The following is a 53,109-nucleotide window of genomic DNA, read 5'->3' as shown; positions in this document are numbered from 1 at the left end:
GTCGACCGGTGATCAGGAAGTCGTCGTCGCGGTCCAGCCGCAGCTTGACCGGGCGCTTCAGCTTGTTGGCCGCCACCGCGGCCACGCAGGCGAAGAGCGCAGACTGCGACTCCTTGCCGCCGAAGCCGCCGCCCATGCGCCGGCACTCGACCTGCACCTGGTTGGCATGCAGGTGCAGCGCGTGCGCGACCAGGTGCTGCATCTCGCTCGGGTGCTGGGTCGAGCAGTGCACGTGCATCGCACCGCCCTCCTTCGGGATCGCGTAGCTGATCTGCCCTTCGAGGTAGAACTGCTCCTGCCCGCCGACGTCGAACGTGGCCTTGAGCCGGTGCGGCGCCCTGGCGATCGCGGCCTGCGCACCGCCCTCGCTGGTGCTGCGCACCAGGTGCATCGGCGGCAGCACGTACTGGCCCTTTTCGTGCGCCTGCTGCGGCGTGATCACCGGGGGCTGCGCCTCGATGTCCAGCGCCTCCCTGGCACCGGCGGCGGCGCGGCGTGCGGCATCGCGCGTTTCGGCGATCACCGCGAACACCGGCTGGCCCAGGTAGCGGATGTCGCCGCTGCAGAGGATCGGGTCGTCGTGAACGATCGAGCCGCAGTCGTTGCTGCCCGGGATGTCCGCCGCGGTGAGCACTGCCACCACGCCGGGCATGGCGCAGATCGCCTCGAGCTTCATGTTCTTGAGGCGGCCGTTCGCCACCGGCGACAGGCCCAGCGCGCAGTGCAACGTGCCCGCCAGCTCGGGAATGTCATCGATGTAGGTGGCCTCGCCGGCCACGTGCAGTTGCGCCGACTCGTGCGGCCGGCTGATGCCCACGCGCGCGCCGCCGTCGTGCGCCTTGGCTTCGGCGCGGGCATCGATGCGCGCGGCGGTGTTCTTCAGGTAGTCGGCGAAGGCTTCGGCCGACTGCAGCAGTGCGGGGTCGAGGGGCTTGTTCATGTTCAGACTCCTTCGGCAGTTGCGACGGCGTGAGGCATGACGCTCCACACGCTGGTGGCTTCCACCGGCAATGGGTCCTTGGCGCGCGTTTCCAGCCACAGGCGCTGCAGCAGGTTCTGCGCCACCAGCAGGCGGTAGTCGGCGCTGGCGCGCATGTCGCTCAGGGGCTTGAAGTCCTGCGCGAGCGCCGCCTTGGCGGCATTGACGCTGGCCTGCGTCCAGGGCTTGCCCACGAGCGCGGCCTCGGCCCGCGCGGCGCGCTTGACGATCGCGGCCATGCCGCCGTAGGCCAGTCGCACTTCCTTCACGATCTCGCCATCGAGTTCCACCGCGAAGCCGCCGCACAGGGCCGAGATGTCGCAGTCGAAGCGCTTGCTGATCTTGTAGGCGCGCACCTGGCGCTTCATCGCGGCCAGCGGCAGCCACAGGCCCTGCACGAACTCGCCGGGCTCCAGCTCGTTCTTCATGTAGTCGACGTAGAAATCGGGCAGCGGCATGCGGCGCACGCGCTCGCCGCGGCGCAGCTCGATCTCGGCGTCCAGCGACATCAGCACCGGCGGCGAGTCGCCGATGGGCGAGCCGTTGGCCACGTTGCCGCCCATGGTGCCGGCGTTGCGGATCGGCGGCGAGGCGAAGCGCAGCCAGACGTCGGTGAGGCTGGGCACGCGCGCGGCCAGGGCGCGGAAGGCGTTCTCGAGCGAGGCGCCGGCGCCGATGTAGAGGGCATCGCCGCGCTCCTCCACCACTTTCATCCCGGCCACGTCGCCGACGTAGATGATGTCGCCCAGGTCGCGGAACTGCTTGTTGACCCACAGGCCCACGTCGGTGGAGCCGGACAGCAGCTGCGCCGCCGGCTTGGCCTCGCGCAGCGCGGCGAGCTGTTCGAGCGTGGTGGGGGCATGGAAATGGTCCATGCGCTGGCCCAGCGGCGCGGCGTATTCGAAGCCGATGTCGTGCTTCAGGCTTTGCAGCGCGGCCACCACTGGCTCGGTGTCCAGCCGCACCGAGGGCAGGTCGAACATGCGCTGGCCGGCATCGAGGATGGGGCGGTAGCCGGTGCAGCGGCACAGGTTGCCCGAGAGATCGTCGGCCAGTTGCTGGCGCGTGGGCTGCGTGCCCGCGTTGCAGTGGTGCTCGTAGGTGGACCACAGCGACATCACGAAGCCGGGAGTGCAGAAGCCGCACTGCGAGCCATGGCAGTCGACCATGGCCTGCTGCACCGGGTGCAGCTGCACCGTCGTCTGCTTGTCGCGCGGCGCCCGGTCGCGCTGGCGGGTGCACTGGGCCTTGAGGTCCTCGACCGTGAACAGCGCCTTGCCATGCAGCGTCGGCATGAATTGGATGCAGGCGTTGACGGTCGAAAGGCGCAGGCCGCCCACCGCCTCCTTCTCGCCCGCCTCGGCCAACTCGCCGATCACGACCGTGCAGGCGCCGCAGTCGCCCTCGTTGCAGCCTTCCTTGGTGCCGGTGCAGCGGGCGTCCTCGCGCAGCCAGTCGAGCACCGAGCGGGTGGGATGGATGCCGCTCACGTCGACAATCCGGCCGCGGTGGAAGAAGCGGATGGGTTGGGTGCTGTCGGTCATGCTGGTGTTCATGCGCTGGGAGGCGGTCTTCGTGGCGGATCAAAAATCGTGCCTGCGAAGGTATTCCTTTGCGAGGCCGTACGCATACGGGCATGCCCATACGGCCTATGTGGGGCTTGCTATATGACGCCCGGGAAAACCCTCAGTTATGTTTGGGGCGCTGCAGGCCGCACACTGGGCGTGCCCGACTGAATCCAGCATGATCCCGAGCACGCAACAAATCAACTTCCAGGTCGGCGACCATGGCACCGTCTCCGGATTGGTGCAGTCGCCGCCCGACCCCTTCGCCTGCTACGTCTTCGCCCACGGCGCCGGCGCCGGCATGGGGCATTCCTTCATGGGCGCCGTGTCGGAGGGCCTGGCGGCGCGCGGCATCGCCACCCTGCGCTACCAGTTTCCGTCGATGGAGCTCGGCAAGAAGCGGCCCGATCCGCCGCCCGTGGCCCATGCCGCCGTGCGCGCGGCGGTGGCGCAGGCGGTCCAGCGATTCGGGGCGCTGCCGCTCTTCGCGGGCGGCAAGTCCTTCGGCGGACGGATGACTTCGCAGGCCCAGGCGCTCGACCCGCTGCCGGGCGTGAAGGGCCTGGTCTTCGTCGGCTTTCCACTGCATCCGGCGGGAACGCCTTCGACCGTGCGTGCCGAGCACCTGGCCGAGGTGCGCGTGCCGATGCTGTTCGTGCAGGGCACACGCGACGAGCTGGCGGACCTGGCCAGCATCCGGAACGTGGTCTCGAAGCTCGGGGCTTCCGCCACGCTGATGGAGATCGCCGAGGCCGACCACGCCTTCCATGTGCTGCGCCGGTCAGGGCGCAGCGATGAGGAGGTCCTCGCGGAAATCCTCGACGGCATGACGGCGTGGATGCGGGGATAGGACCATTCCCGCCGATATCGGCGAGGTGTTTTTTTGCCCAGCCTGCAGGGGATCGTCGACCAACCCTTTGGCTTAGAGCGCAGGCAATTGTCCAGCGCGCCACGCGGCGCCCATGGCGTCGCTGTAGGCAATGGTTTGCTGGCGCTGCGTGCCGAGCAGGTCACTGCCCAAGGTCATCACATCACCCTCCTTCAGGAACACAGGCGGTTTCTGGCCGAGGCCGACACCCGGCGGCGTACCGGTTGGAATCACGTCACCGGGCCGAAGCGCCATGAAGCGGCTGAGGTAAGACACGATGGTTGCAACGCCGAAAATCTGAGTGCGGGTGTTGCCGGTCTGTCGGCGAGTTCCGTTCACGTCGAGCCAGAGGTCGATATTCTGCGGGTCCGGCACTTCGTCGGCCGTCAGGAGCCAGGGTCCTATCGGCGCATAGCCAAGGTAGCTTTTGCCTTTGGTCCACTGGCCTTCCATTTCGATCTGCCAGGCACGCTCCGACACATCGTTGCAAAGGCAGTAGCCGGCCACGTATTGCAGCGCTTCTGCTTCGCTGACATGCCAGGCCGGACGACCGATCACGATCGCGAGTTCGACTTCCCAGTCAAGCTTGCCTGAGCCAGGTGCGACGACGACCGGGTCGTTGGGCCCAGCCAGCGCACTGGTGTGCTTGTTGAAGACAATCGGCTGTGTGGGAATCGGCGTGTTGGTTTCTGCGGCATGGTCGGAATAGTTGAGGCCGATGCAAACCACGTTCGGAACCTGGCCTACGCAGGGGCCGAGCCGTGTATCGGCGGGCATGGCGGGCAAGCTCGACGTATCGAGGGCGCGCAGCCTTGCAAGGCTCTCGGGTGACAGTGTCGGCCCGTGAATGTCGCTCACGACGGAAGACAAATCGCGCAAGGTGCCTTGTGTATCGACGAGGCCGGGTTTTTCAGAGCCACGGGGGCCGAATCGAACGAGACGCATGGGCAATCCTTTTGGCTCTTAAAAAAAACGAATTCAGGTGTGAGGCCGCGTCAATCAAAGCTGCTCGAGCGTCAGCGCAAGCTCGCCGAAGCTGCCATAGCGAAGCACGGCGGGACGTTCGAACGGCAGCTCGATCGCACCCGCAAACGAGCCGGTGATGACGGCCTGCCCCACCTCCAGACCCATGCCCTGGCTGCGCAGAAACTCGGCAAGCCAGTAGAGGGGCAAGCGCGGGTCGCCATTGGGGTGGCTTGCCGGAAATGTGAGGTCGTCATGGCCCTGTACCGAGAGTGCAATCTCGAAGGGACCTGGAAATGGCTCCTGCGCAAGGTCTACGTCGACAGTCGGCCCCAGCACCACGCTTTGGTGCCACAGGCTGTCGGCCATCAGTTCAGGGCCACTGGCGTCTGCAGGTTCGTCATAGCGACAACCGAGCACCTCGACGGCCAGCCGCACGCTGCCGATGGCGGCGTCGACATCGGCGCGCGTGTAGGGGGTGGCTCTCGGCGGCAAGCTTTGCTTGAGCTCGAATGCCAGTTCGGGTTCGATGCGTGCTGCGCCTGTCGGTCCGGCAGGCGCGGCAGCCGTGCCGCCCGAGGGCCTTGCATCATGCAGCGCGGCGGCGACCCAGCGGTCGCCCGGGGGCAACCCGCATTTCCAGCCGATGGCGGGTCTGCCGCGCAGTTCGCTGATTCGCCGTTGGATGCGCCAACCGTCTTCCGGCGTGGCAGGGCGCAAGCCGGCTTCCAACCTTGCACCGAAGCGACCCGACGACTGAAGTGCGTGCAGGTAGCGCGCGGCGGCCTCGATGGCGTTCGGCTCCATGGGGGTCATGCGGCCAGCCTCACGCAGGCTGCCGCTTTGTCAGCGCGGCGCAGCACACCTCGGCTGAAAAAGCTTTCGTTGATCTCGTCGCAAGTCGAAGAAGCGCCGGTCGCGCTCTTGACGCTGTCGATCTGGATACCGTTCATTTGCCTGTTTCCTTGTGTCGACTGAGATTGCCTGTCTGGCCCGTAAACCTCATTCAGCGCTTGTCGCCGGGCCGGCACCTCGTCTTTGCCTCGCCGGATCAGTGCAACGGCTCGAGCCGTTCGCCGGAGTCCGCGCGGAAAAGATGAACATGCGCACTGTCCGCACCCAGGCGCACCTGGTCGCCGGGGCGCACACCGACCCTTTCGCGCAACACGCAGGTGAGCTTGGTGCCGCCCGCATCGACGATGAGGTGCGTCTCCGAGCCGGTGGACTCCACCACCAGCACGCGCGCCTGCACGCCCTCGGCGTCCAGCCGCAGGTGCTCGGGCCGCACGCCCAGCGTGAGGGCCTGCCCGCTTGCGGCCGGCACGCCGGGCACGGTCCAGTGGTTGCCCGCGTTGTCCACAACGCCCTTGCCGTTCACCTTGACGGGCAGCAGGTTCATCGACGGCGAGCCGATGAAGGCCGCCACGAAGACGTTTCGCGGCCGATCGAACAGGTCGAGCGGCGTGCCGACCTGTTCCACGATGCCATCGTGCATGGCCACGATCTTGTCTGCCATCGTCATGGCCTCGATCTGGTCGTGCGTGACGTAGACCGTGGTGGCCTTCAGGCGCTGGTGCAGCTCACGAATCTCAGCGCGCATGGCCACCCGCAGCTTGGCGTCCAGGTTGGACAGCGGCTCGTCGAACAGGAAGACCTGCGGGTCGCGCACGATGGCTCGGCCCATGGCGACGCGCTGGCGCTGGCCGCCGGAGAGTTGCTTGGGCAGCCGCGTGAGCAGCGGCTCCAGCCCCAGGATCTTGGCGGCCCGGGCCACGCGCTCTTCGATCTCCTGCTGCGGCGCATGGCGCAGCTTCAGCGAGAACGCGAGGTTGTCCGCCACCGTGAGATGCGGGTACAGCGCATAGTTCTGAAACACCATGGCGATGTCGCGATCCTTGGGCAGCAGGCCGTTCACACGGCGCCCGCCGATGCGGATCTCGCCGGCGTCGATGCCTTCCAGGCCCGCGACCATGCGCAACAGCGTGGACTTGCCGCAGCCCGACGGGCCGACCAGTACGACGAATTCGCCGTCGCGGATGTCGATGCTCACGCCGCGGATGATCTGCGTGCTGCCGAAGGACTTGGCGACGTCCTGGATCTCAACTGTGGCCATCTTGGTGTCTCCTCATTCAAAAAGCGACGCTGTTGTCGCGCAAAACCGCCGCGTGCCGCTGCGCGCACTTTCGGGCCGAAGGGGGTTGTGATCACTCATCCCGCTTGCCAGGCGGTTTTCAGCCGCGTGTATTCATGCAGATAGCGACCCACGGCAGCGTCACGCAGTTCTGCGGACTGTCGCAATAGCGCAAGCGCCGCGTCAAAGGCGCCGGGGTCACAGGCTTCCAGCAATAGCACCCAGCGAGCGGGGGCCTGCAGGTCCTTGCGGTCCTTGCTTTCGGCGGTGCGCTGGCCCGACATGCCGACGTCCGAGCCCAGCAGGTGCGCACCGCTGATGCGCGGCAGCCGCGCTGCAGCTTCCAGCGCCGAGCTGAGACGCGGCACCACATCGCGCACCATGTCGTCTGCGATGTCGAAGCGCACGGTCAGCATCGCGCCACCCGAGCCCACACCGTGGCTGGCGACCACGCGCGTGAGTGATCGCGTGGTCGTGCGGAAATGTGCGGTGGTCGCACGCGTCCACTCCGTAGGCTCGTTCAAGCGCGACAGATAGTCGCTGCCCTGGATGACCTGGAAGCTCGTGGTTTCATACAGGGTGAAGAACTCCGGCTGCGTTGCTGCATCGGCAGCGCGATAGCGGCGCCCCCGCACAAAGCCGGGAATACCCACGCGCTCGGGCATGTGCTCGTGCAGATGCCAAGCGTAAAACTCTGCGCGCCCGGCCTCGGCGATGTCGTTCCAGATAGCCACTGCACCTTCACCTGCCAGCATGGTTTTGCTCCTTGAATGTGGTGGGCACGGCCTCGCGCAGGTCGAGCGCGACCTGGCCGAGCCTTTGGAAATACAGCGCAGCCGCTCGTCCGGCCGCGCGCGATGAACGCCTGTGAATGAAAACGACGCCTGGAGCGGCAAACGCGCAGGACACCTCCACGCCGGCGAGCTTCCGATGGGGAAGTCCTTTATCCATTGGAGACTTTCAGCGGCGTCATCCCCATCATGGCCTCCATCACCTTGCGGCTGGGCCACAGGTCGGCGATCTCCGCCGCGGTGGCTTGCACGTCGGGCGCGATGGCGGCGATGCGCTCCGGCGGGAGTCGCGCCACGGGACCGGCCACGCTGACGGTGCCGATGGCGCGGCGGCTTTGCGGATCCACGATGGCGCAGCCCACTGCGCACGTGCCTGGCTCCCCTTCCTCGATGGACGTGCCGTAGCCGCGCTCGCGCGTCCGTGCCAGTTCGGCACGCAGGCTCGCCTCATCGCGCACGATGGGCTTGCCGAAACGGGAAGGCACGACGAACCCGCGCGCCTTGACCAGGGCCACGGCCTGCTCCTCGTCCAGCGTTGCAAGCCAGGCTTTGCCGGTCGATGTGGCGTGCAGTACCACGGGCTGGCCCATGTCGGGGTCGTAACGCAGGCCGGAGAGCGCGCCCTGGGCTTTGGCAATCCAGATCAAAGCATCGTCTTCCACCAGTGCCAGGCGCACCAGTTCGCCGGTGCGTGCGGCCAGCCGATCCAAGGACGGCTGGCAGATTTCCGTGATGCCGGAGGCCGCGAGGAAGCGGAAGCCGATAGCGGCCAGCTTCACTGTCATGCGGTAGCGCTGGCTGTACTCGTCCTGCATCGCCAGCCCTCGTCTCACGAGGACGGACAGCAGCCGGTGCACGGCACTCTTGGGCAGGTCCAGCCGCCGCGATACATCGCTGATCGGCAGGCCTTGGGGGTGATCGGCCAGCAACGTGAGGATGTCCAGCACGCGCTCGATCATGTCGCCAGTGGCCACGAATATCTCCGTTGTTTTAGAACATCGTTCCAATGTAGCGGCACCACTCCTCGGAGAACCAGGGGATTTCCCGCATGGGCGGCCGAGTTTTGACGACTATATTGGAACGGTGTTCTATCTTAGGTCGCCTTCATGAATGCCATTCCCTCTGCGGCGATTGCCCCTGCGGTTCAGGCCGATCCCCGGCCGCCGGGCTTCTGGACACGCTTCGCCTGGTTCGCGCCGGCGGTCGTCGTCCTGCTGGCCGTCACGCTCTACCCCACGGCGGTGGTGCTGTGGCTGAGCGTCCACCGCACGCGCCTCTATGAAGTGGTGGAAGGCGTGGGCCTTGCGAACTATGTCTCGGTGATCACTTCTCCGGCCTTCCTCGAACTCAGCCTCAACTCCCTGCTGTACGTGTTCGGCGCGCTGGCAGTGGTGCTGCCTCTGGGGCTGGCCAGCGCCCTTGCACTGCAGAACATTGCGCGCGGCGCCGCCTATGTGCGCACCCTGCTGTTGCTGCCATGGACGCTGTCCATGGGCGTGGTGGGCTGCTTCTGGCTGTGGCTGCTCAATCCCTCGTACGGGCCCATGAGCTATCTGATGCGGTCCCTGGGCATGGAGCCCGGCCTGATGCTGGGCGATCCTTCGCTGGCGCTCGTTCTCGTCATCCTGGTCACCGCGTGGTGGTCCTTCCCCTACGTGATGGTGATGATGAGCGCCTCGCTGCAAAGCATCCCGGCGGAACTGTACGAGGCGATCGACATCGACGGGGGTGGCCTGCGCGCGCGCCTGCGCCACGCGGTGTGGCCGCATATCGCGCCCACGCTGGGCAGCACCGCGCTGGCGCTGGGCATCCTCTATCTCACGCTCATCACGCTGATCCTGGTGCTCACCGGCGGCGGGCCGCTGGGCTCGACCGCCACCTGGAGTTTCGAGGTGTTCTCCAGCGCTTTCCGCTCCGTGGACCTGTCGCCCTCGTCGGTCATCTCAGTCGTGGTGCTGGTGGTCAACCTCTTCCTTGGCTACCTCTACACGCGGCTCACCGGCCGCGTCTCGGGCTGAACACCATGCATATCCGCCGTTCCGAAAAAATGCTGTCCTGGGCCGTGCTGTCGGCCCTGGTACTGGTCGTGCTGATCCCGTTGTCCTGGGCGGTGTTCACCTCGCTCAAGAGCGAGGCCAATGTCATGGCCTACCCGCCTACCTTCTTGCCGACCGAGCCGAGCCTCTCCGCGTACAAGGCAGTGTTCCGGAACGAGACCTTCGGGACCGACCTGTTCAACTCGGTGCTGTACGCGGTCGGCGCGGTCGCGCTCGCGGTACTGCTGTCCGCGCCCGCCGGCTACGCGGCTTCACGCTTCGAGTTCCGCGGCAAGCGCACCGTGATGCTGCTGATCCTGTCCACGTCCATGATCCCTGGCGTTGCCCTGCTGGTGCCGACCTACTTCCTGTTGGACGCGCTGGGCCTCTTGAACAATGCCGCCGTCATCATCGTGGTGCAAGCCGCGCGCCTGGTGCCGCAGACGGTCTGGTTCATGCAGAACTTCGTGGACGCCGTGCCGCGCGAGTTGGACGAGGCCACCCAGGTGGACGGCGCCAATCACTGGCAAACCTTCACCAAGGTCATCCTGCCGCTGGTGCGGCCCGGGATCGCCGCAAGCGCCGTCATCGGCATGGTCACGACCTGGAACGACTACATCACCGTGGCCGCGTTCGCGCCCGAGGTCGCGCACCGGACGCTGCAAGTGGCCCTGGTCAACCAGGTGTTCGACAGCATCGGCATCACCTGGTCGTACGTCATGGCCTACGCCGTGGTGTCCTCCCTTCCCATCGTCGCCATCTTCGTGCTCGCGCAGCGATGGTTCATCAGCGGCCTGACCGCCGGCGCCGTCAAAGGCTAGTCCACCACATGCGCACTTAAACCAGGAGACAAACACATGAACGAGCAGAAACCAGCAAGCATGAACGAACAGAAACTCGCGCCCCGTACGAGCCGGCGCATCTTCCTGGGTGGCATGGCTGCCATGCTGGGCGCACCCGCGGGCCAAGCCTTCGCGCAGACCACCGAGACCATCGCCTACGACACCTTTCTCGACCCGGCCAACACCAAAGACCCGCGCGCGGCGGCGCAGACGCAGATGATCGCGGCTTTCGAGGCCAGCCAGCCGCGTGTGAAGGTACGTGTGGTGGTGGACCCCGCCGGGCAAAACGGCGTACGCGCGGCGCGCGCCAAGTCGGACAGTCCCGACGTGATCCGCGTGAACAACTTTCAGATGCCCGAGTTCGTGTCCACCGGCTCGGTGCTGGCCATCGACGAGCTGATCGCGCGAGACAAGGTGGATACCACGGACTGGCTGATCAGCCTGGACCAGACGCGCGTCAACGGCAAGATCTGGGGCCTGCAGCAGGACTATCGCATCCCGATCTACGTTTACCGCAAGAGCAAGTTCGACGAGGCGAAGATTGCCACGCCGCCGCGCACTTACGCCGAGGTCAGCGCGCTCGGCCCGCTGCTGACCAGGCAGAACCAGATGGCCTACGGTGTCCCACTCGGCCTGAGCGGCGGGATCGGTGGCGCGCAGGCATTCATGGAGTTCATCCTGAGCTCCATCGTGGCGGGCAACAGCGATCCCTTCTTCGCGCCCAACGGCCGCGAGATCGGCTTCAGCGAGAAGCGGCTGCTGCTGGCCGCCAGCATCGTCAAGGACCTGTTCCAGAAGAAGGCCGCGACACCCGTGAGCCTGCAGTTCGCTTACAACGAACTGCAGGATGGGATGCGCGCGGGCACGGTCGCCTCCGCCACCTTCGGCCTGTACCGCTACCGAGGTCTGAAGGCCGCCGTGGCCGACGACCTGGCCTGGGCACCGGCCCCTTCGGTGGAGCCTGACGACAAGCACGCGGTGTACGGCTTCCAGATGTGCATCAACAGCCATTCGCCGCGCCAGGGCGGCGCGTGGGAGTTCGTCAAGTTCATGGCCAGCCCGGCCGCTCAGGCGATCGCTGCGCGAGGGGGCGAAGTGGTGGCCCGCGCCAGCGCCTACAAGGACGCCTACTTCAAGACGCCGGAAGCCGAGGATCAGCTGGGCTGGAAGGCGCTGGTGGAAAAACGCGGCCGCATGGTGAACTACTCCATCATCCAGTCGACCTTCAACCAGATCTGCGGCGAAGCCTTCCAGCGCATGATCCTCAAGGACCTGGCACCTGCAGCCGTGGCGCTCGAGGTGAGCACCCGCTACAACGAAGCGCTGGCCAAAGCATGACGCCGCATGTCACGGGAACAACTCGACTCTATGGGTTGGTGGGCGATCCGCTGACGACAGCCAAGTCGCCCGAATTGTTGAACCGGCTCTTTTTGGAACAGCGCGCAGACGCGGTGTGCATTCCATTCGTGGTCAAGGAGGATGACCTGCCCGCATTCGTCACTGGCGCACGAGTGTTGGGGAATCTCTCCGGCGTGCTGGTCACGATGCCCCATAAGCAGCGGATGTTGGCCTTCGTCGACGAGCTGCATCCGACTGCTCGTCAGGTTGGCGCACTCAACGTCATCCGCTGCGATAAGGACGGGCGCTGGGTCGGGGCCATATTCGATGGCCTCGGATGTGTGCTCGGCATGCAGTGGGAAGGCAATGACCCGGCGAACAAGTCAGTTCTTCTCGTCGGCGCCGGAGGTGCAGGCAGAGCGATCGCATTTGCAGTCGCTTCCGCGGGCGCCCGGGCGTTGACCATCTTCGACGTCGACGAGCGCCGCGCCGGCGAACTTGCCAAAGCCGTCACTGCCGCAACCGGTTGCACCACAAATTCCGGTTCGGCCGATCCCCGCGGATTCGAGATCGTCATCAATGCCACGCCACTCGGCATGCACGCGAATGATCCCATGCCCGTGAATCCCGAGCGACTGGATCCCGGCAGCATCGTCGTAGACATCGTCAATGCGCCCGAGCCGACGCCGCTTTGCCGCGCCGCCGATGCACGCGGTTGCCGTACCCAAGGCGGACGCCCGATGCATGAAGGCCAGGCACTGCATGCCCTGCGTTTTCTTGGATTCGATGACAGACCTGACGGCAAGTCGCTGCCAGGCGGAATCGAAACCAAGCAGTTGCCGCCTATCTGAATGAAAGGAAGAGTGCCATGAATAGGCTTTCCAGGGTAGCCGCAGCATCCAGTGCGGCTGGCTGCACGAGGGGAGAACACGCATGAAAGTTGCATTGCTGGAAGCCAGCCACTGGCATGTCCCGCTCTATCTTGATGCGCTCGAGACGCCCGGGATCGAGGTGGTCGCCGTTTCCGATTCGGAGCAAGTGAAAGGGCAAGCGATTGCAACGCGATTCGGGAGTACGCTGTACGCGTCGGCCTATGAACTGCTCGAGCGCGAGGAAGTCGATTTTGCATTTGTGTTCGGTCGGCATTCCGAAATGCCGACGCTCGCGGAAGCGGTGATTGCACGGCGAATTCCATTTGCGCTGGAGAAGCCCTGCGGTGTCAACATGTCGCAGGTTACCCGGCTGCGCAAGCTCACCGAGGAGGCCAATCTTTATTGCGCGGTGCCGCTCATCTTTCGCATGAGCGACCTGCTCAATGCGCTTCACGGTGCCGAGGGTCGCATTCCGTCGGACTTCAACTACATGTCCTTCCGGTTCATCGTAGGTCCGCCTGGACGTTACGAAGCGGCAGGCGCAGGCTGGGCACTCGATCCCGCGTTTTCCGGCGGCGGATCCACGATCAATGTCGCTACGCACTTCATTGATCTCTTCAGATTGCTGACCGGCAAGGACGTCACGCGCGTCTCTGCCACGATGAACGCTCGAACGCACCGGGGCGCGGTTGAGGACTACTCGTTGCTGACGATGCAAACCGAGGATGGCGTGATCGGACTCGTGGAGACCGGATACAGCTTCCCCAGCACCTCCGACGAACAGCGCGAATTCTCGTTCACCCTTTCGTCCGATCGCATGTACGCGAAATCGGGCCCCGATCGGATCGAGATCCGCGACCGAACCAATCTTGCCGCCGGCACTCGGAGCTTGCGTCTCGAGCTGGAAACCGACGCCTACTACCCGCTGTTCGTCAAGCGGGTGCTTTCCGAATGTCGCACGGGTGCAAAACCGATCGCATCGTTGCGCGACGCCGAGGCAATGATGCAGGTCATGGACGCGGCCTACGCTTCGGCTCGGCAAGGTGGGGCGCTCCAGACCCTTGCGCCGATTGCTGCGTGATCCGACCAACCGCCCATCGCCACCTACGCCAGCGCCGTGCATCTCGACAGCACTCGCTGGCCCATCAACTGAAAGAGAATCCGATGAGCAAGACTGCGCGATACCAAGGTCCATTGCCGCTTGACCAAGCGAAATCCAAATTTGTTCTCACTCCCCTCGAAGACAGCCGTTTTCATCGGGATGGTCCTCGCACGAACGTCGAGTACCGGGATCTCGGAATGGCTGAGGCTTCGGATGGTCGCATCGGCGCCAAGCACATCCGCGCTGTCCAGCCGTTCGGCAAGGAGACCGGCTGGCATTGGCACGACATGACGGCGCACTTCGTTTACGTGCTGAAAGGCTGGATCGAATTCAGGTTCGACGGCATACCCGAACCGGTGACCGTCGTGGCCGGCTCCTGCCTCAGCCAACCCGCCGGCGTGGCGCACAACGTCATTCGGCAGTCCGACGACCTCGAACTGCTAGAGATCAACACGCCCGCGGACTATGTGACGGTCGAATGTTCTCTCTGAGCGGCCGCGGCGCATGCTCGCCTCCACGCTCGGCTTTCGAAGAGATCAGCTGCGTCGCAAGTCTTCGTGGCGCTCGAAGAGCGTCACCGCCCAGTCGATGAAGACACGCACCTTCGCACTGAGATAGCGGTTTGGCGCATAGATCACGTGGACGGGGATCGTGGGCGTGCGCCAATCCTTCAGCAACGCGACGAGCTTCCCCGCCGAGACAGCCTCATGAACCGCGTACGAGGGCGCCTGGATGATTCCCAGACCCGCCAAGCCCGCTGCCAGGTACGAGTTGGTGTCGCTCACGACCAGCCGATGACTCAGCGCGGGCTCAGTCTCCGTAGCGCCGTCGGAGAACTGGAATGGCAGCGCACGGCCGGAGCTCGCGTAGATCATGCCAATGCTGGGTCTCGTACTCAGATCGGCAGGAGTCCTCGGCATTCCGTGGCGCTGGAGAAAGTCGGGTGTTGCACAGGTGACGAAGTGGAACTCGCCGATCCGCCGCGTGACCATCATCCGCTCGCTCACTTCACCGGGGCGAATGGCGCAGTCGATGCCGTCGCTCACCAGGTCCGTGTGCTTGCTGCCGACGCCGAGCTCGACCTCGACGTCGGGATAGCTCTGGTAGAAGTCCGAAAGCGCGGGGACGATGACCCCTGCAGCGATTGCCGCCGCGGTCTCGACCCGCACCTTTCCCGAGGGCTTGGCCAAGGATTGCGTGGTCGACGATTCGATGTCCGCAAGCTCGGCGAGCAGCCGCACCACACGCTCGTAGTAGATCGCTCCTTCTGGCGTGACGGTGACCGACCGCGTGGTGCGATGCAGCAGGCGCACTCTCAGGTCCTGCTCCAGCTGCTGAACGAGCCGGGTTATTGTCGCGTTGGGCACATCGAGTGTGTCCGCCGCCTTTGTAAATGTTCCAGCTTCAACCACCCGGACAAAGGCGTTCATCGCGGTGATGCGGTCCATGATGCCTGCTCCCATTGACGTGCAGGCGATCATTACACTGCATCCCGCCGCGCTTGCTTCTATCGGCCTTTGAAGTCGAGCGTCGGGCGGGGCTGGCCCGCCTTCAATGCGTCCACAGCCGACTTCAGGCCGCGCTGAACGTCCTCGGTCTCGAACAGCGGCATCGCGATGTCGAACATGGCATCGTCAGCGGACGACACGCCGCCGACGGCCCAGGCCCGCAGCAGCGCCTTGTGAGCGGCGTAGGCCCGGGTGGGACCCTGAGCGACCTTCTGCGCGAAGGCACGCGCTTCGTTCAACAAGTCGGCGTCAGCGACGACGCGATTGACTACGCCGAAGCGCTCCATCGTGGCCGCCGGCACTTTCTCTGAGGTCATGGCCCATTCGGAAGCGCGTGAACGGCCCGCCCGCTCGGCGACCCGGTAAACGCCGCCCAGGACCGTGACGATGCCCAGGCTCTGTTCGGGATGCCCGAACACGGCCGACTCGCCGGCAAAGATCATGTCGGCACGCAGGGCGAGCTCGAAGCCTCCGCCGAAGCACAGGCCCTGCACCGCTGCGATGACCGGCATCGGGATGCGTTCGAAGCGGTTGAACACCGACATGTAGCGCTCGAAGCGCGCGCGCAATTCCTGGATGACCGCGCCCGGCCAGCTCATGATGTCGCCGCCGAAGGAGAAGTTTTCTCCCGTGCCGCACACGAGCACGGCGCGCGCGTTACTCTCAGCGATGGTTGTGATTGCCGCGGCCAGCTCGTCGACCATCTGGTCGTCGATGCGATTCTGCGGCGGGCGGTCGAGGGTGAGCGTGGCAACGCCCTCGTCGAAGCTGATGGTCAGATGAGGCATGGAACAGTCCTGTGTGGTGGGGTCGTTGAAGGGGCGCCGTCAGCCCAGGTGCAGCTTGAACCACTCGACGGCGGCCGTGCTGGACTCTTTGAACTGCGACAAGTAAGGATCGAAGTGGCCGCCCTCGATGGTCACCAGCCGCTTGGGCTGAAGCGCACGTTCGAACGCCGCGAGCTCGAGGTCGGTCAGGGTGACGGTGTCTCGCGTGGCCACCACCATCAGCAGGGGCGTCGGTGAAACGCGGGCGATCCATTGCCCGGGCTCGTACATGCGCGCGGCGCGCGTGGATCGGACCGTCACGTTGTTCTCCCAGGCACCGGCGGGCACCGGCTGCAGGTAGAAGTCGATGGCGTCCCGGGCGCGATAGGAGGCGGCAACGCCGGGGTCGGCGCTGACGATGGCCTGGCGGCGCGGCGGCTCCCCGCGCAGCTGCGCGCGGTCATCGTCTGCGAGCGCCTCTTCGAACGCGGCGACCCCTTCAGGCGGGATACGGCGCAGGCTCTGCTCGTAGCCGCTGACGGTCGGAACCTGCGCAACGACGCAGCGCAGTCGCCGGTCGGTGGCGCCGAGCACCAGCGCATGACCGCCGGCGTAACTGGTCCCCCACAGGCCAACGCGCTTTGGGTCGACGACGTCCAGGCTCTCGAGGTAGCTGATGGCGCGTCGCCAGTCAGCGATCTGGCGCCACGGGTCGACGTCGTGGCGCGGCATGCCATCGCTCGCGCCGAAGCCGCGGTGGTCATGGAGCAATACGACGAAACCGGCCTCGGCGAAGGCCTTCGCGAACCGCTCGATGCCATGCTCCTTGACGCCGGCGTAGCCATGCGCCATCGTGATGGCGGGCCGGGGGCCCTCGCCGGCCGGCACGAAGAGCCAGCCGCGAAGCTTGACGCCGCCGTCGACTTCGAATTCAACATCGGTGCGTTTCATCTTCTCGATCTCCGGTGACGGGGTGCATCAGGCCGCGCTGAAGAAGTGCGCCGCGTCGACCTTGCCATGGACGCGTCGGCCCAGCTCGGCCGAGAACTTCAGCGCACCGCCCAGCGGACGGTGGTGGATGGCCGCATGTGCGATCTCTCCTCGTTCATTCTTCGAGAGGATCGTGACGCCGAACAGCTTGTCGCCACCGAAGGCCTGGGCCTCCCATTCGAGGTAGGTGCGCAGCCCGCTCGTCGCCTCTCGGGTAAAGGCGAGCGCTTCGTAGATCGTGCTGGCTGCTGCCATCACCGCTGTGACCTGCTCGGCACCGATCACTGGCTTTGCGAGCGCACTGGCCTCGAGAACGATGTCTGCCGCGAACGCGTCGGCAAAGGCGGTCACCGACTTCTGTTCGAACGCGCGAGTCCAATCTTGCCGGTCCACCGCGGCGCTCCGGGCACGGTCCACGGTCGCCAGGAATTCGCTGAGGACCCTGGCAAAGGCTTCCGGCTGCTCGACGTGCGGCCAATGGCCCGCGTTGCCCACCGATGCGATGACAGGCTCGTCGAAGCGCGGTGCAACGGCGCTCGAGATGACCTCGGCGGTGACGAAGGGATCGGCCTCGCCGCGGACGATGAGAACGGGCCCCTTGTATCGGCTGTGCTGTGCGCCGAGCGCATGGCCCCGGTTCCACATGTCGGCGAAGACACCGACCGAGGCCGCCTCGACGCCGTCGCCGAGCCGACTGAGCGTTTCCAGCCGTTCCTCGTCGAGGCTGGTCGAAAAATTGCGACGCAGTTCGCGTTGCGCGCCGGGGTTGCCGCCCAGGGCATGAAAAGTCTTCATCACTTCGTCGGGCAATTCGGTGCCGGCCAACGGCACCGGGGTCAGCAGGACCAGGGCTCGGACCTGTTCATCGAGCTGACCCGCGACCAGCTCTGCGATCTGCGCGCCCATGCTCTGCCCCACGAGAACGATGGGGCGAGCCAAAGCACGGACCTGCGTGGCGACATCTTCGGCGAAGCGGTCGAGGCTATGCGGTCCGGGCTCGCCGGCACGCTTGCCCATACCTGGAAGGTCGACGCGCAGCGCATCCGCGGCGCGGTCACCGAGATCCGCCACGACCTCGTCCCAGGCGGTGGAACCGTCGAGGAAGCCGTGGATGAAGACGAAGGTGGACGGCGCGTGCGCGTTTTCGTGTGCAGTGGACGGATTGTGCGAAGTCATTGGAGTCTCCTGTAGGTGGATCGAGATTCAGCGGGTCGAGCCGGAAGCGGACCATTCCTTGGTGTCGATCGGCGAGTAGCCGTCGGGTTCGCCATCCAGCCGCCGGGCTCGTTTGCCGTGCAGCGCGGCAAGGAGCTCTTCGGCCAAGGGCGTCGTGAAGCTGTTGTGCACGAGGGTGTACTCGGCGGCCAGGCGGCCGACGGCTTGCAGGGCACCCGTGTCGATGCGGCCGCCCTCGAGGTAGACGTCGTCACGGATGTTGAAGCAGACCACCTCGCCAAATACCACGTGCTCGCCCGCGCTCATGGGGATGATTCGTTCGAGCCTGCATTCGAGCGAGATGGGGACGCCCTTGATGCGCGGAGGGCGAACTGCTGCCGAAGCTTCCTTTTCCACCCCGACAGCGGCGAACTCATCGACGTCGGAGGCGAATTCGAACGCCGTGCGGTGCAGCGCATGCGCCAGGGGCAGCGTGGCCACGTTGACGACGAACTCTTCGGTGTCGCGGATGTTCACGAAGGTGTCCTTCAGGGTCACGCCGTCGGCGCGCGGCTGCAGCGAGAGCGACACCTTGGGCGGCTTGCGCCCGACGGCCGTGAAGAACGAGATCGGTGCGAGGTTCGCCACCCCGTCGCTGGATTGAGTGCTGACCCAGCCGATCGGCCGGGGCAGGATGGAGCCGATCAGCAGCTTGTATGCCGAAGTGGGATCGAGTGTCGAGGAGTCGATGATCATGATGCGGTCTTTCTTGCGACGGGATGCGGTGAGCGTTCAGCGGCGCGACGCGCCACCTTCAGTCATGCGGCGATCGGCGGACTCGTGGGACTTGTTCGTCTTGCGGACCGCGGGGCTACTCTACGAGGCAGCTGTCCTGTGAGTAAGACGACGGGGGCGAAAGCACTATTTCAATTCCGTCAAAGAATGGGGCACGCGACCGATGCGGTCAGTCGCCTGTGTCGGACCGCAGCACCGTCGTCGACCACTTTCCGCAATCCGATCGAACAACGCACGGCTGGGGCAATCGACGGCCAGGCATTGAAGTAGGCGATCGATCATGGTCGGTTTCCTCGGATATACCTGGGCACTTTAAAGTGCCTGATTGACACTAGGTTTACGACGTATACCATCCGCCGGGTCTTTACATCTGAGAGTTGTTCATGTCATCGATCGACACCAGCGCACTGTTCCAGCCACTGGCCATCAAGAACCTTCAGCTCAAGAATCGGCTCGTCATGGCGCCGATGACCCGCACCTTCTCGCCCAACGGCGTCCCCGTCGAGGCCAATGCGGCCTACTACCGGCGCCGTGCAGAAGGCCAGGTCGGGCTGATTCTTTCGGAGGGTACGGTCGTCAATCGCCCTGCCTCCCGCAACGATCCCAACATCCCGTTCTTCCACGGCGAAGCTGCGCTGGCGGGCTGGAAGGGGGTGATCGATGCCGTGCACGCAGCCGGCGGCCGCATGGGTCCGCAGCTCTGGCATACCGGTTCGGCGCGCTACACCGAGTGGGAGCCCGATTCGCCGGTGGAAAGCCCGTCGGGCCTGGATGCACCGGACAAGCCGCGCGGTGAAGCCATGACCGAGAAACGATCGCGGACACCGTGGCGGCGTTCGCTGCGGCTGCGGCAGATGCCAAGCGCCTGGGCTTCGATACCGTGGAAATTCATGGTGCACACGGCTATCTCATCGACCAGTTCTTCTGGTCCGGCACCAACAGGCGCACCGATCGGTATGGCGGCGTCACACTCAAGGAGCGTTCACGGTTCGCCAGCGAGATCGTGGCCGCCATCCGCAAGGCGGTGGGTCCTGACTTTCCGATCATCATGCGCGTCAGCCAATGGAAGCAGCAGGACCTGACCGTGCGTCTCGCACCCACCCCCAAGGAAATGACCGATTGGCTGCTGCCGCTCGTGGAAGCTGGCGTGGACGTGTTGCATTGCTCGCAGCGGCGTTTCTGGGAGCCGGAATTTCCGGAGCTCGACGGCGAAAACGGCCTGAACTGCGCGGGCTGGGCCAAGAAGCTGACCGGCGCGACCACGATCAGCGTGGGCTCTGTCGGCCTGGACGGCGACGTCCTGAACGCCTTTGCCGGCAAGGGATCGAAAGCGGCGAGCGTGCAGCGATTGGTCGAGCGCATGGAACGCGACGAGTTCGACCTGATTGCCGTCGGCCGTGCATTGCTCGGCGACCCGCACTGGGTTTCGAAAATTCAATCGGGCGATCACAAGAACCTGAAGGGCTTCGATGCCGCCGCACTGAGTGCGCTCGTCTGATGCAACGGCGACGCTGATCACAGACTCGCTGATCGGCCGCTTTCAAACAGTGGCCGAAGCTTTCTTTCAGTGCCTAAATCGAGCACACCTTCGACACATCACCTTCTCCCCGTGTCGCAAACCCGGGACATGGCTCGATGTCTTGATCAAGGCACTCGCTGGTCAAATGCTTGGCGTGCCCTCTGGACCTGCGGCAGCTTGACCATCGTCCAATCGTGCAGTGCACGCAACGGCTGCTGCAAGGTGCGTCCCAGCGGTGTGATGTCGTACTCCACTGCAACGGGAGAAACCGGAATGACGCGACGGGAAATCAAGCCGTTGCGTTCGAGGCGACGAAGGCTCTGGGTCAGCGCCTTCTGGGTGACGCCTTCCAGGCGACGCTTGATGGCGTTGAACCGGTGCGGTTCGTCATCCAGCACAGCCAAGATCATCATCGACCACTTGTCTGCGATCTGGTCGAACAAGGCTCGACTCGGACAGTCTGAAGAAAAGCATTCCGGCGTGATCTTTGGCATGGGGCGTCCTTCGTGATACCTGGGCCGATCCTAAGTATCTTGTTGACGTCAAGTTTACTTGGTGTACCTTGGGAGCTCGCGTGCGATGCAAACAAGGCAAAGAGAAACAACAACGTCTTCCAGCGAGGCCGCCCGGCATCAGATGGCGGCTTGACCGCTCGTCTGAATCCATGCCGATGCGCGACGGGCAAAGAAAAACGGGTTGCAGCATTTCTGCTGCAACCCGTTGATTTTATTGGCGGAGTGGACGGGACTCGAACCCGCGACCCCCGGCGTGACAGGCCGGTATTCTAACCAACTGAACTACCACTCCTGGTAGGCTGCGTTCGCTCCAGAGGGAGCCAAGTGCTGCCGACTTGTGCCTTCTTCACTTTCGTGAAAACTGGCGACCCTACGGGGATTCGAACCCCGGTAGCCACCGTGAAAGGGTGGTGTCCTAGGCCTCTAGACGATAGGGTCATAAACCTAAGAACCGCGTTGCGATCAACGCTTGGTTGTCTCGACTCCCGATGGTGGAGGTAAGCGGGATCGAACCGCTGACCTCTTGCATGCCATGCAAGCGCTCTCCCAGCTGAGCTATACCCCCTGTGGGTGTCGAGCCTCAAATTATAGCGTGCAAATTCAGGAGGCCTGTAGCCGTTTCAAAATTTCTTCACGAGAGAAGAGCGCGAGCACGGCATCGAGCGACGGCGTCTGCGCGGTGCCCATGACAAGCACGCGCACCGGCATGGCGAGCGCAGGCATCTTGAGGCCCTGCGCGGCCAGCACTTCCTTGATCGCTACGGCGATGGAGGCCTTGTCCCACGCAACGGTCGCGAGCTTGTCCCCGAGCGCGGCAATGGCCGGACGCACAGCGTCCGTCACGTGCTGCGCGCGATCGGCCTCGCCGGGTTGGACGTCCGAATAGAACGCGGCGGCCCAGCCGGCCAGCGCCACGGTCGTGTCGCAGCGGTCCTTGAACAGCGCACAGATGGCGGTGAGCCTGTCGTCGGGGACGATGCCGCGCTTCTGCAGCTGCGCCGCCACCAGCGGGGCGAGCTCGGCATCAGGCTTGGCCTTGATGTACTGCGCGTTCACCCACGCAAGCTTGGCGGCATCCCACTGCGCGGGGCTCTTCGAGAGGTGCGTGCCGTCGAACCAGCCAACCATCTGCTCGCGCGTGAACAGCTCGTCGTCGCCATGGCTCCAGCCGAGACGCGCCAGGTAGTTGAGCATGGCCTCGGGCAGGTAGCCGCCCTCCTCGTAGGCCGTCACGCTGACGGCGCCGCGGCGCTTCGACAGCTTCTGCCCGTCGTCGCCCAGGATCACGGGCACATGGCCGAACTGCGGCAGCGGCGCGCCGAGCGCGCGGAAGATGTTGATCTGCCACGGCGTGTTGTTGATGTGCTCGTCGCCGCGGAACACGTGCGTGATGCCCATGTCCCAATCGTCGACCACCACCGCGAAGTTGTAGGTCGGCACACCATCCGTTCGCACGATGATCAGGTCGTCGATCTCGCGGTTGTTGATGGCGATCGGGCCCTTGACCAGGTCGTTCCAGGTCACGTCGCCCTCGGGTGGATTGCAGAAGCGGATCACCGGTGGCACGCCTTCGGGGACAGGGGGCAGCACCTTGCCCGGGGCGGGGCGCCAGCGGCCGTCGTAGAGCGCCTTCTCGCCGCGGGCACGCTGCGCCTCCTTCATCGCATCGAGCTCGGCCGGCGTGCAATAGCAGCGGTAGGCCGTGCCGGCCGCGAGCATCTGCTCGACGACCTCCCGATAGCGGTCGAGACGCTGCATCTGGTAGATGGGGCCTTCGTCGTAATCGAGACCCAGCCAGTGCATCGAGGCCAGGATCTGCTCGACCGATTCCTGCGTCGAGCGCGCGACGTCCGTGTCCTCGATGCGCAGCACGAACTGGCCGCCATGGTGGCGCGCATAGGCCCACGAATAGAGCGCAGTGCGCGCGGTGCCGAGATGGAGAAAGCCCGTGGGAGAGGGCGCGATGCGGGTGCGGACGGTCATGGAGTCAGGTGGGTAGCGTGTCCAGGCCGCGCGAGAGATCGGCCTCGATGTCGTCGATGTGGTCGAGCCCGACCGCGACGCGGATCAGGCCCTGTCCGATGCCGGCGGCCTGGCGCTGCTCTTCGCTCAGGCGGCCGTGCGAGGTGGTGGCCGGGTGGGTGATGGTGGTCTTGGTGTCGCCAAGATTGGCCGTGATCGAGAGGACGCGGGTGCTGTCGATCACATGGAAGGCGTTGGCACGCGCGATCTCGGGCGTGTCGCCATGCACGTCGAAGGACACCACCGCCCCGCCCTGCCCCGACTGCTGGCGCATCGCGAGTTCATGCTGCGGATGCGAGGGCAGGCCTGGGTAGTACACGCGCTTCACCCGGGGCTGCGTCTCCAGCCACCGCGCGAGCGCGAGCCCGCCAGCGCAATGGGCCTGCATGCGGATGCCCAGGGTCTCGAGGCCCTTGAGCACGATCCAGGCATTGAAGGGCGACAGCGCCATGCCGGCGGTGCGCACCACGGTGGCGAACACGTCGATCAGCTTCTGCGATCCGCAGATGGCGCCGGCCAGGACGCGGCCCTGGCCCTCGAGATACTTGGTGCCGGAATGGATGATCAGGTCGGCGCCGAGCTCGGCGGGCCGCTGCAGTGCAGGCGAGCAGAAGCAGTTGTCGACGGCCAGCAACGCGCCCGCGCCATGGGCCAGGTCGGCCAGCGCACGGATGTCGCAGACGTCGGTCAATGGATTGGTGGGCGTTTCTGCAAAGAGCAGCTTCGTGTTGGGCTTGATCGCCGCCTTCCATTGCGCCACCTCGGTCTGAGAGACGAAGGTGGTCTCAACGCCGAACTTGCCGAAATCGCGGCCGATCAGGTTGAGCGTGGAACCGAAGACGGAGCGCGAGCACACCACGTGGTCGCCGGCCTTGAGCAGCCCCATGCACATCATGAGGATCGCGGCCATGCCGCTGGCCGCGCCGATGGCGGCCTCGGTGCCTTCGAGCGCCGCGAGCCGCTGCTCGAAGCTGGCGACGGTCGGGTTCGAGGTGCGGGTGTAGGTGAAGCCTTCCTCGGTGCCCGCAAAGCGGCGCGCAGCGGTCTCGGCGTCGGGCTGCACGAAGCTGCTGGTGAGGAACAGCGCCTCCGAGTTCTCGCCGTACTGGCTTCGCTCGAGCGCGGCGCGCACGGCGAGCGTGTCGCGGTGCAGGCCGGGGGGCAGGGATCGGTGCGTCACGGTCTCAGGTCTCGCTCAGGTTGGGCAGCGCAAGGCGCGAGGAATCCTCCTCGGTTTCCTCGATGCGCGGCCGGTTGCCGTTCATGCGCTTGATGGCCTCGGTGTCGATGTCGCCGGTCACGTAGACGCCATCGAAGCAGGAGGCATCGAAGCCGTCGAGCTTCGGCCCGTTGCCGGGTGCCGCCTTGAGCACGGCGCGCTTCATCCCCTCGACGTCCTGGTAGATCAGCGCATCGCAGCCGATCAGGGCGCGCACCTCCTCGACGGTTCGGTCATGCGCGACCAGCTCGTCCTTGGTCGGCATGTCGATACCGTAGACGTTGGGATAGCGCACCGGCGGCGCCGCGCTGGCGAGATAGACCTTGCGCGCGCCGGCCTCGCGGGCCATCTGCACGATCTCGCGGCTGGTGGTGCCGCGCACGATGGAGTCGTCGACCAGGAGCACGTTGCGGCCCTTGAACTCGCTGCCGATCACGTTGAGTTTCTGGCGCACCGACTTCTTGCGCACGCCCTGCCCCGGCATGATGAAAGTGCGGCCGACGTAGCGGTTCTTCACGAAGCCTTCGCGGTAGGGGATGCCCAGCAGATGGGCCAGCTGCGTCGCGCTCGGGCGGCTCGATTCGGGGATCGGGATGATCACGTCGATCTCGTTCGGCGGCACGGTGGAGATCACGCGCTGGGCCAATGTCTCGCCGAGGTTGAGCCGCGCCTGGTAGACGGAGATGCCGTCCAGTACCGAGTCGGGCCGCGCCAGGTACACGAACTCGAACATGCAGGGGTTGAGGCTGGGCGACTCGGCGCACTGCTGCGCATGCAACTGGCCCTGGAGGTCGATGAACACCGCCTCGCCCGGCGCCACGTAGCGCTCGAACACATGGCCCGAGCCCTCGAGCGCCACGGTCTCGCTGGCCACCATGTAGGTGCCGTCGGCGCCGCGCCCGACGGCCAGCGGCCGGATGCCGTAGGGATCGCGGAAGGCGAGCAGGCCATGGCCGGCGATCAGCGCCACCACGGCATAGGAGCCGCGCAGCCGGCGGTGCACGTTGCGCACGGCGGCGAAAAGCGTCTCGGAATTGAGCATGCCGTCGCGCGTCGAGCGGTCGAGCTCGTGTGCGAGCACGTTGAGCAGCACCTCGGAGTCGCTGTCGGTGTTGGTGTGGCGGTGGTCGGTGGAGAACAGCTCTGCGCGCAGCGCGTGCGCATTGGTGAGGTTGCCGTTGTGCACCAGCACGATGCCGAAGGGCGCGTTCACGTAGAAGGGCTGCGCCTCCTCTTCGCTGAAGGCATTGCCGGCGGTCGGGTAGCGCACCTGCCCCAGGCCCACGCTGCCCGGCAGCGCCCGCATGTTGCGCGTGCGGAACACGTCGCGCACCATGCCCTTGGCCTTGTGCATGAAGAACTTGCGCTCCAGCAGTGTGACGATGCCGGCCGCGTCCTGGCCGCGGTGCTGCAGCAGCAGGAGCGCGTCATAGAGCAGCTGATTGACGGGTGCGTTGCTGACAACGCCGACGATTCCACACATGAAGCGGTCCTTCTCGACTCAGGGCAGGTAGCTTGCCAATTTTTCGGGCAGCGCGGGTTTCAGGCCCTGCAATGCCGCATCCAGAACAGTGGCGCTGCGCGATTCCTGCCACCAGGCGGCGTCGCTCAACGCGAGCAAATGAACCATGACCGCTGCGGCCAGCAACGCGACCGCGCCGCGCGCCAGGCCGAAGACCGCGCCCAGCAGGCGATCCACCGGCCGCAGGCCCACGGCTGCGATGAGCTTGCGCGTGAGCGATGCCACGAGCCCCACTGCGAAAGCCACCGCCACGAAAACGAGCACGAATCCCGCCGCATAGCGCCAGCCGGCCGCCGGATCGCCGAAGGGCAGCCAGGCGCCCAGATCGGCCGCGAACCACTGTGCGAAGAAGAAGGCGGCCACCCAGCCCGCCAGCAGGATCACCTCGAACACCAGCCCGCGCACCAGACCGAAGAGCATCGACACCACGAGCAGCATGATGGCGATCCAGTCGAGCGCAGTCACGTCCGTCTACAAGCTGAGGACGGCGGCCGACAAAGACAAGCCCTTCACGCGGCCTGCCGCCTTGTCCGCCTCGGCGCGCGTTCCGAAGGGACCGACGCGCACACGGGTGCGCTCGCCATCGGCCGTCTTCGCGACATGGGTGTAGGTCTTGAGTCCGGCCTTCTCCAGCTTCTGCCGGACTTCGCGCGCCTTGTCGGCGTCGGCGAAGGCACCGACCTGGACCACGAAATGACCGCTTTCCTCCGCCGCGGCGGTGGACTTGGCGGTCGTGGCGGCGGCGTTCTTGCCGTCGAGCAGCGCGCGTGCCCGAGCGGCATCGTCGGCAGCCTTGGCGGCGGCCTTGGTGTCGGGCTTCGCGTCCGCCTTGGCTTCGGCCTTGGCTTCGGCCTTGGGCTCAGGCTTGGGCCTGGGTTCAGGCTTTGCTTCAGGCTTGTGTTCGGGCTTGGGCTCGGGCTTCGCCTCCGCCACGCGGGCCGGCTTGGTCTCGGCCGGCGGCGCCGACGGCAACGGCTTGGAGGGCGCGACCTCGGTGCCGTCCGCCGCCTCGGTGATCATCTCGCTGCCCGAGGGCTTGGTGGCTACCGGCGGGCTCGCAGCGGGTGCCGCCGTCGAGGTGGAGGGCGCAGGCGTTGCCGGCAGGGGCAGCGGCTTGGTCTTGTTGCGGTCCGGGATCTCGATCGGGATGTCGACCGACACCGGGCGCGGCTGCGTATCGAACAAGAGCGGAAAGCCGATCACGCCGACCAGCACCAGCACCGCGGCGCCCACCAGACGGTGCCGGGCGCGCCGACGCATCGCCTCGATGCTCTCGGCCGGCGCCGCAGCGACGCCGGTGTTTCGCCCTTCGCCGGCCTGCGGACCGCGGGTGCGGAACTTGAAGAACGCCATGAAATTCGATTCCCTGATGGAGTGCAGCGTGAGTAGAAGAAGCGCCGGAAATCAGGCCAATCAGGAGTCCGGCGACAGGTGCCGGGCCCGCAGACGAGGTGTTCCGTGCTCGAGCACAGCACCCACTGTGAAGAACGATCCGAAGACGACGATTCTATCAGCGGGGTCTGCGCGATCGATGGCCGCTTGCAGGGCCTCCACGGGGTTGGCGTGCGCGCTCGACGAGGCATCGGTGCGGGCGTTCTGCGCTTGCCAGTGCGCCTGCAGATCGGCGGCCCTGGCGGCGCGCGGGGTCGGCAGGTCGGTGAAGTACCAGCGGTCGATCATCGGGCCGATGCGCGCGAACATCGGCGCCAGGTCCTTGTCCGCCATGACGCCGAACACGCCGTGGGTGGTCGGGTAGAAGCCCATGGCATCGAGGTTCTCGGCCAGTGCCGCCACCGCGTGCGGGTTGTGCGCCACGTCGAGCACCAGGGCCGGCTCGCCGGGCACGATCTGGAAGCGTCCCGGCAGTTCGACCGAGGCCAGCCCGACGCGCACCGCCTGCGCGGTGACGGGCAGCCGCGGCCGCAGCGCCTCCAGCGCGGCCAGCACGCCGGCGGCATTGACCAACTGGTTGGCGCCGCGCAGCGCCGGGTACGCCAGGCCGCTGTAGCGCCGCCCGCGGCCGCTCCAGCCCCACTGCTGCTTGTCGCCCGAGACGTTGAAGTCGCGGCCGACGCGCCAGAGATCGGCGCCGATCGCTTCCGCATGCGCGATCACACTCTGCGGCGGCACCGGGTCGCTCACGATCGCCGGGCGGCCGGCGCGCATGATGCCCGCCTTCTCGAAGCCGATGCTCTCGCGATCGGGGCCGAGGAACTCCATGTGGTCGAGATCGATGCTGGTGATGATGGCGCAGTCGGTATCGATCATGTTGACCGCGTCCAGCCGCCCGCCCAGCCCGACCTCGAGGATGGCGACCTCCGGCTGAGCGGCCGCCGCGCACAGCAGCAGTGCGAGCGTGGTGAATTCGAAGTAGGTCAGGGCCATGTCGCCGCGCGCCTGCTCGACCGCTTCGAAGTGGGCCGCCAGGGCCTCGGCCTTCACGGCCTCGCCCGAGAGGCGCAGGCGTTCCTCGAAATGCACCAGGTGCGGCGAGGTGAACACCGCCGTGCGGTAGCCCGCATGCATGAGGATGGACTCCAGCATGGCGCAGGTCGAGCCCTTGCCGTTGGTGCCGGCCACCGTGATCACCGGGCAATCGAAGACGAGGCCGAGCTTGCCGGCCATCGCACGCACGCGCTCGAGGCCCAGCTCGATGTTCTTGGGATGCAGGTGCTCGGCGTGCGCGAGCCAGTCGGCGAGGCTTTTCATGGAGCCCGGAATTGTCGCCCACTCGCGACGCGGGCATCATCGCGGGATGACCACGCTCTACGGCATCAGGAATTGCGACACCGTCAAGCGCGCCCGCGCCTGGCTCGACGAACACGGCGTCCCCTACCGCTTCCACGACTTCAAGAAAGAGGGCGTGCCCGAGCCCGAACTCGACCGGTGGCTGAAATCGCCCGGCTGGGAGGCGCTGGTCAACCGCCGCGGGACCACCTGGCGCAAGCTGGATGAGTCGACGCGCTCCTCGGTGGTCGATGCCGCCTCGGCCCGCGCCGTGCTCATCGCCAATCCCAGCCTGATCAAGCGTCCGGTGGTCAACTGGGGCGCGCAGGGGGGCGTTACCACGGGATTCGATCCCGCGGAGTGGAAAAGCCACACCGTGTAAACGGTTGAACCCGGCAGATCGGACCGCGTCGAACAGGTTCAGGGCCCCGCGCCCCACCCCTCAGGAGTTCTGATATGCGTACCCCTCGAAAATCCATTCGCACCATCGCCACCCTCTCCGTGCTCGCCGCCCTCGCCGGCGCCGCCTCCCTCGCCCAGGCGGAACAGGTCTGGGCCCGCGTGATCTCGGCCACGCCCTCGCACGAAACCACCGGCAATACGCGCTACAACGTCACCTACGAATACGCGGGTCAGCAGTACACGACGGTGACCAACACCCGACCGGGCGCAAGCATTCCGATCGAGGTCGGCGACCCCGGGGTCGCGACCACCTCGCCGGTCGCCCCGCAGCCCGAGGTCGCCGGGGCGCCGGTGGACTACAACACACCCCGTCCCGACTGGAACAACGTGACGCCGGAGCAGGGCGTGGTGGTCTCGGGCGGCGGCGCCCCGGTCTATGCGCAGCCTGCGCCGATTTACTCGCAGCCGGCACCGGTCTATTACCCCGCACCGGTCTACGTGGCGCCTGCGCCGGTCTACTACCCCGCGCCCTACGTCTATCCGCCCGTCGGCCTGTCGCTCAACTTCGGCTATTCGCGCGGCTGGCACGGCCACTGGCGCTGAGCGCCGCCGGCGGGCCTGCCGGCGCGGCCTAAAATCACCGGCTTTCCAACCATTGCACGGCTGCGCCTTCGCGACGGCGCGCGGCCGGCGGCCGAGCGCCGCCGCCAGGCCCCTTTCGAGATGAGCACTACCGAATCCCTCCAGAGCGCCACGGTGTCGACCAAGGCCAACGTGTACTTCGACGGCAAGTGCGTGAGCCACAGCCTCACGCTGGCCGACGGCACGAAGAAGTCCGTGGGCGTCATCCTCCCCTCCACCCTCACCTTCAGCACCGGTGCGCCCGAGATCATGGAAGGCACCAGCGGCCGCTGCGAGTACCTTCTGTCGGGCGAGAGCGCGTGGAAGGCCTCGGGCCCGGGCGAGAAGTTCAGCGTGCCAGGCAATTCGAGCTTCCAGATCCGCGTGAGCGGCGAGCCTTACAGCTACATCTGCCACTTCGGCTGAACCGGGATTCGATCATGGCCACCATCCTTCAGAACATTCCCGCCGGCCAGAAGGTCGGCATCGCCTTCTCCGGCGGCCTGGATACCAGCGCCGCGCTGCGCTGGATGCGCAACAAGGGCGCCATTCCGTACGCCTACACCGCCAACCTGGGCCAGCCGGACGAGCCCGACTACGACGAGATTCCGCGCAAAGCCATGCTCTACGGCGCCGAGAAGGCCCGTCTGGTCGACTGCCGCACGCAACTCGCCGCCGAGGGCATCGCCGCGCTGCAGGCCGGCGCCTTTCACGTGACCACGGCCGGCCTCACCTACTTCAACACCACGCCGCTGGGCCGGGCCGTCACCGGCACCATGCTGGTCGCCGCCATGAAGGAAGACGACGTCAACATCTGGGGCGACGGCAGCACGTACAAGGGCAACGACATCGAGCGCTTCTACCGCTATGGCCTGCTCACCAATCCGGCGCTGAAGATCTACAAGCCCTGGCTCGACCAGGCTTTCATCGACGAGCTCGGCGGCCGCGCCGAAATGTCGGCCTTCATGCAAAAGGAAGGCTTCTCCTACAAGATGTCGGCCGAGAAGGCTTACTCCACCGACTCCAACATGCTCGGCGCCACGCACGAGGCCAAGGATCTGGAGCACCTGAACAGCGGCATGAAGATCGTGCAGCCGATCATGGGCGTCGCCTTCTGGAAGGACGAGGTGGAAGTGAAGCGCGAGGAAGTCTCCGTGCGCTTCGTCGAAGGCCGTCCGGTGGCGATCAATGGCGTGGAATACCCGAGCCTGGTCGAACTGCTGCTCGAAGCCAACCGCGTCGGCGGGCGCCACGGCCTGGGCATGAGCGACCAGATCGAGAACCGCATCATCGAGGCCAAGAGCCGTGGCATCTACGAGGCCCCGGGACTGGCCCTGCTGTTCATCGCCTACGAGCGCCTGGTTACCGGCATCCACAACGAAGACACGATCGAGCAGTACCGCGACCATGGCCGCCGCCTGGGCCGCCTGCTCTACCAGGGCCGCTGGTTCGACCCGCAGGCCATCATGCTGCGCGAGACCGCGCAGCGTTGGGTGGCGCGCGCCGTCACGGGCGAGGTCACGGTCGAGCTGCGGCGCGGCAACGACTACTCGATCCTCAACACCGAATCACCCAACCTCACCTACAAGCCCGAGCGCCTGACCATGGAAAAGGGCGAATCGAGCTTCTCGCCGGCCGACCGCATCGGCCAGCTCACGATGCGCAACCTCGACATCGTCGATACACGCGAGAAGCTGGGCATCTACACGCAGGTGGGCCTGCTTTCGTCAGGCCAGGGTGCCTCGCTGCCGCAGTTGAAGAACGACACGGACTGATCTCGGGCAGCCGAACGCAGAAGACGCGAAGGTTTCGCAGAGGATTTCCTCTCGCGCCCTTCGCGTTTCGCTTTCAAGAGCGGCCCGATCGCCGAAGCTCCAGCAGCTGCGTCACACGACGACCGGTTCTGGCTCCAGCCGAATGCCGAATCGCTCGTACACGCTGGTCTGGATCGCCTTGGCCAGGGTCATGACTTCGCCGCCGGTCGCCGGGTGCGCCGGGCCGCCGCGGTTGACCAGCACCAGCGCCTGCTTCTCGTAGACACCGGCATTGCCGACGGTCTTGCCTTTCCAGCCGCAGGCGTCGATCAGCCAGCCTGCCGCCAGCTTGATGCTGCCGTCGGCCATCGGGTAGTGCACGATCTTCGGGTCGCGCGCGATGATGTCGGCGCATTGCTCCGGTGTGACCGTGGGGTTCTTGAAGAAGCTGCCGGCATTGCCGAGCACGCGCCAGTCCGGCAGCTTGGCGCGGCGGATGGCGCAGATCCAGTCGAAGATTTCGATCGGCGTGGGCGTGAAATTGCCGGTCTCGGCCATCTTGCGCTCCAGGTCCAGATAGCCGAGCACCGGCTTCCAGGGCCGCGGCAGACGGAAGCGCACCCGCGTGATCAGCGCCCGCCCCGCCAGGCCGAAGCCGTTGGCGCCGCTGGGTGCGTGCTTGAAAACCGAGTCGCGGTAGCCGAAGGCGCACTGTGCGGCGTCCAGGGTAAAGGCGCGGCCGGTGTGGAGGTCGATGGCGTCGAGCGAGTCGAAGCGGTCCTGCAGTTCGACACCGTAGGCGCCGATGTTCTGCACCGGCGCGCCGCCCACGGTGCCCGGGATCAGCGCCATGTTTTCCACGCCGGGGTAACCCTCGTCGAGCATCCAGCGCACCGTGTCATGCCAGCTCTCGCCGGCGCCCGCCTCGACCAGCCAGGCACGCGGCGTTTCCTCGACCACCCGGCGTCCCTTGATCTCCACCTTCAGCACCAGCGGCTTGACGTCGCCGGTCAGCACGATGTTGCTGCCGCCGCCCAGCACGAACTTGGACGCACCACCCCAGGCCGGATCGGCCAGCAGCGCGGCGACGTCGGCCTCGCTCGCGATGCGCACCAGGTGCTGGGCGCGCGCCACGATGCCGAAGCTGTTGTGCTGCTGCAGCGGTACGTTGTGCTCCACGATCATGGGAGAATTGTCGCATTCACACCGCGAGATTCAGAGGAGCGTCCATGCCGTCTTTCGATACCGTCTGCGAACCCGACCTGCCCGAGGTCAAGAATGCCGTGGAGAACACGGCCAAGGAAATCGGCACCCGCTTCGACTTCAAGGGAACTGCGGCCTCGGTCGAGCTCAAGGACAAGGAAATCACGCTGATCGGCGATGCCGAATTCCAGCTGGTGCAGGTGGAGGACATCCTGCGCAACAAGCTGACCAAGCGCAACGTCGACGTGCGCTTCCTCGACAAGGGCGACGTCCAGAAGATCGGCGGCGACAAGGTCAAGCAGGTGATCAAGGTCAAAAGCGGCATCGAGAGCGAGACCGCCAAGAAGATCCAGCGGCTGATCAAGGACAGCAAGCTCAAGGTGCAGGCCGCGATCCAGGGCGATGCGATCCGGGTGACCGGCGCCAAGCGCGACGACCTGCAGGCCGCGATGGCGCTGATCAAGAAGGACGTGCCGGACATGCCGCTGTCCTTCAACAACTTCCGAGATTGAACGCCCGATGAAGGCGCTCTTGCTCCCCGTGCTGCTGGCCGCGGCAGGTGGATTCGCGCACGCCCAGTCCGTGATGCTGACCGGCACCATCGGCAGCCGCGCCATCCTGATCGTCGACGGCAGCGCGCCCAAGACCGTGGCGGTGGGCGAGACCTTCCAGGGCGTCAGGCTGCTGTCGCTGGCGGCCGAGCAGGCCACGGTGGAGGCCGGCGGCAAGCGCGTGTCGCTTCGCATGGACCAGCCCGTCAGCATCGGCGGCAGCGGTGGCGGGGGCGGCGGCACGCGCATCGTGCTGCCGGTCTCGAGCGGCGGGCATTTCATGACGCAGGGCGCCATCAATGGGCGCAGTGTCAATTTCATGCTCGACACCGGCGCCACCACGGTCGCGCTCTCGGCGGCGGACGCGCAGCGCATCGGGCTCGATTTCAGCAAGGGACAGCCGGTGCGCATGAACACCGCGAACGGCGTCGCCCAGGGCTGGCGGGTACGGCTGAATTCCGTTCGGGTGGGCGACGTCGAGGTCTACGACGTCGAGGCGATCGTGTCGCAGCAGCCCATGCCCTACGTGCTGCTGGGCAACAGCTTCACCAGCCGCTTCTCGATGCGGCGCGATACCGACCAGATGGTCCTCGAAAAACGCTTCTAGCGGACCGCAGCGCCGTGACGGTTCAGGCCGCAGCCGCGGTCACTACGATCTCGATCTTGTAGGCCGCATTGGCCATCGCCGCCTGCACCGTGGCGCGCGGCGGCGTGTCTCCGGCAGGAATCCAGGCGTCCCACACCTCGTTCATCGCCGCGATGTCGGTGATGTCGGCCAGGAAGATCTGCGTCATCAGGATGCGCGACTTGTCGCTGCCAGCCTCCGCCAGCAGGCGGTCCACCATTGCCAGCACCTGGGCAGTCTGGCCACGGATGTCTTGAGAGGTGTCGTCGGGCACCTGGCCTGCGAGGTAGATGGTGCCGTTGTGGATCGCCATCTCAGAGAGGCGCGGACCGACGTGGAAGCGTTGAAGGTGGGCCATGGGCTTTGCTTTCTTTCAGGTCTTGGCTTTGGAACCCAGCCGGGACTCCGTGCCGGCAGAGAGCCGGCGGATGTTTTCACGATGCCGCCAGATCAGCAGCAGGCTGATTGCGATCAGCGCGAGCATCACCTCGCGGTCGAGCGGCCAGGCGATCCCGCCGCCGATCAGGTAATAGGCCGGCGCGAAGAAGGCCGCCACGATCGAGGCCAGCGAGGAATAACGGAAGAAGACGGCGATGATCAGCCACGTGGTGCCGGTGGCGAGCCCGAGCAACCACTCGATGCCCAGCAGCGCACCGGCCGCGGTGGCCACGCCCTTGCCACCCTGGAAGCCGAAGAAGATCGGAAAAAGATGCCCCAGGAAGGCGGCCAGCCCTGCCAGTGCTGCGGTGCCCGTTCCCAAGCCGTAGGGCTCGCCGAGGTGATGGATCAGGAAGACCGGCAGCCACCCCTTGACCGCGTCCAGCAGCAGCGTCGCCAAGGCGGCGCCCTTGTTGCCCGAGCGCAGCACATTGGTCGCGCCGGGGTTCTTGCTGCCGTAGCTGCGCGGGTCGGCCATGCCCAGCGCCTTGCTGACGATCACGGCAAAGGACAGCGAGCCCAGCAGGTAGGACAGGACGATCGCGATCAACGAAGGCAGGTAGGAACTCACGGTCTCTCCAGACGGGTCATGCGGCCGAAGGGGCGCCGGACCGGCCGGCTATTCTGCCAGCGCGCATTGCACCGGCTTCGCGCCGAGCACCGCACGCAGACCTGCGGATCGAGCTGGGGGCAGGGATATCGCTGGCGTGCGCCTTCTTTGTCACGGCGTCATCAGATCGCCGGGTCGCGCATCTCCCAGCGCAGCTTGTCGATTTCCGCCAGCACTTCGGGCGGCAGCCTCTTGTCCCAGCTGTCGAGGTCTTCGTCCAGTTGCGCCAGCGAAGTCACGCCGATGATGGTGCTCGCCACCTGCCACTTGCTGTGGCAGAAGGCCAGCGCGAACTGCGTGGGCGTCATGCCGGTCTCGCGCGCGAGCGCGTTGTAGCGGCGCGCCGCCTCGAAGGATTCGGGCCGGCCCCAGCGCTGCTTGCGCACGGACTCGTAACGCGCGATGCGCGCGCCCTTCGGCGCATGAGGCCCGCTGATGCCGCTCTCGTCGTACTTGCCGGTCAGCAGGCCGAAGCCCAGGGGCGAATAGGCCAGCAACGAGACGCCGAGCCGGTGCATGGTCTCGTCCAGGCCGTTCTCGACGCCGCGGCTCAGCAGGTTGTAGACGTTCTGCACCGAGGCCACGCGCGGCAGCCCGTGCTGCTCGGCCAGGCGCACGAATTCGTGCACGCCATAGGGCGTCTCGTTGGACAGCCCGATGGCGCGCACCTTGCCCGCCTTCACCAGGCCGGCCAGTGCCTCGAGCTGTGCGAGGATGGAGGTGCGCGAGGTCTCGCGCGCCGGGTCGTAATACATGTTGCCGAAGGCCGGCACATGCCGTTCGGGCCAATGGATCTGGTAGAGGTCGATCACGTCGGTCTTCAGGCGGCGCAGGCTCCCCTCGCACGAAGCCACGATGTCGGCCGGCGTCATGCCGCTGCCTTCGCGCACCCAGGGCATGCCGCGCGAGGGGCCGGCCACCTTGGTGGCGACCACGATCCTGTCGCGCACGCCGGGGTTCTTCTCGAACCAGTGGCCGATGATGGTCTCGGTCGCGCCGAAGGTTTCCGCGCGCGTCGGCACGGCATACATTTCCGCCGTGTCGATGAAGTCGATGCCGCGCTCGAGCGCGCGGTGGAGGATGGCGTGGGCGGTCGGCTCGTCCACCTGTTCGCCGAAAGTCATGGTGCCGAGGCAGATCGGCGTGACGTGCAGATCGCTCTGCCCGAGTTGGATTTTTTGCATTCGCGGAATGCTACCGGCTACCGTGCCGGCCTGCTGTCCGCTGCCGGACTGCGCGGCGCGGGCGCCGTCCGTATCATCGACCGGCCATGTACCAAGCCCACCGCCCTTCCCGCAGCGAGTTCGTCCCCATCCGCAACCTGCGCTACCACGTCCGCGTCTGGGGCACGTCTGCGCCGGCGCGCCCTCCCCTGGTGCTGCTGCACGGCTGGATGGACGTGGCGGCCTCCTGGCAGTTCGTGGTCGACGCGCTCGTCGAGGAGCGCCACGTAATCGCCCCCGACTGGCGCGGCTTCGGCCTCACCGAAGGCGGCGCAGTCGACAACTATTGGATGCCCGATTACCTGGCCGATCTCGACTGGCTGCTCGACCACTTCGCGGGCGACACGCCCGTCGACCTCGTCGGTCACAGCATGGGCGGCAACATCGCGATGCAGTACGGCGGCGTGCGGCCGCAGCGGGTGCGCCGCCTGGTCAACCTCGAAGGCTTCGGCATGCCGCCCCTGCAGCCGGCCGAGGCACCCGGGCGCTACGGCAAATGGATCGACCAGCTCAAGCGCCTGCACCGCGGCGAAATGGCATTGGCCAGCTACACCGGACCCGAGGGGGTGGCGCGGCGGCTCATGAAGACCAACCCTCGCCTGTCGAAGGACAAGGCCAACTGGCTGGCTGGCCATTGGTCCGTGCCCCGCCCGCAGGCCGAGGGCGGCGAGCGCTGGGAGATCCTGGGCGACCCGGCGCACAAGATCATCAACGCCAACCTGTTCCGCGTCGACGAGGCGCTCGCGCTCTACGCCGCCATCGCCGCCCCCGTGCTGGCCGTGGTGGCCTCGGAGGACAGCCTGGGCCACTGGTGGAAGGGCCGCTACACGCTGGCCGACTTCCAGGAGCGCCTGGAATCGGTGCGCGACGTGCGCCTGGAACGGGTGGAGGACGCGGGCCACATGCTGCACCATGACCAGCCGGGCCGGGTCGCGGCGTTGATCGAGGCATTCCTTGATGCCAGCAGGGCCGGCCGGCCGGCTTAGCCGGGCGTGAGAAAATCCCCGGTTTTCCCGTACAACCGTCAGGATTCCCCATGGATGCAGAGCAAATCAATCAAATCGGCGCAACCCTCGCGGACCTGAGCGCCAGGACGGTCGACCTACGGAGGTATCTTTGACTACGATGCCAAGGCCGAACGTCTGAGGACAGTCAACGCATCGCTCGAAGATCCCGCCGTCTGGAACGAACCGAAGAAGGCCCAGGAACTGGGCAAGGAAAAGAAGGCGCTGGACGACGTGGTCGTCACGCTCGACCGGCTCACCAGCGGTCTTTCGGACAACACCGAGCTCTACGAGATGTCGAAGGCGGAAGGCGACATGGATGGCCTGCAGGCCATCGCCGATGACGCCGCCAAGCTCGAGGAAGACATCAAGCAGCTCGAGTTCCGCCGGATGTTCAACAATCCGGCCGATCCGCTGAACGCCTTCATCGACATCCAGGCCGGTGCCGGCGGCACCGAGGCCTGCGACTGGGCCAGCATGCTGCTGCGCCAGTACCTGAAGTATGCCGAGCGCAAGGGCTTCAAGACCCAGATCGAGGACGAGACGCCCGGCGACACGGCCGGCATCAAGGGCGCGACCATCAAGGTCGAGGGCGACTACGCCTTCGGCCTGCTGCGCACCGAAACCGGCGTGCACCGCCTGGTGCGCAAGTCGCCCTTCGATTCCTCGGGCGGGCGCCACACCAGCTTCGCCAGCATCTTCGTCTACCCCGAGATCGACGACTCGATCGAGATCGAGATCAACCCGGCCGACGTGCGGACCGACACCTTCCGCGCCAGCGGCGCGGGCGGCCAGCACATCAACAAGACCGATTCGGCGGTGCGCCTCACGCACATCCCGACCGGCATCGTGGTGCAGTGCCAGGATGGCCGCAGCCAGCACAGCAACCGCGACGTCGCCTGGAAGCGCCTGCGCTCGCGCCTGTACGACCACGAGATGCGCAAGCGGCAGGAAGAGCAGCAGAAGCTGGAGGACAGCAAGACCGACGTCGGCTGGGGCCACCAGATCCGCAGCTACGTGCTGGACAACAGCCGCATCAAGGACCTGCGCACCAATGTCGAGATCTCGGCCACGCAGAAGGTGCTCGACGGCGATCTCGATGCCTTCATCGAGGCATCGCTGAAGCAAGGCGTCTGATGCAGGGCGCCTTGCACCAGGCGGAAGCCCTGATCTTCGACATGGACGGCACCATGGTCGACTCCATGCCCTGGCACGCCAGGGCATGGGTCGAATACGGGCGCCGCCAGGGCCTCGCGATCGACATCCCGGACTTCATGCGCCGCACCACCGGCCGCACGGCCTTCGAATGCGCCTGCGAGCTCATGGGGCGCGAGGTGACCGAGGCCGAGAGCATGGAGATCACGCACGCCAAGGAGTCGATCTACCGCGAGCTCTTCGGCGCGGCTTTCCGCGAAGTGGCGGGCTTCAGCGCCTTCGCCGAGGCCGCAGCGGCACGCGGCCTCAAGATCGCGGTCGGCACCGCGGGCGACAAGCACAACATCGCCTTCACCATGTCACAGCTCGCCATGAATCCTGCGCCGCTCGCCATCGTGGGCGGCGACGAAGGACTGCCCGGCAAGCCGCAGCCCGCGATCTTCCTCGAAGCCGCACGCCGCATCGGCGTGCCGCCGGCGCGCTGCATCGTCTTCGAGGACGCGCCCTTCGGCATCGAGGCCGCGCGCCGCGGCGGCATGCGCGCCGTGGCTGTCTGCAGCAGCCACTCTGCCTCCGAACTCGCAGGACCGCACGTGATCGCGGCCGTCCGCGACTACGAAGAACTCGCAAAATCAAACTTTCTGGAGACGCTCGATGTTGTTGCGTGATGCCCAAGCCGAGCCCGTGGCGATCCGCCGCGAGGACTACCGTGCTCCCGCCTACTGGATCGACACCGTCGACCTGACCTTCGACCTGGACCCGGCCAAGACGCGCGTGCTCAACCGCATGCGCCTGCGCCGCAATCCGGACGTTGCGCCCGAGCCGCTGCGCCTGGACGGCGACGAGCTCAACCTCGCACGCGTGCTGGTCGATGGCCAGGGTGCCTCCTTCCGCATGGAGGCCGACCAGCTGGTGATCGACAACCTGCCCGACGCTTTCGAGCTCGAGCTCTTCACCACTTGCGCGCCCGCCAAGAACACCAAGCTGATGGGCCTGTTCGTGAGCGAGGACACCTTCTTCACGCAGTGCGAGGCCGAGGGCTTCCGCCGCATCACCTACTTCCTCGACCGTCCCGACGTGATGGCGAGCTACACGGTGACGATCCGCGCTGCCAAGGCGGCCTACCCCGTGCTGCTGTCGAACGGCAACCTGGTCGAGCAGGGCGAGCTGCCCGAAGGCCGCCACTTCGCCAAGTGGGTCGACCCGTTCCGCAAGCCCAGCTACCTGTTCGCGCTGGTGGCCGGCAAGCTGGTCGCGCGCGAGCAACGCATCCGGGCGCGCAACGGCAGGGAGCACCTGCTGCAGGTCTACGTGCGCGCAGGCGACCTCGACAAGACCGAGCACGCGATGGCTTCGCTGGTCAATTCCGTGGCCTGGGACGAGGCCCGCTTCGGCCTGCCGCTGGACCTGGACCGCTTCATGATCGTCGCGACCAGCGACTTCAACATGGGTGCGATGGAGAACAAGGGCCTGAACATCTTCAACACGAAGTACGTTCTGGCCAACCAGGCCACCGCCACCGACGCCGACTACAGCAACATCGAGAGCGTGGTCGGCCACGAGTACTTCCACAACTGGAGCGGCGACCGCGTGACCTGCCGCGACTGGTTCCAGCTCTCGCTGAAGGAAGGCCTCACGGTGTTCCGCGACCAGGAATTCAGCCAGGACCTGTGCGCCGAAGCTTCCGCGCGCGCGGTCAAGCGCATCGAGGACGTGCGCGTTCTGCGTACGGCCCAATTCCCCGAGGACGCGGGCCCGATGGCGCACCCCGTGCGGCCCGACAGCTACATCGAGATCAGCAACTTCTACACCGTCACCATCTACGAGAAGGGTGCCGAGGTGGTGCGCATGATGCAGACGCTGGTCGGCCGCGAGGGCTTTGCGCGCGGCATCACGCTGTACTTCGAGCGCCATGACGGCCATGCCGTGACCTGCGACGACTTCGCGCAGGCCATTGCCGATGCCAACCCGGATTCGGAGCTGGCGCGCCTCCTGCCGCAGTTCAAGCGCTGGTACGGCCAGGCGGGCACGCCGCGCCTCGCCGCGCACGGCGTGTACGACGCAGTGCAGCGCACCTACACCTTGAGCTTCGTGCAGAGCTGCCCGCCGACGCCGGGGCAGCCCTTCAAGGAGCCGTTCGTGATCCCCGTCAACCTCGGCCTGCTCGGCCCCGACGGGCGGGAGCTGCCGTTGCAGCTGGCCGATGACGAAGCGCCGGGCGCAGGCACACGCACCCTGGTGCTCACGCGCGCAGGCGAGCAGTTCACCTTCGTCAATGTCGACGCCGAGCCAGTGCCCTCGATCCTGCGCGGATTCAGCGCGCCGGTGATCCTGGAGTACGACTACAGCGACGCGCAGCTGCTCGCGCTGCTGGCCCACGACACCGATCCGTTCAACCGCTGGGAGGCCGCCCAGCGCCTGGCGCTGCGTGCGGCGATCCAGGCGATCCATGCGCCTGTCGTCGGCACGAGCGACCAGCCACTCGACCAAGCCTATCTTGACGCCATGCGCCGGGTGCTGCGCGATCCCGGGCTCGATGCCGCCTTCAAGGAACTGGTGCTCACCCTGCCCTCGGAAACCTACATCGCCGAGCAGCTCGAGGTGGTCGATCCCCAGCGTGTGCACCTGGTGCGCGAGGCCATGCGTGCCCAGCTCGCCGCCGGCCTGTTTGCCGACTGGGAGCAGGCCTACGAGCAGCACCGCGAGACCGGCGCCTACAGCCCCGATCCGCGCTCCGCCGGCCGCCGCGCGCTGGCCGGCCTCGCACTGTCCTACCTCTGCCTGGCTGCGCGCGCGACAGGCGACGCCGTCTGGCCCGGCAAGACGCTGCAGCGCTTCAAGGACGCGGGCAACATGACCGACCGCTTCAACGCGCTCCAGGCGCTGGTGTCCTCGGGTCACGCGCTGGCGGCGCAGGCCCTGGCGCGCTTCCACGCGATCTTCAAGAACGAGGCGCTGGTCATCGACAAGTGGTTCTCGCTGCAGGCCGGCGCGCCCGACCGTGGCGGCGACATCCTGCCGCTGGTCAAGCAGCTGATGAAGCACCCCGACTTCTCGCTCAAGAACCCGAACCGTGCGCGCAGCGTGATCTTCAGCTATTGCAACGCCAACCCGGGCGCGCTGCACCGCCCCGATGCGGCGGGCTACGTGTTCTGGAGCGAGCGCGTGATCGAGCTCGATGCCATCAACCCGCAAGTTGCCGCCAGGCTCGCACGCGCGCTCGACCGCTGGAGCAAGCTGGCCGAGCCTTACCGCAGCGCCGCGCGCGAAGCCATCATGCGCGTGGCCGCCAAGCCCGAGCTCAGCAAGGACACGCACGAGGTCGTGACCCGCGCGCTCGCTGGATAACCAAGCGACTCTGGAGTTACTGAATGCCCAAGAACGTTTCCCTCACCCGCTATCTCATCGAACAGCAGCGCGCCGACGGCCTCATCCCGGGCCAGTTGCGGCTCTTGCTCGAGGTGGTGGCGCGCGCCTGCAAGAGCATCAGCCAGGCCGTCAACAAGGGCGCCCTCGGCAACGTGCTCGGCTCGGCCGAGAGCGAGAACGTGCAGGGCGAGGTGCAGAAGAAGCTCGACATCATCGCCAACGAGGTGCTGATCGAGGCCAACGAATGGGGCGGCCACCTCGCCGCCATGGCGAGCGAGGAAATGGACAGCATCTACGTGGTGCCCAACCGCTATCCGCAAGGTGAATACCTGCTGCTGTTCGACCCGCTGGATGGCTCCAGCAACATCGACGTCAACGTCAGCATCGGCACCATCTTCAGCGTGCTGAAGAAGCCCGAAGGCTCGCCCGGCGTGCAGGAGTCCGATTTCCTGCAGGCGGGCAGCAAGCAGGTGGCCGCCGGCTACTGCATCTACGGACCACAGACGACGCTGGTGTTGACGGTCGGCAACGGCGTCGCGATGTTCACGCTGGACCGGGAGCAGGGTTCCTTCATGCTCACGCAGGAAGACATCCAGATCCCTGCCGACACCAAGGAATTCGCTGTCAACATGAGCAACATGCGCCATTGGGATGCGCCCGTGAAGCGCTACATCGACGAATGCCTGTCCGGCAAGGACGGCCCGCGCGGCAAGGACTTCAACATGCGGTGGATCGCCAGCATGGTGGCCGACGTGCACCGCATCCTGATGCGCGGCGGCGTCTTCCTGTACCCCTGGGACAAGCGCGAGCCCGAGAAGGCCGGCAAGCTGCGCCTCATGTACGAGGCCAATCCCATGAGCTGGCTGGTCGAGCAGGCCGGCGGTGCCGCAACCAACGGCCGCCGGCGCATCCTCGACCTGGAACCGGGCAAGCTGCACGAGCGCGTGGCCGTGGTGCTGGGGTCGAAGAACGAAGTCCAGCGGCTGACCTCGTACCACGAGCCGCTATAATCGCGGGCTTAGCCGGTGTAGCTCAGTTGGTAGAGCAGCTCATTCGTAATGAGAAGGTCGGGTGTTCGAATCATCTCTCCGGCACCAATCTAGACAAGGGTCTGTTGCTATCAAAATTGCAGCAGGCCCTTCTCGCTTTGTGGCGGTGTAGCCACTGTGTAGCCAACTGACGTGCTTTTAGATGTCAGAACGGCGCTTCGATTGGCGCAACTCGGCGGAGTCTCGCTTCATGTCGCTTCAGCGATTGCTCGTTCATGTCACGTTGGAGATCGACTCAGCGCTGAGCCTTGAGGCAACGAAAGCCGCTCTGCAGTCAGCGATCCAAGTTGGCTTAGGCGGCCGAGTATCGACCGTGGAGGTGTACCCCCTTGCTCCCGCTTTCGAACAGGTCGCGCCCCAACAGCCTCGGCGTGAGCCTCCTCCGTCCAAGCCGTCGGATCACGACCAAGTCATTGAGGAGTACATGCACTGCGGGATGACGGTCCGCATCTATCGCGATGCCGGAAAAGCAGCCCGGCCGACCTTCTATGGAGTCGTCACGAATCCACAGGCCAAGCAGCCATCGGGCGCGCTCATCACCGCAGGAACCTATCAAGAGCTGAGAAGCATGGCCGAGGCACGCGCTGAGCGGAAAGCCGACCTGCTTCGACAGCGGCAGGCACGTTCCTTGAGTCAGTGACCAAGACAGCCACGCCAATTGGTGGCCCGCCCAAAGAGCTAGCGATCAAGGCGGCAACTGGTCGAGATGATCGATCGTCTCGCGCAGCCGGCTGAGCGCAATCAAGGTTTCGGCAAAGACCTCTTTCGAGATCCGATGCTCCTGCAGCACGCCAAGCACGAACGCCTCAAAGCCATCGCCGACATCGCCGTCAAGCAATTGATGCTCTTCCAAGATCACGTTGCCGCGCAGCAGTAGGTCGGCCATTTAGTCGCCGCCTTAACTTTCGTATTGCGCTGAAAACAGCGTGGATGGGCAACCGCTTACCTCAGGCTGCCTCCTTAGGCCAGTCGCATGACTCATAGTTCAACCGAAACTCTTGCTTGTCAGGTACAGCACGAAGAATTTGGACGTGACCCGTGTCAGTCTTGTCTAGTCGGCGCTTGATTTCAAGCTGAGATTCAGAATGACATAGCGCCCCTAAAGTTATCGAGCGGAGCGCACCTGGAGGCACACTGAACAGCCGCACTTCCCACGCCTTCGCGAATTGACGCTTGGACGATTCCGGCTCATCTGCCAATGCTACGGGCCATAGCAGACGGACTTCCTGTTCATAAGCCCATTCCAGCGACTTTGTAAGACAGATTCGCTTGACTGCGTCTTCCTCGAGATCGCTGTAGACCGTAAAACGCTCATCGGAATACTGCACGTCATCGAGGCGCCCCCAGAGATCCGGGAAACGCTTCTCTGCGACGGCATTCCTCCAACCATCGACCGCCTCTGGATGAACAGATGCGGGAGGATCGCCAAGGTCTGCAATCTTGCGCGAGAAGCAAGGGTGCTTGTCGTCAAACTCTAGGAGCACTCCCTTGTGGCTGTTCGTATAGTGTGCCCACATCAGCAGATGCCGGCGGGTGCGCGAGAAGCAGACCATCCCAACCATCGGCCAGAGGGCCTCCTTGACCTTGAAGTCTTGATACTCATGAACCATTTGCGGAGGCGGGGCCGGCGGAAGCCAGTGCAGATCGTCGGGCGGCAGTTTCGGACTTGGCTGGGGTGCGGTCCACGGCGGAGGAGTTGGGGTTTTGACCTGGATTTCGAAAGGATCATTGAGATCAAAGCGACGCGACAGGCGCAAATGCCAGTTTTCAAAATACAGCAGCGCGATCTCGATAGGCAGGTACTTATAAATTGACATCTGAAATTTTTGCGATCTGAGAACTCTATGGGCCGGCCCCATTTGGCCAAGGGCTGTCCTATCTTCTGCATGGCCAGACCCGGTTCAATGGTAGCTGGTGAATCCATTGATGACCCAGCTCGTGACGCGGTGCATGGCGACCGCGATCGACACAACGACCACGACGCCCACCAAAAAGGACACCGCTTCCTCTTGGACATGCCAAACCAGTTGAACAAGAAGCAGCCCAAAAAATCCGACAACGCTCCAGACGACAGCGCTCAACCGCCGCAACCCCAGATTCCAGTTCATCGAGGCACCCACCGTTTGAAAGCTTCCCACTTGACGCATTCAATCCAGGCAGCACCGTTGAAGGTCACGAGATGCCCTCCAATTCCATAGCGGTCCGCATCGATGCCTTCTGTCTCACGAGGGCTGGCGGTGAAGTCGATGGCATGACCTTTGAGGAGTTCGATCACCTGAATCGCTCCTGAACGAATTGCGGCAATGTGGCGTTCGCGTTCCTTGCTTCCCGGTCTTAAGCGCTCGTGCTCCGTCACGGAGGGGTCGTCTCCCTCCGGATAGCCAATCTGAACAGCCCAGGTCCCTGTTTCCAGCTTCCTGAAGTCGTCAGACCACACCTGAAGGACCAATGTGCCGTCAGACCGGAAACCTCCCCACGACCAGCGATCGTTCTCCAAAGCGACCCCTCGGCGAGCAAATGCTTCGACCTTTCTGATCATTCGCGCCATATGTAATCTCCGCTCCCTATCCCGCGTTGTGCCGCGCGCGCGGTTGTGAGTTTGGTCATGCGTGTCTCTACGCCCCTCAGGGCACTATAGCGTCTCACAGGTTCCGCCAGCTCGTCAAAGCGAGATCATCAGCCGGGTTGCCAACTAGTGCCAACTTCCTGCGGCAGGGCAGGCGCAGGATATGCGTGTGACTCGTAGACTGCACACATGCCATTGCAGATCTACTTGGACAGTAGCGACTTCTCCAATTTATCGAACCTGGCTCGGCAAGCCGACTACGAGCATGTCAAACGATTCCTGCTAAATGCGCGAGATCGCGGTGAGATCGAAATCCGCTTCAGCTATGCGCATGTAGTCGAAGCGGCACCAACCGCGCTGGAGCATCTTCCTTTTGCGATAGCGCGGTTTCGGTCCATCCAAGAATTATGCGGCCCAAGATGCTTGGTCGATCCCCCAACGATCATCCGGCATGAGTTCCCGAGCGATCACGGCAATCCCCTGCCCTCGCTGCTGAGGGATGATGGCGATTGGTGTCCTAGTTTCTCGGGCACGCTTGAGCTTCCGGATCTCGGGGCGCTGCTACAGGAAAGCTTGTCTTCCCTGCCGGGGCCGGAGCGGCGCAGGAAAGTTCGACAACTCTTCGACACTAAAGGACAACTCAGGCCCCGCGCGCTACGTATGGTGCGAGAGCGCGCGGAAGCAATCCTGGCCTCAATGCAGCGGGAATACCCGATGACGGCCGAAGCAACCCGATCAATGGAACGCTTTGTGGTCGGCGTCGGTTCAGAAGCAGAGGCAAATCGGGCGCTTCGAGATTCGATCAAGAATCTAGAGCAGTTTGCTCAATGGCACGCAAGGGAATGGGAAACGACTTCGAAGTTTTCAGCATGGTTGAGAATTTACGGCGAGAACATAAGGCGCAACCTCAGTCACACGGCGGGAGAAGTGCGCACCCTATACCAGGCCGAACTGGCCAGCGGCCGGTCTGGAGATGTCGCCAAGAAATTGCTCAACGAGGGCTTCAACCGAGCGTCCGCCAACTTTGCGCAAGGCCTTGTGAAGTCACTCCACGGCGCAGGTCTAGAAGGAGCTGCAAACGCGACTCCGTCCTGGACCACATCACCGGGTCTGATGTGCATCGCCAGCGTCGCGGTGCAAGCATTCCGGCGCACGGCGCTTGATCCGACCCAATCACGAAAGGCTAGAACCAGTGATTTCGGAGATGTCTGCCACTGCATCTACCTTCCCTACGTTGATGTCTTCCGCGCTGATGGCTTCGCGGCCACGGCGATCAGTGATGCAGACATGCCAGTTCGCGCTCTGGTGGCTCCAAACCTCATGCAATTGCCGGATGTGATTAGGCGCGCCCTTTCGTCGAATTAACCATCGATAGGGAGATGGAGTCTCATTAATCAGCTTCCCTTCACATCCATATCACCTTGTTTCGCGCCAGAGCCCTTTCCAACAGGGCACGCAACCCGGCAGGCCACACGGCACCCTTGTTCTCCGCAAGCGATAGCGCGCGCTCAATCTCGGCAGGGCAAGGCGATGAGCGCAACGAGATGACATAGGCGTTGCGCATCAGTGCGAACGTCTCAGAGGGTTCAACAAGTGCCTTTAACTGGTCGCTGGCCAAGTACCGAATGAGTGCCAGCCACGCCACGTAGGCCATCACACCTGCGGCCCATCCATGCGCATCGCCGATGGCAAATGCGACTGCCAAGCCGATCACCCACTTGGCGGTTGACTTGGTCCACATCCACCAGAACTTCGCACTTCGACCCTGAAGGGGAATGCCCAACTGCCTACCGAATGCGTAGGTTTCAGCAAAGATCATCTGCCGAACAAGCCACAATTCCAGTGTCGGACTTTCTGCCCAGTCTGACCGGACGTACACGTCCGCGCAGTCGCTGAGCTGATCCATCGCTGCTCCTTCCTCGATGCTTTTGCTGCCATCGAGCTTTTGCAACAGTGGGAGTGCCCACCGGCTCATCTGCTTCGCATCGTCACCGAAATGGCTAAGGGCTGATTGGGCGCGTTCCAGCACCCCCTCCACAGTGTCCCAGAGCCAACTGTCGCCTGCGAGTTGCCTTGCCGTCGCGTCCCTACTCTTCCAGTCGAAATCCAGCTCCTTGATCAGCTCTGGCCTGCTTCGAAGCAGCGACGAGAGCAACTCCGCTGCAGAAGCGTCTCGGCTGCCCTGTCTTTCAGGAAACCGCTCCTCGACAGCCTGGCGCAGAATGTATTTCGCTTCACTCGTAAGCATTGGGTCTCCTCCAACATTTGTCGCTCGTTTCCGTCACTCACGCGCGCGCGTCTACAAGGGTCGTTGCGACGCTGGACGCGGCCAAGTTCACCGCGAATCCCTCCTAGTAGGCGTGTGACCCAATGCTCCAGTGTGCTGGTCCAGCCAGGGCGCCGGGTCTTGGCTGCGTCTTCGGTAGCTTGGCGAACTTTGTCCAACTCATCAGACAGATCCTCCTGAATCGCTCGAAGCTCGACTAATGTCGCTTCCCCGCTGAAGTTGCGGTTGTAAACGGCTACACCCTTCTTACGGCGCACCTCGAGCTAGCCGATGTGGCCGAGGCCCATGGCGGCCAGGTTTGTCGATACGCATGGGGGCGAATTGGGTCTGCCCATCGCGCTACGGCTTGCATTCTGCGCAGTGCAAGTGGCCCCCCTCAGTTGCCTTTGCTATCCAGCGGAGGCAATGAGGTAGCGGAGCGTGAGCCCTGCTGCGTCGCGGGGCAGCTTGAACACTTCGCCGTACAGCGCCATCGTGAGTTCGCATGTATAGCGCTTGCTCGCCAACGTCGTCTGCGGCTTGCCCAAAGCCTCCAGGTCTGTTACATAGCGCGGGTTCAAGGTTTGAAGGGACATCACCGCAGGCCTGAAGGCCTCCATAAACTGGGCCTCAGTTGGGACAGGCCGTGCTTCAACGACGGCAGCACGAAAGACTTCCGCGAGTGCGTCGCCGTCTCGCTGTGCAAGATCCTTGGGGAGCATTCCGATCAGATCGGAGTGGCCTACAGCGCCTTCGGGCATAAGGAAGCGGTAGCAGGAGTCGTCGCCTCGATCGCTCAGCACCTTGATCTCTTCCATCATCACGCGCATGTACGCGACGGCGGCAACGTCGCTGGTCGTTGGGACACGTTTGAGAATCAGCGCCTGAACGTTTGCAGCCATTTCATCTGTGACCTTGCCCATGTTCTCGCCCCCCCTGAGGCGAACCTGTGCAGCGTCAAGAATGCGGTTGTACGTTACCGGCTCATACGCCTTCATGGCAACCCACGCAGGCGACTTCGACAACTCGCCGTCAATCCCGTATGCGTTGTAGTGGGCGTGCAGGATCGGCGTCACGTACTCGCGCGAGAGACCGAAAAGCATCGCAAACACGGCGAGTGAAACCAGCCGCCCCACGCCCTCGCCGCTTTTCTTGCCGAGGATTAGCGTCGCGACTAGGGCGCCGACGGCACCGCACACAGCACCCACCACCATCCCGATCCAGTTCATTCCTTCTCTCCTCGTTGTGGGAGAAGTGTAGCGCCGAGGCGCGGGAAGGCTGGACCAATAAGTGCACAGAGGCGCACTCGCCGAAAATCGAGGAGCGCGGAGGCTACTTGGTGAACCCGTCGATCATCCAGCATGTGACACGATGCAGGGTGCCCGCGATCAAGATCACCACGACTGCGCCAATAACAAAGGACGCGAGATCGTCCTGCAAATGCCAGATGACTTGGACAACGAGGAGTCCGAAAAGAGCACCGACGCTCCATGACACGACGAAGCCGCTGATTCCAGTTCATTCCATCAACACCAGGATCATCGTCTACCATTCAGAGCTCGGGGCCTTTGGGCCAGGCATGGCGTCTACTCTTCTGTCACGTAGATGGCCTTCCCTGCAATCTGCTTGCCGGTTCGGGTGTTCGAGCTGCCAGTAGCAAAGGCCATTCCTCCCCGCCTAGGGGCCTGCATGATCATCACGCCTGAACTTCCCACCTCGAAATCGCCCGCCCCTTCGAGCAATATCCCATTGGCTCCGACCTTGGCCGCTTCCCTCTTGGCGTTCATGACAGCGGTGTCTAGTAGCGCCTGCTTCTCCATGAAGTCATGCGCTGCGTCGGCCGAGATGACCGCTATCTCCACATACTTCCTGGGCGGAGTCGTGTACAGCTTTACTTGGATTGGGCTGGTGGCTGCTCTAGGTGTGCCAACAAGCATGGATGTCTGGTGAGTAACGGCGCAGCCGGCCAAACCGGCGAGCGGCAGCAGCAGGGTAATCAAAAGCAGTTTCAGCATTCCATCTCTCCTATCATCAGTCCGCCAGGCAGCGTCGCCCTACTTCGTGCCTTCCTTGCCGGTGTAGGGGTTGATGTTCCCCTTCGTCGAGTAGTTGTCGCTCTTCGTGCCGTTCGGATTCGTTGCATGCGAGGGCGCGACGTAGGTGCCGTTGCTCCTGACATGCCCGCTCACCGAATGACTTGAGCTGCTCGATCCGGTGCCATAGCTTGAGCCAGAATGCCCGCCCTTCGCAATGGCTGCAGTTGCAAGAAGGCAGCTCAGCGCGCCGAGGATGATGGCCTTGTTCATGTTGTTTTTTCCTTGCCCGGAATTGGGCCGTTGGAGCGTGCGGCAGTCGGGGCTTGCAACCTATAGGGTTGTTCCCCACACCTGCCAACTATTTCCGCTTTTGACGATGAGCCTTCAGCCGCTAGCCTGCAGGACGCTAGACTGCGCGCCAGGAGTGGGCAGCGCGGGGACGGTGGCGATCGCTACCGGGCGCGGCTAGTCAGATGGCAAAGTACAAGGCAGCCGGGCTGGCTCTAGCTTTTGGAGTAATTCTCACGGGAGTCGGATCTGCTCAAGCGGCAACGATCTACCTATGCAGGGCCTATAACGGCTCGACCTTCTGGGCCAGTGCGCATTGCAATCAGTACAACGCGCTCATTGAGCGCATCGAGAACGTCGCCGATGGCATTCCCTGGGATCAACAGGTGCAACAGGCCCAACAGGGCAGCACGGCGGGCGGGCGGCAACAACCTCAGATCAACACTGCCGAAGTCCAGCGCGATATCCGGTGCATGCAACTGATTGCCGAGCGCAACAGGATCGAAAGCCGGTACACCAACTGGCAATGGCAGCCACCGGAGGTGATCAATCCAGATCAGCAGCGCATGCGAGCGATTCGATCCGAGCTATCTCACAATCGGTGCGTTACTCAATAGGCAGCGCCCGCAACTATCTGGGCGCTTGCTACAGCTACAGTTGCTACTCTTGCTACAAATCTGCGCCGAGGAACTTCATCGATCTGAGCGCTTGAGCCAGGCCCATCGACGGCAAGTCCGGGTGCGTTTCAAGTAAGAGTCCGTACTGGGTCAGTTCCTCCCTGATGCCCGGGATCTTGCGGGATATCAGCAAAAGGATCGCTGTCAAAGCGTGGGTATGGGCTTCTAGCTCCTCGATGCGCTTCGGCATCGCGGCGATGGTCATGTCTCGCTTTGGTTGCATGTTGTTCACAGTTGCTCTTTCTGTCAGGTGCAGGCCTCTACTGCCTGCCGTTGGTCACGCAACATTGCGTTTGTCATCTTGGTGATCTCGCGCACCGTCTTCCAGTGCGCGCCGGCATAGGCGTTACGCGACACCTTGGCCTTTCCGTCTACGCTTTGCGGCCCGGTTGACTTGTCCCACGGCCGCCAGGACCGGATCAACTCGGCCTGCCTTGCCCGCCGTTCTGGTGTCCATCCATTCGCCATTGCTACTCTCCAAAAGTTTGTTTTGAGGGGGCTCGGTTTTCCCCGCCTGCGCGAGGGCAAGCCCGGTGTTGATCTGCTGCTGCCCGTTGTTCACGTTCCCGACGTTCTTCGCGTAGACGACCTGCCGCGGATACTTCAGTTCCACAAGAGCCTGTATGGTCGATCGGCTCTGCGCCTGCGCCTTGAGGGCCAAACCTAGGAACGCTTCGAGGTTGCGCTGCGCGCTCTGCTCCTGCGCACGGGCGGCTAGATTCGAAGATATCGTTTGCAGTGCAATCGCTTGGCCAACCAGCATCGCCTCAAGGTCCGACATATCGCCCGCCTTCACCGCGTTGGTGATGCGCTGCACCTCTTGAATCGTTGCCATCAACCCGCTTCCTTGGCCGATGTGATTCGTGAATCGCTCTTGCATCAGACCGGCGTTGATGGACGGATCGACTATGGACCGCCCAACGACCTCCGATTCGGTTTCCTTCTCGCCGTCCGCTTTGACTCGCTGCGTCAACTGCAGGACGGCCGCAGCCTTCTTCTGAGTCATATTTCGGTCTTCGCGCACGAAGCCTTCTTGGTCCACCTTTGCAAGAACGGGTCAGCCCAGAGAGAGCCTTGGACCTTCTTCCACTCGCGATCAATGCGAGTCAGATCGCCGGATTGTTGAGCGAGCGGTAGAGCATACTCGTAGTATTCCGCGCGCCGCTGGTCCATGCTAGCGTTGGCCTGCGCAAGGTCGAGAACAAATTCGATCTCCTCTGGCGTGTTGCCAAGGATTAATGAAGTTTGCTGCGCGCGAGTCCAATCACGGTCGGCCTGCGGCCCCCTCCTTGCAGCGAGCACCGTCAGCAAGCGATCCATCGCCACTGTTAGAAACTGTTTCTGGCTTGCTGCCAAGAGCTTTGCGCTCGTGGTGGCAATGCCTAGGGCTTCCAGTATCGAGGCCGCCTGCGTCCTTGTGTCGATGCTCCACGCCTCCGAATAGATGTCCCTAAGGGCTTGGATCTTGGCCTCAAGTTCAGACGCGCTGCCGGCCGCATTGAGAACCGGCTGGTAGGTATTCCTGATGAAGTTGTCGTTCAATGCGACCTTGCATGCGTCTATCCGCTCTGTGGTCGATAGCGTGGCGTTCATGTGCTCGCCCGTATCAACCCTGAATCACGCCCTTGACCGAGCATCGCGCTCCAGTCGTTCCTGTGCCGCCCCAAGTACCCGTTCCTGCACTGACGCTCACATAAGCCGTGACGTAGTGCCCGCCTTCTGTCGTGTTGAAGACGCCAGTAACAGAGACTGGCATCAGAACATTCCCAGCTCCCGGGTCTTGAGCGATGTTGAATGCCTCCAGCAAGGAAGTTCCATCAAGGCTCAATCCAGACCGACATACAGCGCCGGCAGTGCTGTTGGATGCATATCCGTCAAAGCTGAAACTCGCCGCGTCACCCCACGTAAGGAACACGTTTTGCAATGTGGTCGAAAGCTCTGCTGCACTCGTCGAAGAGTTGGAGATGTTTCCGCCGAGACCCGCTTGGCAAAAGATGGGCCTACGGTTGTAGTAGCTGATCACGAGGCGTGAATTGATCGAGTCCGACCAGGCCGGCCCTGCGACAGGCTGCGCTTTGCCGACAAGCGTTCTGGTTGCATCGCCCGACTTGATCTCGATTCCCGTGGTCGAATCCGTAGCATGGGCGGTGGTCGATGCCTCAAGGGTCATCGTGCCAGCGTTCATGTAGGCATAGATGTTGTATGCAGTACCAGGAGTTAGAGAGGTTGGAGCGAGAGAAACTCCAGCAGACGGGATCGCGTAGGTAACCCCGTTGATGGTCAGACCTACCCCGTTGTACCGTTGAAGAACAAGGATGGATCCAGACTTGACGAGGCGGCATTGCGCCACGTAGCCAATGCCAGTCGTGAAGCCGTTGCCGTCTCGAAGTTGTGCGGAGTAGGACGCCAGCAAGTTAACTTGCTGATCCATCGTGCTGGGGGGGTCAACCGCCCCATCAGCGGCATTGCTTGCTGCCGTTTGTGAGAGGGATGCGAGTGTGCCTAGAAGTGCCATGCATCGATCGTGCCGGCGTACCCGGCATCTATCTATGGCGTGGCGGTCCTCTGGCTTGCGCTATCTGACGTTTCTAGCCATCTCAATCCAAGACGCCAGGTGTTCAAAGCGATAGCTCACCCTGCCGCGCATACCCATCGAGAAATGCACAGGCCCCTCACCGCCCAGTCGAAGTGCCTTCAAATATCCGGCCGAGTATCCGATCAGCTTCGCTGCATCTTTCTCGCCAATGCGCCCGTCACCGGAGACAACCATCTCTTGATCGATCGCCGCAGCCCTCAAGACTGCAGCGGTGGTCTCAACGTTCGCCCTAATGCGATCCGTCTCTGCATCAATTGTGTGGAACTGGTCTAGGGTCATAGGCCCTCCACCGAAGAGAAGCCCGGACACCGCTGCAGGATGGCCGTCAAACTTTCCGACACCATAGGCCCGCCAATCCCCGCACGTCTCCATGCGCTGCAACGCGGCCCGCTCAGGTTGGAGCACTCCAAGCAGGCTCGCCGATTGTCGGCATCGCGGTCCCGGATCACC

At 64.5% G+C, this 53,109-nt stretch carries 61 protein-coding genes, 4 tRNA genes and 1 pseudogene (2 of these 66 only partly in view); 24 read left to right on the top strand and 42 right to left on the bottom strand.

Annotated elements, in window-relative coordinates; genetic code table 11:
• On the bottom strand, positions 1-940 hold the beginning of the coding sequence (gene xdhB / locus J2739_RS13985; protein ID WP_309902590.1) for a xanthine dehydrogenase molybdopterin binding subunit. 1,481 nt of this gene lie to the left of the window's left edge; only the first 940 of its 2,421 coding nucleotides appear in the window; it begins with the start codon at positions 938-940; its stop codon lies beyond the left edge, outside the window.
• Between the two features lie 2 nt (positions 941-942).
• On the bottom strand, positions 943-2,535 hold the full coding sequence (xdhA, locus tag J2739_RS13980) for a xanthine dehydrogenase small subunit (protein ID WP_309902589.1): 1,593 nt from the start codon (positions 2,533-2,535) through the stop codon (positions 943-945).
• 187 nt (positions 2,536-2,722) lie between these two features.
• On the opposite strand from xdhA, the gene J2739_RS13975 reads away from it, so the two are divergent.
• Entirely contained in the window at positions 2,723-3,394 is a 672-nt protein-coding gene (locus J2739_RS13975) for an alpha/beta hydrolase family protein (RefSeq protein ID WP_309902587.1), read from the top strand.
• 72 nt (positions 3,395-3,466) lie between these two features.
• Here the strand turns inward: J2739_RS13975 and J2739_RS13970 are convergent, their stop codons facing one another.
• The 7 genes from J2739_RS13970 to J2739_RS13940 all read right to left on the bottom strand — a co-directional run bounded on the left by J2739_RS13970 (position 3,467) and on the right by J2739_RS13940 (position 8,256).
• Positions 3,467-4,357, bottom strand: coding sequence for a fumarylacetoacetate hydrolase family protein (locus tag J2739_RS13970; protein ID WP_309902585.1), 891 nt, complete (start codon positions 4,355-4,357; stop codon positions 3,467-3,469).
• A 54-nt stretch (positions 4,358-4,411) separates the two neighbouring features.
• Positions 4,412-5,191 (bottom strand): hydratase, encoded by a 780-nt coding sequence (locus J2739_RS13965; RefSeq protein ID WP_309902583.1) that lies wholly within the window; start codon positions 5,189-5,191, stop codon positions 4,412-4,414.
• A complete protein-coding gene (locus J2739_RS13960; RefSeq protein WP_309902581.1) occupies positions 5,188-5,328 on the bottom strand; it encodes a hypothetical protein in 141 nt (46 codons plus the stop codon). The genes J2739_RS13965 and J2739_RS13960 overlap by 4 nt, the downstream gene beginning before the upstream one ends.
• A gap of 98 nt (positions 5,329-5,426) precedes the next feature.
• Positions 5,427-6,488 (bottom strand): ABC transporter ATP-binding protein, encoded by a 1,062-nt coding sequence (locus J2739_RS13955; protein WP_309902580.1) that lies wholly within the window; start codon positions 6,486-6,488, stop codon positions 5,427-5,429.
• A 95-nt stretch (positions 6,489-6,583) separates the two neighbouring features.
• Positions 6,584-7,261 (bottom strand): hypothetical protein, encoded by a 678-nt coding sequence (locus tag J2739_RS13950; protein ID WP_309902577.1) that lies wholly within the window; start codon positions 7,259-7,261, stop codon positions 6,584-6,586.
• Positions 7,248-7,457, bottom strand: coding sequence for a hypothetical protein (locus J2739_RS13945; RefSeq protein WP_309902575.1), 210 nt, complete (start codon positions 7,455-7,457; stop codon positions 7,248-7,250). The genes J2739_RS13950 and J2739_RS13945 overlap by 14 nt, the downstream gene beginning before the upstream one ends.
• A complete protein-coding gene (locus tag J2739_RS13940; RefSeq protein WP_309902573.1) occupies positions 7,450-8,256 on the bottom strand; it encodes an IclR family transcriptional regulator in 807 nt (268 codons plus the stop codon). The genes J2739_RS13945 and J2739_RS13940 overlap by 8 nt, the downstream gene beginning before the upstream one ends.
• A 147-nt stretch (positions 8,257-8,403) precedes the next feature.
• Here J2739_RS13940 and J2739_RS13935 point away from each other — a divergent pair, with 147 nt between their 5' ends.
• From J2739_RS13935 to J2739_RS13910, 6 genes are all read left to right on the top strand, one after another.
• A complete protein-coding gene (locus J2739_RS13935) occupies positions 8,404-9,315 on the top strand; it encodes a carbohydrate ABC transporter permease (RefSeq protein ID WP_309902571.1) in 912 nt (303 codons plus the stop codon).
• 5 nt (positions 9,316-9,320) lie between these two features.
• Positions 9,321-10,154: a carbohydrate ABC transporter permease gene (locus J2739_RS13930; RefSeq protein WP_309902569.1), complete on the top strand. Its 834-nt coding sequence runs from the start codon at positions 9,321-9,323 to the stop codon at positions 10,152-10,154.
• Positions 10,155-10,190: 36 nt separating this feature from the next.
• A complete protein-coding gene (locus tag J2739_RS13925; RefSeq protein ID WP_309902567.1) occupies positions 10,191-11,513 on the top strand; it encodes an extracellular solute-binding protein in 1,323 nt (440 codons plus the stop codon).
• Complete coding sequence (locus J2739_RS13920; protein ID WP_309902564.1) at positions 11,510-12,364, top strand: shikimate dehydrogenase family protein; 855 nt, start codon at positions 11,510-11,512, stop codon at positions 12,362-12,364. The genes J2739_RS13925 and J2739_RS13920 overlap by 4 nt, the downstream gene beginning before the upstream one ends.
• 82 nt (positions 12,365-12,446) lie before the next feature.
• Entirely contained in the window at positions 12,447-13,466 is a 1,020-nt protein-coding gene (locus J2739_RS13915) for a Gfo/Idh/MocA family protein (protein WP_309902562.1), read from the top strand.
• A gap of 83 nt (positions 13,467-13,549) precedes the next feature.
• On the top strand, positions 13,550-13,978 hold the full coding sequence (locus J2739_RS13910) for a cupin domain-containing protein (RefSeq protein WP_309902560.1): 429 nt from the start codon (positions 13,550-13,552) through the stop codon (positions 13,976-13,978).
• A 45-nt stretch (positions 13,979-14,023) separates the two neighbouring features.
• Here J2739_RS13910 and J2739_RS13905 read toward each other — a convergent pair whose 3' ends face one another.
• Genes J2739_RS13905 through J2739_RS13885 form a run of 5 tightly spaced genes read right to left on the bottom strand, consistent with a single transcriptional unit; the run spans position 14,024 to position 18,663 of the window.
• Complete coding sequence (locus J2739_RS13905) at positions 14,024-14,935, bottom strand: LysR family transcriptional regulator (RefSeq protein WP_309902558.1); 912 nt, start codon at positions 14,933-14,935, stop codon at positions 14,024-14,026.
• Positions 14,936-14,994: 59 nt separating this feature from the next.
• Positions 14,995-15,783, bottom strand: coding sequence for an enoyl-CoA hydratase/isomerase family protein (locus J2739_RS13900; protein ID WP_309902556.1), 789 nt, complete (start codon positions 15,781-15,783; stop codon positions 14,995-14,997).
• Positions 15,784-15,822: 39 nt separating this feature from the next.
• The gene (locus tag J2739_RS13895) at positions 15,823-16,713 is read right to left on the bottom strand and encodes an alpha/beta hydrolase (protein WP_309902554.1); all 891 of its coding nucleotides are present in this window, start codon (positions 16,711-16,713) and stop codon (positions 15,823-15,825) included.
• A 27-nt stretch (positions 16,714-16,740) separates the two neighbouring features.
• The gene (locus J2739_RS13890; protein WP_309902552.1) at positions 16,741-17,928 is read right to left on the bottom strand and encodes an alpha/beta fold hydrolase; all 1,188 of its coding nucleotides are present in this window, start codon (positions 17,926-17,928) and stop codon (positions 16,741-16,743) included.
• Between the two features lie 27 nt (positions 17,929-17,955).
• The gene (locus J2739_RS13885; protein WP_309902550.1) at positions 17,956-18,663 is read right to left on the bottom strand and encodes a flavin reductase family protein; all 708 of its coding nucleotides are present in this window, start codon (positions 18,661-18,663) and stop codon (positions 17,956-17,958) included.
• Between the two features lie 422 nt (positions 18,664-19,085).
• Between J2739_RS13885 and J2739_RS13880 the strand changes: the two are divergent.
• Both J2739_RS13880 and J2739_RS13875 read left to right on the top strand, forming a co-directional pair.
• Positions 19,086-19,427, top strand: a pseudogene (locus tag J2739_RS13880) (oxidoreductase); the annotation flags it as partial.
• A gap of 101 nt (positions 19,428-19,528) precedes the next feature.
• On the top strand, positions 19,529-20,200 hold the full coding sequence (locus tag J2739_RS13875; RefSeq protein ID WP_309902548.1) for an oxidoreductase: 672 nt from the start codon (positions 19,529-19,531) through the stop codon (positions 20,198-20,200).
• Between the two features lie 146 nt (positions 20,201-20,346).
• On the opposite strand, the gene J2739_RS13870 is transcribed toward J2739_RS13875, so the two are convergent.
• The 10 genes from J2739_RS13870 to folC all read right to left on the bottom strand — a co-directional run bounded on the left by J2739_RS13870 (position 20,347) and on the right by folC (position 28,208).
• On the bottom strand, positions 20,347-20,715 hold the full coding sequence (locus J2739_RS13870; RefSeq protein ID WP_309902546.1) for a winged helix-turn-helix transcriptional regulator: 369 nt from the start codon (positions 20,713-20,715) through the stop codon (positions 20,347-20,349).
• 236 nt (positions 20,716-20,951) lie between these two features.
• Positions 20,952-21,028, bottom strand: a tRNA-Asp gene (locus tag J2739_RS13865).
• Positions 21,029-21,098: 70 nt separating this feature from the next.
• A tRNA-Glu gene (locus J2739_RS13860) sits at positions 21,099-21,174 on the bottom strand.
• A 51-nt stretch (positions 21,175-21,225) separates the two neighbouring features.
• A tRNA-Ala gene (locus J2739_RS13855) sits at positions 21,226-21,301 on the bottom strand.
• Between the two features lie 35 nt (positions 21,302-21,336).
• On the bottom strand, positions 21,337-22,719 hold the full coding sequence (gene gltX, locus J2739_RS13850) for a glutamate--tRNA ligase (protein WP_309902544.1): 1,383 nt from the start codon (positions 22,717-22,719) through the stop codon (positions 21,337-21,339).
• Positions 22,720-22,723: 4 nt separating this feature from the next.
• Positions 22,724-23,938: an O-succinylhomoserine sulfhydrylase gene (locus tag J2739_RS13845; RefSeq protein ID WP_309902542.1), complete on the bottom strand. Its 1,215-nt coding sequence runs from the start codon at positions 23,936-23,938 to the stop codon at positions 22,724-22,726.
• A gap of 4 nt (positions 23,939-23,942) precedes the next feature.
• Entirely contained in the window at positions 23,943-25,460 is a 1,518-nt protein-coding gene (gene purF, locus J2739_RS13840) for an amidophosphoribosyltransferase (RefSeq protein WP_309902541.1), read from the bottom strand.
• Between the two features lie 18 nt (positions 25,461-25,478).
• Complete coding sequence (locus tag J2739_RS13835) at positions 25,479-25,964, bottom strand: CvpA family protein (protein WP_309902539.1); 486 nt, start codon at positions 25,962-25,964, stop codon at positions 25,479-25,481.
• A 6-nt stretch (positions 25,965-25,970) separates the two neighbouring features.
• The gene (locus tag J2739_RS13830; RefSeq protein ID WP_309902538.1) at positions 25,971-26,852 is read right to left on the bottom strand and encodes an SPOR domain-containing protein; all 882 of its coding nucleotides are present in this window, start codon (positions 26,850-26,852) and stop codon (positions 25,971-25,973) included.
• 60 nt (positions 26,853-26,912) lie between these two features.
• The gene (gene folC / locus J2739_RS13825) at positions 26,913-28,208 is read right to left on the bottom strand and encodes a bifunctional tetrahydrofolate synthase/dihydrofolate synthase (protein ID WP_405053881.1); all 1,296 of its coding nucleotides are present in this window, start codon (positions 28,206-28,208) and stop codon (positions 26,913-26,915) included.
• 46 nt (positions 28,209-28,254) lie between these two features.
• Here folC and J2739_RS13820 point away from each other — a divergent pair, with 46 nt between their 5' ends.
• The 4 genes from J2739_RS13820 (at position 28,255) to argG (ending at position 31,024) form a co-directional block, all read left to right on the top strand.
• The gene (locus tag J2739_RS13820) at positions 28,255-28,608 is read left to right on the top strand and encodes an ArsC family reductase (protein ID WP_309902536.1); all 354 of its coding nucleotides are present in this window, start codon (positions 28,255-28,257) and stop codon (positions 28,606-28,608) included.
• A gap of 74 nt (positions 28,609-28,682) precedes the next feature.
• Entirely contained in the window at positions 28,683-29,231 is a 549-nt protein-coding gene (locus tag J2739_RS13815; protein ID WP_309902534.1) for a hypothetical protein, read from the top strand.
• 120 nt (positions 29,232-29,351) lie between these two features.
• Entirely contained in the window at positions 29,352-29,675 is a 324-nt protein-coding gene (ppnP, locus tag J2739_RS13810; RefSeq protein WP_309902533.1) for a pyrimidine/purine nucleoside phosphorylase, read from the top strand.
• Between the two features lie 14 nt (positions 29,676-29,689).
• On the top strand, positions 29,690-31,024 hold the full coding sequence (gene argG, locus J2739_RS13805) for an argininosuccinate synthase (RefSeq protein ID WP_309902531.1): 1,335 nt from the start codon (positions 29,690-29,692) through the stop codon (positions 31,022-31,024).
• Between the two features lie 111 nt (positions 31,025-31,135).
• Here the strand turns inward: argG and murB are convergent, their stop codons facing one another.
• Positions 31,136-32,188 (bottom strand): UDP-N-acetylmuramate dehydrogenase, encoded by a 1,053-nt coding sequence (gene murB / locus J2739_RS13800; RefSeq protein WP_309902529.1) that lies wholly within the window; start codon positions 32,186-32,188, stop codon positions 31,136-31,138.
• 44 nt (positions 32,189-32,232) lie between these two features.
• Here murB and J2739_RS13795 point away from each other — a divergent pair, with 44 nt between their 5' ends.
• Together J2739_RS13795 and J2739_RS13790 are read left to right on the top strand one after the other, a co-directional pair.
• Positions 32,233-32,718, top strand: coding sequence for a YajQ family cyclic di-GMP-binding protein (locus J2739_RS13795; protein WP_309902527.1), 486 nt, complete (start codon positions 32,233-32,235; stop codon positions 32,716-32,718).
• A gap of 7 nt (positions 32,719-32,725) precedes the next feature.
• Entirely contained in the window at positions 32,726-33,364 is a 639-nt protein-coding gene (locus J2739_RS13790) for a retropepsin-like aspartic protease family protein (RefSeq protein ID WP_309902524.1), read from the top strand.
• A gap of 22 nt (positions 33,365-33,386) precedes the next feature.
• On the opposite strand, the gene J2739_RS13785 is transcribed toward J2739_RS13790, so the two are convergent.
• From J2739_RS13785 to J2739_RS13775, 3 genes are all read right to left on the bottom strand, one after another.
• A complete protein-coding gene (locus J2739_RS13785; RefSeq protein WP_309902522.1) occupies positions 33,387-33,740 on the bottom strand; it encodes a RidA family protein in 354 nt (117 codons plus the stop codon).
• Between the two features lie 15 nt (positions 33,741-33,755).
• A complete protein-coding gene (gene plsY / locus J2739_RS13780; RefSeq protein WP_309902520.1) occupies positions 33,756-34,391 on the bottom strand; it encodes a glycerol-3-phosphate 1-O-acyltransferase PlsY in 636 nt (211 codons plus the stop codon).
• Positions 34,392-34,552: 161 nt separating this feature from the next.
• Positions 34,553-35,614 carry an aldo/keto reductase gene (locus tag J2739_RS13775; RefSeq protein WP_309902518.1) on the bottom strand — a complete coding sequence of 354 codons (1,062 nt, stop codon included), beginning with the start codon at positions 35,612-35,614 and terminating at the stop codon, positions 34,553-34,555.
• Between the two features lie 86 nt (positions 35,615-35,700).
• On the opposite strand from J2739_RS13775, the gene J2739_RS13770 reads away from it, so the two are divergent.
• The 7 genes from J2739_RS13770 to J2739_RS13740 all read left to right on the top strand — a co-directional run bounded on the left by J2739_RS13770 (position 35,701) and on the right by J2739_RS13740 (position 42,870).
• The gene (locus J2739_RS13770) at positions 35,701-36,639 is read left to right on the top strand and encodes an alpha/beta fold hydrolase (protein ID WP_309902516.1); all 939 of its coding nucleotides are present in this window, start codon (positions 35,701-35,703) and stop codon (positions 36,637-36,639) included.
• A gap of 50 nt (positions 36,640-36,689) precedes the next feature.
• A protein-coding gene (prfB, locus tag J2739_RS13765) for a peptide chain release factor 2 (RefSeq protein ID WP_309902514.1) occupies positions 36,690-37,794 on the top strand; the annotation gives its coding sequence in 2 pieces (ribosomal slippage) (positions 36,690-36,770 and positions 36,772-37,794; 1,104 coding nt in all).
• Positions 37,794-38,480: an HAD family hydrolase gene (locus J2739_RS13760; RefSeq protein ID WP_309902512.1), complete on the top strand. Its 687-nt coding sequence runs from the start codon at positions 37,794-37,796 to the stop codon at positions 38,478-38,480. The genes prfB and J2739_RS13760 overlap by 1 nt, the downstream gene beginning before the upstream one ends.
• A complete protein-coding gene (pepN, locus tag J2739_RS13755) occupies positions 38,467-41,160 on the top strand; it encodes an aminopeptidase N (RefSeq protein ID WP_309902510.1) in 2,694 nt (897 codons plus the stop codon). Before J2739_RS13760 ends, pepN begins: the two co-directional genes overlap by 14 nt.
• A 23-nt stretch (positions 41,161-41,183) precedes the next feature.
• Positions 41,184-42,191, top strand: coding sequence for a class 1 fructose-bisphosphatase (locus J2739_RS13750; RefSeq protein ID WP_309902508.1), 1,008 nt, complete (start codon positions 41,184-41,186; stop codon positions 42,189-42,191).
• 11 nt (positions 42,192-42,202) lie between these two features.
• Positions 42,203-42,278 (top strand) — tRNA-Thr (locus J2739_RS13745).
• Positions 42,279-42,666: 388 nt separating this feature from the next.
• Positions 42,667-42,870 carry a hypothetical protein gene (locus tag J2739_RS13740; protein WP_309902506.1) on the top strand — a complete coding sequence of 68 codons (204 nt, stop codon included), beginning with the start codon at positions 42,667-42,669 and terminating at the stop codon, positions 42,868-42,870.
• Positions 42,871-42,915: 45 nt separating this feature from the next.
• On the opposite strand, the gene J2739_RS13735 is transcribed toward J2739_RS13740, so the two are convergent.
• The 4 genes from J2739_RS13735 to J2739_RS13720 all read right to left on the bottom strand — a co-directional run bounded on the left by J2739_RS13735 (position 42,916) and on the right by J2739_RS13720 (position 44,769).
• On the bottom strand, positions 42,916-43,116 hold the full coding sequence (locus tag J2739_RS13735; RefSeq protein ID WP_309902504.1) for a hypothetical protein: 201 nt from the start codon (positions 43,114-43,116) through the stop codon (positions 42,916-42,918).
• 61 nt (positions 43,117-43,177) lie between these two features.
• On the bottom strand, positions 43,178-44,047 hold the full coding sequence (locus tag J2739_RS13730) for a DUF2971 domain-containing protein (RefSeq protein WP_309902502.1): 870 nt from the start codon (positions 44,045-44,047) through the stop codon (positions 43,178-43,180).
• A gap of 84 nt (positions 44,048-44,131) precedes the next feature.
• Positions 44,132-44,338 (bottom strand): hypothetical protein, encoded by a 207-nt coding sequence (locus tag J2739_RS13725; protein WP_309902500.1) that lies wholly within the window; start codon positions 44,336-44,338, stop codon positions 44,132-44,134.
• On the bottom strand, positions 44,335-44,769 hold the full coding sequence (locus J2739_RS13720) for a hypothetical protein (RefSeq protein WP_309902498.1): 435 nt from the start codon (positions 44,767-44,769) through the stop codon (positions 44,335-44,337). The genes J2739_RS13725 and J2739_RS13720 overlap by 4 nt, the downstream gene beginning before the upstream one ends.
• A 216-nt stretch (positions 44,770-44,985) precedes the next feature.
• On the opposite strand from J2739_RS13720, the gene J2739_RS13715 reads away from it, so the two are divergent.
• Positions 44,986-46,161 carry a hypothetical protein gene (locus J2739_RS13715; RefSeq protein WP_309902497.1) on the top strand — a complete coding sequence of 392 codons (1,176 nt, stop codon included), beginning with the start codon at positions 44,986-44,988 and terminating at the stop codon, positions 46,159-46,161.
• 40 nt (positions 46,162-46,201) lie between these two features.
• Here J2739_RS13715 and J2739_RS13710 read toward each other — a convergent pair whose 3' ends face one another.
• From J2739_RS13710 to J2739_RS13695, 4 genes are all read right to left on the bottom strand, one after another.
• The gene (locus J2739_RS13710) at positions 46,202-47,044 is read right to left on the bottom strand and encodes a hypothetical protein (RefSeq protein WP_309902495.1); all 843 of its coding nucleotides are present in this window, start codon (positions 47,042-47,044) and stop codon (positions 46,202-46,204) included.
• A 428-nt stretch (positions 47,045-47,472) separates the two neighbouring features.
• Entirely contained in the window at positions 47,473-48,291 is an 819-nt protein-coding gene (locus J2739_RS13705) for a hypothetical protein (protein WP_309902493.1), read from the bottom strand.
• Positions 48,292-48,648: 357 nt separating this feature from the next.
• Positions 48,649-49,077 carry a hypothetical protein gene (locus J2739_RS13700; protein WP_309902491.1) on the bottom strand — a complete coding sequence of 143 codons (429 nt, stop codon included), beginning with the start codon at positions 49,075-49,077 and terminating at the stop codon, positions 48,649-48,651.
• A gap of 39 nt (positions 49,078-49,116) precedes the next feature.
• On the bottom strand, positions 49,117-49,368 hold the full coding sequence (locus J2739_RS13695) for a hypothetical protein (RefSeq protein ID WP_309902489.1): 252 nt from the start codon (positions 49,366-49,368) through the stop codon (positions 49,117-49,119).
• A 203-nt stretch (positions 49,369-49,571) separates the two neighbouring features.
• Here J2739_RS13695 and J2739_RS13690 point away from each other — a divergent pair, with 203 nt between their 5' ends.
• Positions 49,572-50,003, top strand: coding sequence for a hypothetical protein (locus tag J2739_RS13690; RefSeq protein WP_309902487.1), 432 nt, complete (start codon positions 49,572-49,574; stop codon positions 50,001-50,003).
• A 52-nt stretch (positions 50,004-50,055) separates the two neighbouring features.
• Here J2739_RS13690 and J2739_RS13685 read toward each other — a convergent pair whose 3' ends face one another.
• The 6 genes from J2739_RS13685 to J2739_RS13660 all read right to left on the bottom strand — a co-directional run.
• Entirely contained in the window at positions 50,056-50,295 is a 240-nt protein-coding gene (locus J2739_RS13685) for a hypothetical protein (RefSeq protein ID WP_309902485.1), read from the bottom strand.
• Between the two features lie 114 nt (positions 50,296-50,409).
• Positions 50,410-51,105 (bottom strand): hypothetical protein, encoded by a 696-nt coding sequence (locus J2739_RS13680; RefSeq protein WP_309902483.1) that lies wholly within the window; start codon positions 51,103-51,105, stop codon positions 50,410-50,412.
• Positions 51,066-51,656 carry a hypothetical protein gene (locus tag J2739_RS13675; RefSeq protein WP_309902481.1) on the bottom strand — a complete coding sequence of 197 codons (591 nt, stop codon included), beginning with the start codon at positions 51,654-51,656 and terminating at the stop codon, positions 51,066-51,068. The genes J2739_RS13680 and J2739_RS13675 overlap by 40 nt, the downstream gene beginning before the upstream one ends.
• Before the next feature lie 13 nt (positions 51,657-51,669).
• Positions 51,670-52,494 (bottom strand): hypothetical protein, encoded by an 825-nt coding sequence (locus J2739_RS13670; protein WP_309902479.1) that lies wholly within the window; start codon positions 52,492-52,494, stop codon positions 51,670-51,672.
• A gap of 144 nt (positions 52,495-52,638) precedes the next feature.
• A complete protein-coding gene (locus tag J2739_RS13665; protein WP_309902478.1) occupies positions 52,639-52,938 on the bottom strand; it encodes a hypothetical protein in 300 nt (99 codons plus the stop codon).
• Positions 52,935-53,109: the 3' end of a hypothetical protein gene (locus tag J2739_RS13660; protein ID WP_309902476.1), read on the bottom strand. The gene runs 317 nt beyond the window's last position; 175 of the gene's 492 nt are visible here — the last part of the coding sequence; its start codon lies off the right edge, out of view; its stop codon occupies positions 52,935-52,937. Before J2739_RS13660 ends, J2739_RS13665 begins: the two co-directional genes overlap by 4 nt.

It is taken from the genome of Variovorax soli (genome assembly GCF_031454625.1).
Classification (GTDB): domain Bacteria; phylum Pseudomonadota; class Gammaproteobacteria; order Burkholderiales; family Burkholderiaceae_C; genus Variovorax; species Variovorax soli_A.
The sequence above is the reverse complement of the archived record's forward strand: the minus strand, read 5'-3'. Positions and strand labels throughout refer to the sequence as shown.

What these genes read in the sequence shown, in the direction of transcription:
- J2739_RS13935 (WP_309902571.1), top strand. Translation starts at nt 8,404, where the DNA reads ATGAATGCCATTCCCTCTGCGGCGATTGCCCCTGCGGTTCAGGCCGAT.
- gltX (WP_309902544.1), bottom strand. Translation starts at nt 22,719, where the DNA reads ATGACCGTCCGCACCCGCATCGCGCCCTCTCCCACGGGCTTTCTCCAT.
- J2739_RS13790 (WP_309902524.1), top strand. Translation starts at nt 32,726, where the DNA reads ATGAAGGCGCTCTTGCTCCCCGTGCTGCTGGCCGCGGCAGGTGGATTC.
- J2739_RS13775 (WP_309902518.1), bottom strand. Translation starts at nt 35,614, where the DNA reads ATGCAAAAAATCCAACTCGGGCAGAGCGATCTGCACGTCACGCCGATC.
- J2739_RS13885 (WP_309902550.1), bottom strand. Translation starts at nt 18,663, where the DNA reads ATGATCATCGACTCCTCGACACTCGATCCCACTTCGGCATACAAGCTG.
- J2739_RS13870 (WP_309902546.1), bottom strand. Translation starts at nt 20,715, where the DNA reads ATGCCAAAGATCACGCCGGAATGCTTTTCTTCAGACTGTCCGAGTCGA.
- murB (WP_309902529.1), bottom strand. Translation starts at nt 32,188, where the DNA reads ATGATCGTGGAGCACAACGTACCGCTGCAGCAGCACAACAGCTTCGGC.
- J2739_RS13950 (WP_309902577.1), bottom strand. Translation starts at nt 7,261, where the DNA reads ATGCTGGCAGGTGAAGGTGCAGTGGCTATCTGGAACGACATCGCCGAG.
- J2739_RS13670 (WP_309902479.1), bottom strand. Translation starts at nt 52,494, where the DNA reads ATGGATCAGCAAGTTAACTTGCTGGCGTCCTACTCCGCACAACTTCGA.
- J2739_RS13740 (WP_309902506.1), top strand. Translation starts at nt 42,667, where the DNA reads ATGACGGTCCGCATCTATCGCGATGCCGGAAAAGCAGCCCGGCCGACC.
- J2739_RS13965 (WP_309902583.1), bottom strand. Translation starts at nt 5,191, where the DNA reads ATGACCCCCATGGAGCCGAACGCCATCGAGGCCGCCGCGCGCTACCTG.
- J2739_RS13720 (WP_309902498.1), bottom strand. Translation starts at nt 44,769, where the DNA reads ATGATCAGAAAGGTCGAAGCATTTGCTCGCCGAGGGGTCGCTTTGGAG.
- J2739_RS13710 (WP_309902495.1), bottom strand. Translation starts at nt 47,044, where the DNA reads ATGCTTACGAGTGAAGCGAAATACATTCTGCGCCAGGCTGTCGAGGAG.
- J2739_RS13930 (WP_309902569.1), top strand. Translation starts at nt 9,321, where the DNA reads ATGCATATCCGCCGTTCCGAAAAAATGCTGTCCTGGGCCGTGCTGTCG.
- xdhA (WP_309902589.1), bottom strand. Translation starts at nt 2,535, where the DNA reads ATGAACACCAGCATGACCGACAGCACCCAACCCATCCGCTTCTTCCAC.
- J2739_RS13785 (WP_309902522.1), bottom strand. Translation starts at nt 33,740, where the DNA reads ATGGCCCACCTTCAACGCTTCCACGTCGGTCCGCGCCTCTCTGAGATG.
- J2739_RS13900 (WP_309902556.1), bottom strand. Translation starts at nt 15,783, where the DNA reads ATGCCTCATCTGACCATCAGCTTCGACGAGGGCGTTGCCACGCTCACC.
- J2739_RS13770 (WP_309902516.1), top strand. Translation starts at nt 35,701, where the DNA reads ATGTACCAAGCCCACCGCCCTTCCCGCAGCGAGTTCGTCCCCATCCGC.
- J2739_RS13975 (WP_309902587.1), top strand. Translation starts at nt 2,723, where the DNA reads ATGATCCCGAGCACGCAACAAATCAACTTCCAGGTCGGCGACCATGGC.
- J2739_RS13890 (WP_309902552.1), bottom strand. Translation starts at nt 17,928, where the DNA reads ATGACTTCGCACAATCCGTCCACTGCACACGAAAACGCGCACGCGCCG.
- J2739_RS13815 (WP_309902534.1), top strand. Translation starts at nt 28,683, where the DNA reads ATGCGTACCCCTCGAAAATCCATTCGCACCATCGCCACCCTCTCCGTG.
- argG (WP_309902531.1), top strand. Translation starts at nt 29,690, where the DNA reads ATGGCCACCATCCTTCAGAACATTCCCGCCGGCCAGAAGGTCGGCATC.
- J2739_RS13725 (WP_309902500.1), bottom strand. Translation starts at nt 44,338, where the DNA reads ATGAACTGGAATCTGGGGTTGCGGCGGTTGAGCGCTGTCGTCTGGAGC.
- J2739_RS13705 (WP_309902493.1), bottom strand. Translation starts at nt 48,291, where the DNA reads ATGAACTGGATCGGGATGGTGGTGGGTGCTGTGTGCGGTGCCGTCGGC.
- J2739_RS13750 (WP_309902508.1), top strand. Translation starts at nt 41,184, where the DNA reads ATGCCCAAGAACGTTTCCCTCACCCGCTATCTCATCGAACAGCAGCGC.
- pepN (WP_309902510.1), top strand. Translation starts at nt 38,467, where the DNA reads ATGTTGTTGCGTGATGCCCAAGCCGAGCCCGTGGCGATCCGCCGCGAG.
- J2739_RS13915 (WP_309902562.1), top strand. Translation starts at nt 12,447, where the DNA reads ATGAAAGTTGCATTGCTGGAAGCCAGCCACTGGCATGTCCCGCTCTAT.
- J2739_RS13735 (WP_309902504.1), bottom strand. Translation starts at nt 43,116, where the DNA reads ATGGCCGACCTACTGCTGCGCGGCAACGTGATCTTGGAAGAGCATCAA.
- J2739_RS13730 (WP_309902502.1), bottom strand. Translation starts at nt 44,047, where the DNA reads ATGTCAATTTATAAGTACCTGCCTATCGAGATCGCGCTGCTGTATTTT.
- J2739_RS13970 (WP_309902585.1), bottom strand. Translation starts at nt 4,357, where the DNA reads ATGCGTCTCGTTCGATTCGGCCCCCGTGGCTCTGAAAAACCCGGCCTC.
- folC (WP_405053881.1), bottom strand. Translation starts at nt 28,208, where the DNA reads ATGAAAAGCCTCGCCGACTGGCTCGCGCACGCCGAGCACCTGCATCCC.
- J2739_RS13910 (WP_309902560.1), top strand. Translation starts at nt 13,550, where the DNA reads ATGAGCAAGACTGCGCGATACCAAGGTCCATTGCCGCTTGACCAAGCG.
- J2739_RS13715 (WP_309902497.1), top strand. Translation starts at nt 44,986, where the DNA reads ATGCCATTGCAGATCTACTTGGACAGTAGCGACTTCTCCAATTTATCG.
- J2739_RS13905 (WP_309902558.1), bottom strand. Translation starts at nt 14,935, where the DNA reads ATGGACCGCATCACCGCGATGAACGCCTTTGTCCGGGTGGTTGAAGCT.
- J2739_RS13960 (WP_309902581.1), bottom strand. Translation starts at nt 5,328, where the DNA reads ATGAACGGTATCCAGATCGACAGCGTCAAGAGCGCGACCGGCGCTTCT.
- J2739_RS13700 (WP_309902491.1), bottom strand. Translation starts at nt 49,077, where the DNA reads ATGCTGAAACTGCTTTTGATTACCCTGCTGCTGCCGCTCGCCGGTTTG.
- J2739_RS13830 (WP_309902538.1), bottom strand. Translation starts at nt 26,852, where the DNA reads ATGGCGTTCTTCAAGTTCCGCACCCGCGGTCCGCAGGCCGGCGAAGGG.
- J2739_RS13945 (WP_309902575.1), bottom strand. Translation starts at nt 7,457, where the DNA reads ATGGATAAAGGACTTCCCCATCGGAAGCTCGCCGGCGTGGAGGTGTCC.
- ppnP (WP_309902533.1), top strand. Translation starts at nt 29,352, where the DNA reads ATGAGCACTACCGAATCCCTCCAGAGCGCCACGGTGTCGACCAAGGCC.
- purF (WP_309902541.1), bottom strand. Translation starts at nt 25,460, where the DNA reads ATGTGTGGAATCGTCGGCGTTGTCAGCAACGCACCCGTCAATCAGCTG.
- J2739_RS13795 (WP_309902527.1), top strand. Translation starts at nt 32,233, where the DNA reads ATGCCGTCTTTCGATACCGTCTGCGAACCCGACCTGCCCGAGGTCAAG.
- J2739_RS13920 (WP_309902564.1), top strand. Translation starts at nt 11,510, where the DNA reads ATGACGCCGCATGTCACGGGAACAACTCGACTCTATGGGTTGGTGGGC.
- J2739_RS13895 (WP_309902554.1), bottom strand. Translation starts at nt 16,713, where the DNA reads ATGAAACGCACCGATGTTGAATTCGAAGTCGACGGCGGCGTCAAGCTT.
- J2739_RS13955 (WP_309902580.1), bottom strand. Translation starts at nt 6,488, where the DNA reads ATGGCCACAGTTGAGATCCAGGACGTCGCCAAGTCCTTCGGCAGCACG.
- J2739_RS13675 (WP_309902481.1), bottom strand. Translation starts at nt 51,656, where the DNA reads ATGAACGCCACGCTATCGACCACAGAGCGGATAGACGCATGCAAGGTC.
- J2739_RS13695 (WP_309902489.1), bottom strand. Translation starts at nt 49,368, where the DNA reads ATGAACAAGGCCATCATCCTCGGCGCGCTGAGCTGCCTTCTTGCAACT.
- J2739_RS13925 (WP_309902567.1), top strand. Translation starts at nt 10,191, where the DNA reads ATGAACGAGCAGAAACCAGCAAGCATGAACGAACAGAAACTCGCGCCC.
- J2739_RS13665 (WP_309902478.1), bottom strand. Translation starts at nt 52,938, where the DNA reads ATGACCCTAGACCAGTTCCACACAATTGATGCAGAGACGGATCGCATT.
- J2739_RS13760 (WP_309902512.1), top strand. Translation starts at nt 37,794, where the DNA reads ATGCAGGGCGCCTTGCACCAGGCGGAAGCCCTGATCTTCGACATGGAC.
- J2739_RS13690 (WP_309902487.1), top strand. Translation starts at nt 49,572, where the DNA reads ATGGCAAAGTACAAGGCAGCCGGGCTGGCTCTAGCTTTTGGAGTAATT.
- J2739_RS13940 (WP_309902573.1), bottom strand. Translation starts at nt 8,256, where the DNA reads ATGATCGAGCGCGTGCTGGACATCCTCACGTTGCTGGCCGATCACCCC.
- J2739_RS13820 (WP_309902536.1), top strand. Translation starts at nt 28,255, where the DNA reads ATGACCACGCTCTACGGCATCAGGAATTGCGACACCGTCAAGCGCGCC.